Annotated in this window: 57 protein-coding genes and 1 other annotated feature (2 of these 58 only partly in view); of the genes, 48 read left to right on the forward strand and 9 right to left on the reverse strand. The window is 38.5% G+C overall.

The genetic code is table 11. The features are described 5' to 3' along the window. The 27 genes from KGF34_RS10820 to nrdG form a co-directional block, all read left to right on the forward strand. A protein-coding gene (locus KGF34_RS10820) for a DNA polymerase IV (protein ID WP_252559018.1) crosses the window boundary here: on the forward strand, positions 1-351 show its final stretch. It extends 885 nt beyond the left edge of the window; the window shows 351 of its 1,236 coding nt (coding positions 886-1,236); its start codon lies off the left edge, out of view; it ends in the stop codon at positions 349-351. Between the two features lie 13 nt (positions 352-364). Then, complete coding sequence (locus KGF34_RS10825) at positions 365-664, forward strand: hypothetical protein (protein WP_101069729.1); 300 nt, start codon at positions 365-367, stop codon at positions 662-664. Between the two features lie 3 nt (positions 665-667). Beyond that, a complete protein-coding gene (locus tag KGF34_RS10830; RefSeq protein ID WP_055156974.1) occupies positions 668-919 on the forward strand; it encodes a hypothetical protein in 252 nt (83 codons plus the stop codon). Positions 920-938: 19 nt separating this feature from the next. Further along, positions 939-1,676 (forward strand): ImmA/IrrE family metallo-endopeptidase, encoded by a 738-nt coding sequence (locus KGF34_RS10835; protein ID WP_101069728.1) that lies wholly within the window; start codon positions 939-941, stop codon positions 1,674-1,676. After that, positions 1,673-1,861, forward strand: coding sequence for a hypothetical protein (locus KGF34_RS10840; RefSeq protein ID WP_101069727.1), 189 nt, complete (start codon positions 1,673-1,675; stop codon positions 1,859-1,861). Before KGF34_RS10835 ends, KGF34_RS10840 begins: the two co-directional genes overlap by 4 nt. A gap of 246 nt (positions 1,862-2,107) precedes the next feature. Then, complete coding sequence (locus tag KGF34_RS10845; protein ID WP_101069726.1) at positions 2,108-2,695, forward strand: chromatin SPT2; 588 nt, start codon at positions 2,108-2,110, stop codon at positions 2,693-2,695. A gap of 104 nt (positions 2,696-2,799) precedes the next feature. Then, positions 2,800-3,360 (forward strand): type II toxin-antitoxin system PemK/MazF family toxin, encoded by a 561-nt coding sequence (locus tag KGF34_RS10850; protein ID WP_101069725.1) that lies wholly within the window; start codon positions 2,800-2,802, stop codon positions 3,358-3,360. Continuing rightward, complete coding sequence (locus tag KGF34_RS10855; RefSeq protein WP_002587855.1) at positions 3,353-3,574, forward strand: excisionase; 222 nt, start codon at positions 3,353-3,355, stop codon at positions 3,572-3,574. The genes KGF34_RS10850 and KGF34_RS10855 overlap by 8 nt, the downstream gene beginning before the upstream one ends. A 91-nt stretch (positions 3,575-3,665) precedes the next feature. Continuing rightward, the gene (locus tag KGF34_RS10860) at positions 3,666-3,896 is read left to right on the forward strand and encodes an excisionase (protein WP_252559020.1); all 231 of its coding nucleotides are present in this window, start codon (positions 3,666-3,668) and stop codon (positions 3,894-3,896) included. Continuing rightward, positions 3,877-4,113, forward strand: coding sequence for an excisionase (locus KGF34_RS10865; protein ID WP_230862189.1), 237 nt, complete (start codon positions 3,877-3,879; stop codon positions 4,111-4,113). Before KGF34_RS10860 ends, KGF34_RS10865 begins: the two co-directional genes overlap by 20 nt. 14 nt (positions 4,114-4,127) lie before the next feature. Further along, positions 4,128-4,379: an excisionase gene (locus KGF34_RS10870; RefSeq protein WP_008789357.1), complete on the forward strand. Its 252-nt coding sequence runs from the start codon at positions 4,128-4,130 to the stop codon at positions 4,377-4,379. A gap of 11 nt (positions 4,380-4,390) precedes the next feature. After that, complete coding sequence (locus KGF34_RS10875) at positions 4,391-5,623, forward strand: tyrosine-type recombinase/integrase (RefSeq protein WP_101069724.1); 1,233 nt, start codon at positions 4,391-4,393, stop codon at positions 5,621-5,623. A gap of 286 nt (positions 5,624-5,909) precedes the next feature. Beyond that, on the forward strand, positions 5,910-6,365 hold the full coding sequence (locus KGF34_RS10880; protein ID WP_186935964.1) for a methionine--tRNA ligase subunit beta: 456 nt from the start codon (positions 5,910-5,912) through the stop codon (positions 6,363-6,365). 244 nt (positions 6,366-6,609) lie between these two features. After that, the gene (locus tag KGF34_RS10885) at positions 6,610-7,299 is read left to right on the forward strand and encodes an endonuclease/exonuclease/phosphatase family protein (protein WP_252559022.1); all 690 of its coding nucleotides are present in this window, start codon (positions 6,610-6,612) and stop codon (positions 7,297-7,299) included. A 187-nt stretch (positions 7,300-7,486) separates the two neighbouring features. After that, on the forward strand, positions 7,487-7,864 hold the full coding sequence (locus KGF34_RS10890; protein ID WP_252559024.1) for a hypothetical protein: 378 nt from the start codon (positions 7,487-7,489) through the stop codon (positions 7,862-7,864). A gap of 133 nt (positions 7,865-7,997) precedes the next feature. Continuing rightward, complete coding sequence (locus tag KGF34_RS11865) at positions 7,998-8,120, forward strand: hypothetical protein (protein WP_333780938.1); 123 nt, start codon at positions 7,998-8,000, stop codon at positions 8,118-8,120. A gap of 19 nt (positions 8,121-8,139) precedes the next feature. Continuing rightward, positions 8,140-8,442: a GNAT family N-acetyltransferase gene (locus tag KGF34_RS10895; RefSeq protein ID WP_333780937.1), complete on the forward strand. Its 303-nt coding sequence runs from the start codon at positions 8,140-8,142 to the stop codon at positions 8,440-8,442. 47 nt (positions 8,443-8,489) lie between these two features. Further along, a complete protein-coding gene (locus tag KGF34_RS10900) occupies positions 8,490-8,999 on the forward strand; it encodes a hypothetical protein (protein ID WP_147329132.1) in 510 nt (169 codons plus the stop codon). A 154-nt stretch (positions 9,000-9,153) separates the two neighbouring features. Beyond that, entirely contained in the window at positions 9,154-10,062 is a 909-nt protein-coding gene (locus tag KGF34_RS10905; protein ID WP_252559025.1) for an AAA family ATPase, read from the forward strand. Positions 10,063-10,217: 155 nt separating this feature from the next. Beyond that, positions 10,218-11,117, forward strand: coding sequence for an alpha/beta hydrolase (locus KGF34_RS10910; RefSeq protein ID WP_249375969.1), 900 nt, complete (start codon positions 10,218-10,220; stop codon positions 11,115-11,117). Positions 11,118-11,169: 52 nt separating this feature from the next. Further along, positions 11,170-11,427, forward strand: a binding site (T-box leader). A 63-nt stretch (positions 11,428-11,490) separates the two neighbouring features. Further along, positions 11,491-12,051, forward strand: coding sequence for a GNAT family protein (locus KGF34_RS10915; RefSeq protein WP_252559026.1), 561 nt, complete (start codon positions 11,491-11,493; stop codon positions 12,049-12,051). Positions 12,052-12,131: 80 nt separating this feature from the next. Beyond that, positions 12,132-12,596 (forward strand): GNAT family N-acetyltransferase, encoded by a 465-nt coding sequence (locus tag KGF34_RS10920; RefSeq protein ID WP_186935797.1) that lies wholly within the window; start codon positions 12,132-12,134, stop codon positions 12,594-12,596. Positions 12,597-13,107: 511 nt separating this feature from the next. Then, entirely contained in the window at positions 13,108-14,766 is a 1,659-nt protein-coding gene (gene ilvD / locus KGF34_RS10925; protein WP_252559028.1) for a dihydroxy-acid dehydratase, read from the forward strand. 246 nt (positions 14,767-15,012) lie between these two features. Next, positions 15,013-17,085, forward strand: a complete 2,073-nt coding sequence (locus KGF34_RS10930; protein ID WP_252559029.1) for an elongation factor G — start codon at positions 15,013-15,015, stop codon at positions 17,083-17,085. A gap of 144 nt (positions 17,086-17,229) precedes the next feature. Beyond that, a complete protein-coding gene (locus KGF34_RS10935; protein ID WP_252559030.1) occupies positions 17,230-18,423 on the forward strand; it encodes a cation diffusion facilitator family transporter in 1,194 nt (397 codons plus the stop codon). A 423-nt stretch (positions 18,424-18,846) separates the two neighbouring features. Continuing rightward, positions 18,847-21,213, forward strand: a complete 2,367-nt coding sequence (locus tag KGF34_RS10940) for an anaerobic ribonucleoside triphosphate reductase (protein ID WP_195411448.1) — start codon at positions 18,847-18,849, stop codon at positions 21,211-21,213. A 2-nt stretch (positions 21,214-21,215) separates the two neighbouring features. After that, the gene (gene nrdG, locus KGF34_RS10945) at positions 21,216-21,731 is read left to right on the forward strand and encodes an anaerobic ribonucleoside-triphosphate reductase activating protein (protein WP_178587033.1); all 516 of its coding nucleotides are present in this window, start codon (positions 21,216-21,218) and stop codon (positions 21,729-21,731) included. A gap of 176 nt (positions 21,732-21,907) precedes the next feature. Here nrdG and KGF34_RS10950 read toward each other — a convergent pair whose 3' ends face one another. Beyond that, complete coding sequence (locus KGF34_RS10950) at positions 21,908-23,206, reverse strand: O-acetylhomoserine aminocarboxypropyltransferase/cysteine synthase family protein (RefSeq protein ID WP_195411447.1); 1,299 nt, start codon at positions 23,204-23,206, stop codon at positions 21,908-21,910. A gap of 471 nt (positions 23,207-23,677) precedes the next feature. Here KGF34_RS10950 and KGF34_RS10955 point away from each other — a divergent pair, with 471 nt between their 5' ends. After that, complete coding sequence (locus KGF34_RS10955) at positions 23,678-24,115, forward strand: Rrf2 family transcriptional regulator (RefSeq protein WP_252559031.1); 438 nt, start codon at positions 23,678-23,680, stop codon at positions 24,113-24,115. Positions 24,116-24,422: 307 nt separating this feature from the next. Here the strand turns inward: KGF34_RS10955 and cysK are convergent, their stop codons facing one another. After that, complete coding sequence (cysK, locus tag KGF34_RS10960; RefSeq protein WP_252559032.1) at positions 24,423-25,355, reverse strand: cysteine synthase A; 933 nt, start codon at positions 25,353-25,355, stop codon at positions 24,423-24,425. A 315-nt stretch (positions 25,356-25,670) separates the two neighbouring features. Between cysK and KGF34_RS10965 the strand changes: the two genes are divergently transcribed. The 4 genes from KGF34_RS10965 to KGF34_RS10980 all read left to right on the forward strand — a co-directional run bounded on the left by KGF34_RS10965 (position 25,671) and on the right by KGF34_RS10980 (position 31,922). After that, a complete protein-coding gene (locus tag KGF34_RS10965; RefSeq protein ID WP_252559036.1) occupies positions 25,671-26,771 on the forward strand; it encodes a TIM44-like domain-containing protein in 1,101 nt (366 codons plus the stop codon). A 203-nt stretch (positions 26,772-26,974) separates the two neighbouring features. Next, complete coding sequence (locus KGF34_RS10970) at positions 26,975-27,793, forward strand: Cof-type HAD-IIB family hydrolase (RefSeq protein WP_022234576.1); 819 nt, start codon at positions 26,975-26,977, stop codon at positions 27,791-27,793. 268 nt (positions 27,794-28,061) lie between these two features. Continuing rightward, complete coding sequence (locus KGF34_RS10975) at positions 28,062-30,323, forward strand: alpha-amylase family glycosyl hydrolase (RefSeq protein ID WP_252559042.1); 2,262 nt, start codon at positions 28,062-28,064, stop codon at positions 30,321-30,323. A 240-nt stretch (positions 30,324-30,563) separates the two neighbouring features. Next, on the forward strand, positions 30,564-31,922 hold the full coding sequence (locus KGF34_RS10980) for a citrate/2-methylcitrate synthase (protein WP_252559044.1): 1,359 nt from the start codon (positions 30,564-30,566) through the stop codon (positions 31,920-31,922). Positions 31,923-32,037: 115 nt separating this feature from the next. Here the strand turns inward: KGF34_RS10980 and KGF34_RS10985 are convergent, their stop codons facing one another. Further along, positions 32,038-33,243 carry an ISL3 family transposase gene (locus KGF34_RS10985; protein WP_252558632.1) on the reverse strand — a complete coding sequence of 402 codons (1,206 nt, stop codon included), beginning with the start codon at positions 33,241-33,243 and terminating at the stop codon, positions 32,038-32,040. A gap of 322 nt (positions 33,244-33,565) precedes the next feature. On the opposite strand from KGF34_RS10985, the gene KGF34_RS10990 reads away from it, so the two are divergent. Then, a complete protein-coding gene (locus KGF34_RS10990; protein WP_252559046.1) occupies positions 33,566-33,811 on the forward strand; it encodes a hypothetical protein in 246 nt (81 codons plus the stop codon). Between the two features lie 57 nt (positions 33,812-33,868). Here the strand turns inward: KGF34_RS10990 and KGF34_RS10995 are convergent, their stop codons facing one another. Continuing rightward, positions 33,869-34,675: a cohesin domain-containing protein gene (locus KGF34_RS10995; protein WP_252559048.1), complete on the reverse strand. Its 807-nt coding sequence runs from the start codon at positions 34,673-34,675 to the stop codon at positions 33,869-33,871. A 167-nt stretch (positions 34,676-34,842) separates the two neighbouring features. Here KGF34_RS10995 and KGF34_RS11000 point away from each other — a divergent pair, with 167 nt between their 5' ends. From KGF34_RS11000 to KGF34_RS11010, 3 genes are all read left to right on the forward strand, one after another. Next, complete coding sequence (locus KGF34_RS11000; protein ID WP_252559051.1) at positions 34,843-36,819, forward strand: CotH kinase family protein; 1,977 nt, start codon at positions 34,843-34,845, stop codon at positions 36,817-36,819. A gap of 193 nt (positions 36,820-37,012) precedes the next feature. Further along, the gene (gene pyk, locus KGF34_RS11005) at positions 37,013-38,455 is read left to right on the forward strand and encodes a pyruvate kinase (protein ID WP_252559053.1); all 1,443 of its coding nucleotides are present in this window, start codon (positions 37,013-37,015) and stop codon (positions 38,453-38,455) included. Between the two features lies 1 nt (position 38,456). Continuing rightward, the gene (locus tag KGF34_RS11010; protein ID WP_252559055.1) at positions 38,457-38,969 is read left to right on the forward strand and encodes a shikimate kinase; all 513 of its coding nucleotides are present in this window, start codon (positions 38,457-38,459) and stop codon (positions 38,967-38,969) included. A gap of 519 nt (positions 38,970-39,488) precedes the next feature. On the opposite strand, the gene spoVAC is transcribed toward KGF34_RS11010, so the two are convergent. Next, positions 39,489-39,944 (reverse strand): stage V sporulation protein AC, encoded by a 456-nt coding sequence (spoVAC, locus tag KGF34_RS11015; RefSeq protein ID WP_022234008.1) that lies wholly within the window; start codon positions 39,942-39,944, stop codon positions 39,489-39,491. A gap of 169 nt (positions 39,945-40,113) precedes the next feature. Between spoVAC and KGF34_RS11020 the strand changes: the two genes are divergently transcribed. From KGF34_RS11020 to KGF34_RS11040, 5 genes are read left to right on the forward strand one after another with little or no spacing between them, the layout of a single operon-like run. Then, entirely contained in the window at positions 40,114-41,241 is a 1,128-nt protein-coding gene (locus KGF34_RS11020; protein WP_022234009.1) for a cysteine desulfurase family protein, read from the forward strand. Between the two features lie 19 nt (positions 41,242-41,260). Further along, positions 41,261-42,445 (forward strand): tRNA uracil 4-sulfurtransferase ThiI, encoded by a 1,185-nt coding sequence (thiI, locus tag KGF34_RS11025; protein ID WP_022234010.1) that lies wholly within the window; start codon positions 41,261-41,263, stop codon positions 42,443-42,445. A gap of 48 nt (positions 42,446-42,493) precedes the next feature. Beyond that, positions 42,494-44,476 carry a class B sortase gene (srtB, locus tag KGF34_RS11030; protein ID WP_195410892.1) on the forward strand — a complete coding sequence of 661 codons (1,983 nt, stop codon included), beginning with the start codon at positions 42,494-42,496 and terminating at the stop codon, positions 44,474-44,476. Continuing rightward, positions 44,473-44,895, forward strand: a complete 423-nt coding sequence (locus tag KGF34_RS11035; protein ID WP_022234012.1) for a hypothetical protein — start codon at positions 44,473-44,475, stop codon at positions 44,893-44,895. Before srtB ends, KGF34_RS11035 begins: the two co-directional genes overlap by 4 nt. A gap of 30 nt (positions 44,896-44,925) precedes the next feature. Then, positions 44,926-46,185, forward strand: a complete 1,260-nt coding sequence (locus KGF34_RS11040) for an aspartate aminotransferase family protein (protein WP_022234013.1) — start codon at positions 44,926-44,928, stop codon at positions 46,183-46,185. A 603-nt stretch (positions 46,186-46,788) separates the two neighbouring features. Here the strand turns inward: KGF34_RS11040 and KGF34_RS11045 are convergent. The 3 genes from KGF34_RS11045 to KGF34_RS11055 all read right to left on the reverse strand — a co-directional run bounded on the left by KGF34_RS11045 (position 46,789) and on the right by KGF34_RS11055 (position 49,890). Further along, complete coding sequence (locus KGF34_RS11045) at positions 46,789-48,330, reverse strand: M23 family metallopeptidase (RefSeq protein WP_252559057.1); 1,542 nt, start codon at positions 48,328-48,330, stop codon at positions 46,789-46,791. A gap of 171 nt (positions 48,331-48,501) precedes the next feature. After that, complete coding sequence (locus tag KGF34_RS11050; RefSeq protein ID WP_252559058.1) at positions 48,502-48,957, reverse strand: S-ribosylhomocysteine lyase; 456 nt, start codon at positions 48,955-48,957, stop codon at positions 48,502-48,504. Positions 48,958-48,987: 30 nt separating this feature from the next. Further along, positions 48,988-49,890 (reverse strand): glycoside hydrolase family 25 protein, encoded by a 903-nt coding sequence (locus KGF34_RS11055; protein ID WP_252559060.1) that lies wholly within the window; start codon positions 49,888-49,890, stop codon positions 48,988-48,990. A 164-nt stretch (positions 49,891-50,054) separates the two neighbouring features. Between KGF34_RS11055 and KGF34_RS11060 the strand changes: the two genes are divergently transcribed. Then, positions 50,055-50,312, forward strand: a complete 258-nt coding sequence (locus KGF34_RS11060; RefSeq protein WP_252559062.1) for a hypothetical protein — start codon at positions 50,055-50,057, stop codon at positions 50,310-50,312. A 176-nt stretch (positions 50,313-50,488) separates the two neighbouring features. Here the strand turns inward: KGF34_RS11060 and KGF34_RS11065 are convergent, their stop codons facing one another. After that, positions 50,489-50,863, reverse strand: a complete 375-nt coding sequence (locus tag KGF34_RS11065) for a cupin domain-containing protein (RefSeq protein ID WP_252559065.1) — start codon at positions 50,861-50,863, stop codon at positions 50,489-50,491. Positions 50,864-51,052: 189 nt separating this feature from the next. Between KGF34_RS11065 and KGF34_RS11070 the strand changes: the two genes are divergently transcribed. From KGF34_RS11070 to KGF34_RS11095, 6 genes are all read left to right on the forward strand, one after another. Next, positions 51,053-52,789, forward strand: coding sequence for an ABC transporter ATP-binding protein (locus KGF34_RS11070; protein WP_252559068.1), 1,737 nt, complete (start codon positions 51,053-51,055; stop codon positions 52,787-52,789). Beyond that, complete coding sequence (locus KGF34_RS11075; RefSeq protein WP_195411148.1) at positions 52,786-54,519, forward strand: ABC transporter ATP-binding protein; 1,734 nt, start codon at positions 52,786-52,788, stop codon at positions 54,517-54,519. The genes KGF34_RS11070 and KGF34_RS11075 overlap by 4 nt, the downstream gene beginning before the upstream one ends. Positions 54,520-54,912: 393 nt before the next feature. After that, positions 54,913-55,335 carry a division/cell wall cluster transcriptional repressor MraZ gene (locus tag KGF34_RS11080; protein ID WP_022234968.1) on the forward strand — a complete coding sequence of 141 codons (423 nt, stop codon included), beginning with the start codon at positions 54,913-54,915 and terminating at the stop codon, positions 55,333-55,335. 10 nt (positions 55,336-55,345) lie between these two features. Beyond that, entirely contained in the window at positions 55,346-56,269 is a 924-nt protein-coding gene (gene rsmH / locus KGF34_RS11085) for a 16S rRNA (cytosine(1402)-N(4))-methyltransferase RsmH (RefSeq protein WP_249375950.1), read from the forward strand. A 273-nt stretch (positions 56,270-56,542) separates the two neighbouring features. Beyond that, positions 56,543-57,079, forward strand: a complete 537-nt coding sequence (locus KGF34_RS11090) for a hypothetical protein (protein ID WP_252559070.1) — start codon at positions 56,543-56,545, stop codon at positions 57,077-57,079. A 138-nt stretch (positions 57,080-57,217) separates the two neighbouring features. Next, a protein-coding gene (locus KGF34_RS11095; protein WP_252559075.1) for a penicillin-binding transpeptidase domain-containing protein crosses the window boundary here: on the forward strand, positions 57,218-57,671 show its 5' end (the start). 1,817 nt of this gene lie beyond the right edge of the window; the window shows 454 of its 2,271 coding nt (coding positions 1-454); it begins with the start codon at positions 57,218-57,220; its stop codon lies beyond the right edge, outside the window.

Here is a 57,671-nt window from a genome sequence, read left to right on the forward strand (position 1 = left end):
AACACACTATGTACAAGACAATGGCAGACCAAGATTGACTTGCCTACGCAATCGCCGATGGTTCTTGCCAAGAGAGCATTTCAACTTTTTGAAGCAAGGTATGGTTGGTACAATCCAATCCGTTCCGTAACAATCCAAGCAATCAATCTTATTCCTCAAGACACGCCCCGTCAGATAGGATTATTTATGGATGTGGAAAAGCAGGAAAAGTTGGAACGACTTGAAAAATGTATTGAAACAATCCGCAGATGCTTCGGTAAGGACAGCATAAGGAATGGAGTTCTGTATCAGGACTTGCAGCTACCACCGGAAAAAGTGGAAATCACTATGCCGACGGGAATGGTCGGCTAAGGAGGGCTTAATTGTGATTGATGAAAGTGATGTACAGGCATATGTAAGAATGCCTGATTGTTTAATAAAAGGATGCAGTGATGATATGGCTATCTTCATTGCGGACGGCGGAAACCATTTTACCGATTACGTAATATACGAAGGGATGTTTTTATTCTTTGGTTTGAATAAGCCGTTTCTAAAAGGTCGGCTTTCCTGCTACATTAACAAGAATGATGACGCAAAACCGAAATACAGAGTCTCAGATAAAGACATCGACGGATATGAGCATTTGGGAAGATTGGTTGTAACAATGAGAAATTATGAGGTATAAGCAATGGAGTGTGAAAGAAGAAAAGTATATGTCGAAGTAAATGTGACGCATAGACCTGATGGAACGGCTCGTCCGAATTCCATTAAGTTTGAAAATGATGAGATATATGAAGTTGACCGTGTAATGCAGAAGTGCAGAGCCGCCGCTACTAAGGTCGGTGGCACAGGCATTCGCTATACGGTTCAGATTTGCGGACAGTCGGCTTTTCTGTTCGATGAAGAAAACGGAAAGTGGTTTGTCGAAGCAAAATCCTAATGTTAGGAGGGCTAAGTAATTGAAACGCTTATCGAGAAATGATATAGAAACAATTTCAGAGAAATTTGTAAAGGCATATTTTGAACTGCCTGAAATAAAGAAATCACAGGTGTACCGCATTGAGCCGGAGCTAATGCTCGAAAAGGTACTTGGACTGACGATTGAGTATATGCACCTTTCCTATGATGGAAGCATTCTCGGAATGACATCGTTTGGGGAACTCGGAGTGCAGGTATTTGAAAACAACGACGATGAAGCCTTTTTCTTCTTGGATGGCAAAACGGTTCTGGTCGAATCTGACCTTAACTATGACAACAACCTGAAAGGAAGAAAGAATTTTACACTTATGCACGAAGGCAGTCATCAGATATTCAAGATGTTGTTTCCAAATGATTATGGAATAACGGAAAAATCAGCCGGAGTGCATTATTACAAGGCAACCGCAGACACAGAGAAAAGCAGAATAATTACCGATTGGGAGGAATGGCAGGCAAATACACTTGCGGCTGCAATTCTGCTTCCGAGGTGTCTGATAGAAAAAGGAATGTTTTTGTTTGGGCTTGGGGATAAAATCGAATGCCTAAATAAAATCTATTATCCGGCGGTATATGAAAGATACGCAGCACTTTCAGATTTTTTAGGATGCTCAAAGAAAGCACTTGCAATACGAATGAAACAGCTTGGACTCTTGCACAAGGATTATCTTGATAATCCGTTTGACTACCTTGCTGTTTATCCGGAGGTGTATAAGATTTGACAAGACTGGAACAGAAAGTAATCGTCAGGTGCAAACGCTGTGAATGGCGTATCTTTGATAAAGTCACGATGACGACAGGAAACATTGAAATTAAATGCCCGAAATGTGGGTATGTAAATGAGATTGACCTTTCACTGCGCAGAGGTAATCTCAAATTCAGAACATTTAGAACAAACAAGAAATGAGCAAACAACTGAATAACTGAGCTTTGTACCGAGCCACGGAACCTGAATGAGTTACCAAATAGCCGGACATTGAGAATAACGGGATAACTATATCCTTGCGTTCTTGATGTTCGGCTATTTTTTTGTTGCTCCGAAACGGAGAAGCAAATGAAAAAGCAGTGGCAGGCATACATAGCTAAATACCCGTAATCTCCAAATTTTCTATATAAAAAAGCAATTTTAGAAAATTCAAAGGAGATTACGAAAATGACAAACAAACTTACATTAACGGAACAAGAAGAATTATTTGCAAAGGACTGTAAACTTATCAACCTCAAATATGAGTATGACGGATATACCGGCACAGAGAAATGGGCGATTATAACTGAACTTACTGAAGGAGAACTGTGGGATAAATATCCGGATATTATCAGCAGATACACTCCATTTGTCCTGCTGTCTGTGGCACAGGGAAAAGTGATTATTGACGATAACAGAGAAACTCATAGATGTGAAATGCGAGATGCAAGACATTTAGATGCTTTTTGTTATGAGGATGATTTATTTGAGCAATTCCATAATGAAGCATTCTTAGATTTTGTTGACCCATTTGAACTCAGAGAAGCAGAAGAAATTGCAGAGAGGAAAGAATTACAGCGTCTGCGTGAAATTGAGAAAGTTAAAATAGTGCTTTCAATGATGAAACCAGCTCAGGAACGAAGATTGTATAAGTTTGTCATTGAGGGTAAAAGTTGTCGTGAAATAGCAACAGAAGAAGGAACTTATCACAGTTCTGTCAGCAAGTCTATTGAAGCGGCAAAGAAAAATTTTAAGAAAATTTATGAGAACCTCTGATTTTGGGTGTCCAAAATGAATCCTTTTGTGCAATGAGTGAAGGGGTTATTTCATTCCAGATACGAATGACACTTCAAAATATTTAGAAATGTGAGGTTTTACATATGAAAGAAAAAACAATTTGCCGTGGGGATTTATTCTACTACGACTTCGGAACACGAACAGGTTCGGTACAAAGCGGAACACGACCAGTGCTTGTAATTCAGGAAGATGATTATAACAGAAACGCACCAACAATTATTGTGGCTGCTGTAACAGGCGTTATCAAGAAAAGATACCTGCCGTCACATATCCTGCTCGGTCAGGAGTTTGGACTCAAGAAGCCGTCAATGGTTCTACTGGAGCAACTTCAGACAGTAAACAAAGATGAACTCAGAGATTACATCGGAACGATTGAAGATGAGCAGCTTTTAAGGCGAATAAATATAACGCTTAAAAAGACTTTTGGACTTTGGATTTATAAGGAAGAAAAGAAAGAAAATATCCGTTGCCTTTGCTCAAAGTGCCTGAAAGATTATATTCACAATCCCGATTATATCGTGCGTCGGCTTGACCCGTTTGCTAAGGTCAAAGACCATTGTGATAAATGCAATCAATCCGGTTGGGATTATGTGATTGCTGAAAGACAGCACAACGCAAGAGGAAAGGGGTGTCAGAATGTCTAAGAAAAGATATGAAATTGTAAGTTATGACATTCCGCTTTGGTTAAAACCTGTTTTATCGGTAACGGAAACTTCAATTTACACAGGGATAAGTGCCAATAAGATATATGAAATGTCTGAATCAGAGGATTGTCCGTTTGTGATATGGATAGGAAGTCGCAGGGTAATCAAGAGAAAATCCTTTGAGGAATACCTCGAAAGGCAGTATTCAATATAGTAAAAAGTCAAATCTGCGATGAGTCCGATTGCATAATGGGCTTATCACAGAAAAATGAATATACTGATGCCATCAACGCAAGGAGGACGAAATGCAAAGCAAAAAAGAAATGCCATTAGAGCATAAACCTATATTAACCATAAGAGAAGCGTCTTTTTATACAGGAATCAGTGAAAAAAAACTGATTGAAATAACAAATCTATATGCCTGCCCATTTGTATTGTGGATGGGTAATCGCAGATTTATCAAGAGAAAAGCATTCAAGAAATTTATTCAGACATCGGAATTTAAGGGAGGTGCAGATGATGAACAGATTGAGTGATGAGTGGTTTTCCAGTAAAAGCGAGAGCGTTCCGTTGTGGCATAAGATAGCACTTTCTATTGATGAAATGTATGTATATACGGGCATTGGTAGAGAAACAATACGAGAACTTACAAAGCAACCGGAAGCAAAACAATTTACATTGAAAATTGGGAAAAGAACTCTAATTAAACGCAAACAATTTGAAGAATATTTAGACCAGATGTGTTCTATTTGAGGGGAGGAATGTAGATGTACAAAATAGATGGTTCTGAACTTTATGAATATCAGCAACAGCTATTGCAACCACCGGAGGATATACCGATTTGGGAAAAGAAATGTCTTACGGTCGAGGAAGCGGCTGCTTATTCAGGTATTGGAGAGCGAAGATTAAAGGCACTATTGATGGATAAGGATTGCAGTTTCAGAATTGCAAGAAGCGACAGGCTTTTAATTATACGAGAGAAGTTAGAGGAGTTTATTGACTCAAGCACAGAATTGTAGGAGGTAACACAATGGCAAATACAAAAAGAAAAGATAAATCAAGAAAGGTTCTCCGCAAAGGGGAATCGCAACGTCCGGACGGTACTTATCAATTCCGATGGACAGATGAGAACCGTAAAAGACATTGTATTTATGCTAGGAACTTGGATGATTTAAGATATAAGGAAGATGAAATCGACAAGGACAAGAAAGACGGTATCAAGGCAGAAGCACGCTATACATCACTTAACGATATGTATGAACTTTGGAGAGATTTGAAACGTGGAATAAAGAATAATACTTTTGAGAATTACAAATATATGTACGAGACATTCGTGCGTAATCAGATTGGTTCTCAATTCATAATGTCTATAAAAAAGACTGATATAAAAAGATATTACAACAGTCTTGTTGATGAAAGACATCTGAAACCCGCAACGATTGATAGCATACATACCGTTCTACATCAGGTCTTTGAAATGGCAGTAGATGATGATTATATCAGAAGCAATCCAACAGACAATGTTTTGCGTGAATTGAAAAAATCACATTGTTTTAAGACTGAAAAACGCAGGGCATTAACCAAACCAGAGCAGGAACTTTTTCTTAACTATCTGAAGAACACACCGGAAGCACAGTATTGGTATCCAATATTTGCGGTTATGGTCGGAACTGGATTGCGTGTGGGCGAATTGACCGGACTCAGGTGGTGTGACATAGATTTAGAGGAAAGCATTATAGATGTGAATCATACGCTTGTTTATTATGACCACAGAACCGAAGGAAGCAAGAAAGGTTGCTATTTCAATGTGAATACAACCAAGACACCGGCAGGTATGCGACAAGTTCCAATGCTTGAATTTGTGAAAGAAGCATTTTTAATGGAAAAAGAAAGGCAGGAACTTCTTGGACTGCATTGTGAAGCTACGGTTGATGGATATACGGATTTCATTTTTGTAAACCGTTTTGGTCAGCCACAGCACCAAGCAACGCTCAATAAAGCAATTCGTCGCATTATACGAAACTGTAATGATAAGCAGTTTCTGGAAAGTGAAAATCCAGAGGTTTTACTTCCACACTTTAGCTGTCATTCTCTCAGACATACATTTACCACAAGAATGTGTGAAGCCGGAGTGAATGTGAAAGTCATTCAGGACGCACTCGGACACAAAGATGTATCTACTACATTGAACATCTATACAGATGTAACAAAGGAATTAAGAAAGTCAGAGTTTGAGGGATTGGAATTACAATTTAATCAGTAAATAGTCAGAGAATCAGAAAGAGAGCATATGCCGTAGAGATGCGGGGTATGCTTTCTTTACTTTATGACGAGAAAGTGGTAGAATGATATACAAGACTGATGGCAATGCTATAAACCCAAAACTAAATAAGGATATACACCATTTACACCAATTTTTACACCAAACCTCATTTTTACCTTCACGAAACAAGTGGGAATGGTGTAGAGAGGTTGAATAAAAGCCCATTTATAGGCGATAAAATTTATAAAATGGTTTTAAGTCGTGAGTGGACGATTTCGTCCCGACAATGAAGTCTTTAGACAGCGACAATAAAAAGTCTGCTGAAAAAGCACCTGAAGTTAAGGAAGAAGTAAAAGAAGAGGTTATCGATTTCTCTAAGGTTGAAATCGAGCCTATGTTCAAAGACTTTGTAGATTTTGACTCATTCAGCAAGTGTGATTTCCGTGCGGTAAAGGTAAAGGCTTGCGAGGCTGTTAAAAAGTCAAAGAAACTCTTACAGTTTACTCTTGACGACGGAACAGGCACAGACCGCACAATTTTAAGCGGTATTCACGCTTATTATGAGCCGGAAGAGTTAGTCGGCAAGACACTTGTGGCAATCACAAATCTTCCACCGAGAGCAATGATGGGTATTGACTCTTGCGGTATGCTCCTTTCCGCCGTTCATACAGAAGAGGGCGAGGAAAAACTCCACCTATTAATGGTAGATAACCATATCCCGGCAGGTGCAAAGCTCTATTAAGATGATGTAAAGATGTACCGTTTTACCGAATAGACGGGACGTACTTCATTTGATAAAAAACTGAAAAAACAGCGATTTACATCAAACCTACATCATTTGATGCAGAATTAAGTGCAAGCAAGAAAAAATCGCATAATTAGTGCAATGAGTGGGCAATTCCAATCGGGATTGCCCATTTTTAAAATAAACAGAAATACAAATCAGAATTTGTGAGGGGTAAAAAATGCTATTATTGACACTTAATATGAATATGTTTAATTTCGTTATTGATGACAGTTTTAATGATTACTTTAACTTTATTTTACCTGATATAGCATTTATTCAAGAGTGTAGATATAACAGGATTAATAAACAATATCATGCAGAATGGGCAGGAAATTATAAAGAACCTATTGATAGCCGAATTCATTTATCAGTAGCAATTAGTAAAGATGAGAATATTTCAAAGTCTAATATTGATTTGAATGATGATTACACTTGTGTATTTGTTGAATATGAAAAATATAAATTTGCAGGTGTTCATCTCCCATTAATTGATAAAAAAAGAGAAAACGAGAGGAAGCGTGAAAAGATACTGTCAAAAATTAAGAAAAGTGACTCTAAAATTATTTGCGGTGATTTTAATGCATGTTCAAATAATGAAAATCAAGAATATTTAGAAGAGCTTTTAAATGATAATTATTACATTGATTTATGGCAAGAAGGTATAAATCAAGAAAAAGCATATTATATAAATTTTTTTGGGAAAAAAATAAAAGCAGATAGTAAGAAAAATAAAATTAGAACATTTGTTGGAAATAGACATATTGATTATATATTGGCAAAGAAAAATTTTTTAAATTTAAAAGAAATCAGAATTGATTTTAGAACTTTAGCTTTTACTGATCATTGTGGTATTATTTTGGATTTTGATATTAATCCAAAAGACAAGTAAACAAACAGACAATTTCCAGTTTGCCAACTTGCCCTTTGAGAGAGGAGAAAGCCTTTTCTCAAAGGGATTGTGAAATATAAAATATTATGTTAAGATACATAGTATAACGAATGGGCAATTCCAATCGGGATTGCCCATTTTTAAAACAAACAGAAATACAAATCGGAAGTTATAAAGGAGAAACACTATGGGATTATTTGGTAAAAGCAAAAAAGAGCGAGAAAAAGAGTATATGAACAGATTAGATGTTCCATTATGTTTAAAAGAAGACTTTGAATTGATTATTGATGATGTATTTATAATTATGGGGGTTGGAACAGTTGCCACAGGAAATATATCAACAGGAATGTGTAGAGAAGGAGAAAATGCGTGTGTTTATAAAACAAATGGAGGTGTATTAGAGACTATAATTACTACCATCGATATACATACAAAAGAACGAAAATCAAATGGTTGTGGATATAAAACAGAACATGTTGGACTTGGGTTAAGAGGAGTTTCTAAGGAACAATTAGAAAAAGGAGATAGAGTGATTGTAAAGAATGCCAATATGTATGAAATGTAATTACAAATTCCAGTTTTTCAACTTGCCCTTTGAGCGAGGAGAAATCTTTTCTCAAAGGGCTTTTTATTTGAATTGACTTTAACATATCAAATGTTATAATATAAAAAACAATAAATTAAATAAGGACATTGATATGAAGATATATGAAGCGGCTGAAAGAACACCGCAGTTATCGGAAAATCTGTTAAATATTTGGGAAGACTCTGTTCGAGCTATGCATCATTTTTTATCTGATACAGAGGTAAAAGCAAATTAAAAAATATGTTCCGCAGGCTTTGAGTAAGGTTGAGCATTTAATTATTGCCGAAAATGAATTTAATAAAATTATCGCATTTATGGGGACTGAAAACAATAGGCTTGAAATGTTGTTTATTTGTTCGGCGGAAAGAGGAAAAGGTATTGGCAAGCAACTTTTGAAATACGGTATTGAAAAATTCGGTATAAAAGAAGTTACCGCCAATGAACACAATCCGCAGACGGTAGGATTTTATAAACATATGGAATTTGTAACATATAAAAGAACCGATTATGATGAAGAGGGAAATCCGTATCCTCTTTTATATATGAAAATAGTTTAATAAATTCAAATTATATGAATGGGGATATGGAAATGAGTACATATTGTATGAAAAACAAAAAATATCGGAAACCGGTTTTGATTTTAACGGTTTTGTTTTGCGTAAGTCTTACGGGCTGTACAAAGATATATAACGGAACAGATGAACTTACAGAAAAAGCCCGAAAGGAAATGCCTGTTTCGGATTTTGAAACAACGGATATACAATATGCTGGAATGAGTGTTGCCGATAATAAGGCTTTGGCTTGGTTTATTTCAGGCAATGAATATCAGGCACATTATTATCTCCCGATGGAAGTAGAAGTAAAAGGCGACGATAAATATTCGTTTGTCAGAACTTATAAACCTATGAATGGCGAAACGGATAATATCGCAATCCTTAATTGGAACGGCGGATATTCATTTGTAGTAAATAATTCCGATTGTGCGTCGGTTAAAATTACAGGGGAAAACGGTATTTATGAAGAAAAAGTAAAAGAAGTTCCTTATGTGTTTTATTATCCGTCAATTCCGTCACAGTATGTTTTTCTTGATTCCGACGGAAATGAATTAAGTTAATAACTTTACTAAAAAACAGCTTTTTGAGATATGTATTATGTATTTCTCAAGAAGCTGTTTGTATTTGAAAGAAAATTTTTGCACAGTACTGTTTTTTGTATACCTTATATGTTATTATTAAAACATATAAATTACGAACGGCAGGTGATCTTTGATGTATTTAGATACTTTTACATTACCGATTGATTTTGAAGAACCGATGATTCAAAAACAATGTGAACGCAACGGCGGCATTTACGGTTATATAGATAACACATACCCGTGCAGAATGTTCGGAAATCGTGAACTTTATGAGATTTCATTTAAAAATGTAACGATTTTTTACGGCGGCAACGGTTCGGGAAAAAGCACACTTTTAAATCTTATTGCTCAAAAACTTGAGCTAAACCGCATCGCTCCGTTTAATTCAAGCGAATTATTTGATGAATATGTAAAAAATTGTGAGTATTCTCTCGGCTACGATGATGAGGGGTTCAAGCACAAAATACCTGACGGCAGTCGTATTATAACAAGCGATGATATTTTTGATTATATGCTCACTATTCGTACAAATAATGACGAAATTTCCGAGAAAAAGGACATTGCCCGTGATGAGTACGGTGCTTTAAAGTATGGCAAAAGTATAAGGTTCAGCGGAATGGACGATTACGAGCAGTTTAAAATGCAGGTTATGTCACGCAGGAAATCGGTGTCACGCAGAAAGTTTATTGAAAGAACTGCGGGCAAGGAAACTGAACTTTTCAGCAACGGAGAAACTGCTCTGAAATACTTTAAAACAAAGCTGAAAAACGACAAGTTGTATTGCCTTGACGAACCCGAAAACAGTATGTCGGCAAAAATGCAGTTAAAACTTGTAAAAATGCTTGAAGAACTGACCCGATATTGCGGCTGTCAATTGATAATTGCCACACACTCGCCGTTTTTGCTTGCTATGAACAATGCAAAGATTTATGACCTCGACTCAAACCCGGTTGAAGTAAAAGATTGGTGGGAACTTGAAAATACAAAGATTTACTATGAATTTTTCAAAAAACACAGCAATCTTTTTGAAAATAATATTTAAAGAAAGGACAAAAGCTATACTTTTAAAGCTGATTGATGAACAAATCTGATATTTTGTAAATTTTCATAATAAAAAATACCCCATAAACCTCTTGATTTTTGCGGTCAAGAGGTTTATACTATGTAAAATTTATTTATGCGGAAAGGAATTTGTAAATGAGAATTGAAAAAATAAAATCTCCGTTTGACAATTTAATGCTTGAAGTTGCTGTTTCAGAAACGAAAACACAGCCAAAGGCTATAGTTCAGTTTTCACACGGAATGTGCGAGCATAAAGAACGATATTTTGAATTTATGAATTACCTTAATGATAACGGCTATGTATGCGTTATTCATGACCACAGAGGTCACGGCGCAAGTGTGATAAACGAGGGAGAATTCGGCAATTTTTATACAGAGGACATCAGTGCCGTTATAGATGATATGCACGCTGTAACCGAATATATAAAGAAAAATTATCCGAATCTGCCGTTATATATTTTCAGCCACAGTATGGGCACACTTGTTGCACGAAATTATATGAAAAAGTATGAAAAGGAAATTGACAAAATTGTTCTTTGCGGCCCGCCTACCCATAACGGCAATGCAAGTTTCGGGCTTTTTCTTTCAAAAATTTTAAAACCTTTTTACAAAGAGCAGGCGCCCAATAAATTGCTGAACAACGGAACTTTTATCGGATACAACGAAAAGAATGCCGAACCTAATTCTTGGATAACGGAAAATAAAGACAATGTCAGAGCGTATAACGAGGACGAGCTTTGCGGTTTTGTGTTTACCACAAACGGTTTTATAAATCTGTTTAAACTGCAATTAAGCGCATTTGATTCGGATGATTGGGAAGTTTATAATAAAAGATTACCGATTTTTGTAATAGCAGGTGAAAATGACCCTGTTATTCAGTCAAAAAAGAAATTTAACGCACTTATAGTTTTCTTAAAAGAACTCGGCTATGCAAACATCAGCCAAAAACTGTATAAAAACAATCGTCACGAAATTCTTAACGAGAAAAATAAATCGGATATTTACAAAGATATTCTGAATTTTTACGAAAATTGAAAAATGTATTGACATATTATTTTTGCAATGTTAATATACTGATAATATTTAGACAAAAGCATTGATAAGGAGGAGTACTTACTTTTTGACTCTGCAGAGAGGGAATGGTCGGTGAAAATTCCCGTGGCGGAAGTAAGGAAGGTAGCCTTTGAGCTTTGAACCGAACAAAGTTATTTTCAGTAGGCTTCAACGGCAGTTCCCACCGTTATAAGGGAGGCAATATCGGATAATTTGATTATCCCGCATTGTTTAAGTGCAGAAACTGTATTTCTGAATTTAGGTGGTACCACGGATTTTATTCGCCCTAAGCTTTTTGGCTTGGGGCTTTTTCTTTTGTCTGAATGTTAAATTTATTTTAGCGGAGGATGCAACTATGCAGACAAAAATTGATTTAAAAAAACTAAGGCTAAGACCGTACAAAAAATGTGACGCAAAATTTATTGTGAAGTGGAGCAAAGACAAAGTTGCTTTCAGAAAGTGGTGTTCTGACAGGTGGCAGACATATCCGATTACCGCCGAAGATATGAACAGAAAATACTGTGATAATAACGGCGACTGCATTGATGAGGATAATTTTTACCCTATGACATTAATTGATAACAACACTGTCGCAGGTCATCTCATTTTAAGATTTACAGATAAAGAACGAACGATATTACGCTTTGGATTTGTAATTACGGACGATTCTAAAAGAGGATTGGGATACGGAAAAGAAATGCTCAGTCTTGCGCTGAAGTATTCGTTTGAAATATTGAAAGTCAATAAAATTACTCTCGGAGTTTTTGACAATAATCTTGCGGCTTATCATTGTTATAAATCCGTCGGATTTAAAGAAATTGAAAATGAAAACAAGGAAGAAAACTGCTTTTGCGGTGAAATATGGAGTGTTTCCGAAATGGAAATGACAAAAGATGATTATTTTAATAAAAGGTAAATTTATTGCACACCTATGAAAGAAGTAGTATAATAAATTTGTTGATTATTGCAAAAATATTAATTTTCGGAGTGATAGTTGTGAATATAAGAAGAGCAGAAGAAAAGGATATTCCGCAGATTGAAGAATTGCTTTATCAGGTGCATAAGGTTCATTCGGACAAAAGACCTGATTTATTTATTCCAGGTTCAAAAAAATATACAACAAACGAATTAAAAGAAATTTTAGCGGATGACGAAAAGCCTGTTTATGTTGCAGACAATGACGGAGTAATTTTGGGATATGCCTTTTGTGTTTATCAAAGGCATTGCACAAAATCAAGCAATTACACAAGTCTTTATATTGATGATTTATGTGTTTCCGAAAACTCAAGAGGTCTAAAAATCGGTACACGGCTTTATGAGTATGTACTTGATGTTGCCAAGAAAAACGGCTGTCATAATCTTACCCTTAATGTATGGGAATGTAACGAATCCGCCAAGAAGTTTTACGATAAATGCGGATTGAAAATTCAGAAATACGGTATGGAGCAGGTGCTTGATTGAGAAATATTCTCAAACTTAATTTAACAGACTTATTTTTTTAGTCAGTTACTTTTAAACTGCTTTTAATGTGAATTATAATGCCTGCTGATTCCGCTTTTCTTTTGCGTGAAAAGAAAAGCTCCAAAAGAAAGCACGCTTAAGGAGAAAGGGCTTTCGATGCCCTTTCCCCTTAAGTATCTCCTTTCCCCAAACGACCAAGGTCAGTGACCTTGGAACCTCTTACTTTTGCTTTCCTGTTCAAAATTCGTTATTGGCAAAGTTTGAGTATGAAAATGTATTTTTATTTTTTGTGAAAAGATTTTTATATTATAAAAAGCATACCGAATATTTATTGGATATACATTTATAAAATACAGGAAATGTTACTTACTAACTTGATTTTATGCACTTATTGTGCTAAGATTATATTACTAAACAGTTTTCACACCTGTTGTTTAGAATAAAGCTTATAGAGGTAAATCGGTGCGGTTTTGCATTGATTTATTAACAATTATAAAGTGAGGATAATAAAATGAAAAGTGATGTAATTAAGGTTGGCGTTAATGCCGCACCGCAGCGCTCACTTCTGAACGCTCTCGGTCTTACTGAAGAAGAAATGAAAAAACCTCTTATCGGTATTGTCAGCTCCAAGAACGATATTGTTCCGGGACATATGAATATAGACAAGATTGTTGACGCTGTAAAGCAGGGTGTTGCTCTTGCAGGCGGTGTTCCTATTGTTTTCCCTGCAATTGCTGTTTGTGACGGTATTGCTATGGGTCACGAGGGTATGAAGTATTCGCTTGTTACCCGTGAACTTATTGCCGACTCAACAGAGGCTATGGCAAAGGCTCATGCATTTGACGCTCTTGTTATGGTTCCTAACTGTGATAAGAATGTTCCGGGTCTTTTAATGGCTGCCGCAAGAATTAATGTTCCTACCGTTTTTGTAAGCGGCGGTCCAATGCTCGCAGGTCATGTAAAGGGTAAAAAGACAAGCCTTTCAAGTATGTTTGAGGCTGTAGGCGCTTACACGGCAAACAAAATTTCTGCAGAGGAACTTTGCGAGTTTGAAAACAAGGCTTGTCCGTCTTGCGGTTCTTGCTCAGGTATGTACACAGCAAACAGTATGAACTGCCTTACTGAGGCTATCGGTATGGGCTTGCAGGGTAACGGTACAATTCCTGCCGTTTATTCAGAGAGAATCAAGCTTGCTAAACACGCAGGTATGAAGGTTATGGAACTTCTCGAAAAGAATATCCGTCCGCTCGACATTATGACAGAAAAGTCATTTATGAATGCTCTTACAGTTGATATGGCTCTCGGTTGTTCAACAAATACAATGCTTCACCTTCCTGCTATCGCTAAAGAGGCAGGCGTTAAACTTAACCTTGATATTGCAAATGAAATCAGCGCAAAGACACCTAACCTTTGTCACCTCGCTCCTGCAGGTCATACATATATGGAAGACCTCAACGAGGCAGGCGGTGTTTACGCTGTTATGAACGAACTTACAAAACTCAATCTTCTTAACACAGACCTTATCACAGCTACAGGCAAGACTGTTGCAGAGAACATTGAGGGCTGCGAGATTAAGGATACAGATATTATTCGTCCAATCACAAATCCATACAGCACAACAGGCGGTATCGCCGTTCTTAAGGGTAATCTTGCTCCCGACGGCTGCGTAGTTAAGAGAAGTGCAGTTGCTCCTGAAATGTTACAGCACAAGGGCAGCGCAAGAGTATTTGACTGCGAGGAGGACGCTATTGAGGCAATTCACGCAGGCAATATTAAGCCTGGTGATGTTGTTGTTATCCGTTACGAAGGTCCTAAGGGTGGTCCGGGCATGAGAGAAATGCTTAATCCTACATCTGCTATTATGGGCAGCGGCCTCGGTCATTGTGTAGCTCTTATTACAGACGGCCGTTTTTCAGGCGCTACAAGAGGCGCTGCAATCGGTCATATTTCACCTGAGGCAGCAGTCGGCGGTCCTATCGCACTTGTTGAAGAGGGCGATACAATTGAAATCGACATCAACGCAAATACTATCAATTTACTTATTTCTGACGAAGAGTTTGCTAAGCGTAAAGCCGAATGGAAACCTCGTCAGCCAAAGATTACAACAGGCTACCTTGCCCGTTATGCAAAACTTGTAACATCGGGTGCACAGGGTGCAGTTCTTGAGTAATATTGAATTGGTGTAATTGCACAAAAAACCTTTCGGATTTTTATGTTTTAAACATTTAAATTTTATAAAATAAGCAATTTGCACAATTAACTCCTTGTCTTATTAGGCAAGGAGTTAATTTTTTAGCTTATCGTCAAATTTCTATTGTAAGTTTTATACAAATATGCTATAATTGACAAGTAAGTTGATTACTAATTGTCGAAAACGCTTAAGATTTGAATATATATCCCGAAAGGAGTGTTTCTTTTGAAACAGTACAATGCTAAAAAAATATTAAACATTGCCCTTGCAGGTCACGGCGGATGCGGTAAAACATCTGTTGCCGAGAGTATGATATATCTTGCAAAGGCATCTGAAAGACTTGGTAATATTGCAGACGGTAATACCGTTCTTGATTATGACAGTGAGGAAATCAAGCGCCAGACTTCAATTTTAACCTCGGTTGCTCCCATTGAATGGAAAAATACCAAGATAAATATTATAGATACTCCCGGTTTGTTCGACTTTGAGGGCGGTGTAGCAGAGGGTATGCGTGCCGCTGATTCAGCACTTATCGTTGTATCGGGCAAAGACGGTGTAAATGTCGGTACCGAAAAGGCTGTTAAAGCTGCCACCAAGGCAGGCCTTACAAAGATTTTCTTCGTAAACGGTCTTTGTGATGAAAGCGCCAGATTCTACCGTGTATTTGAGAGTTTAAAGGCTACATTCGGCCCTACTGTTTGTCCTGTTGTTGTTCCGTACATTGTTGACGGCCAGGCAAATACATATGTAAATCTTTTTGATTATAAGGCTTATAAATATGATACAGACGGTTCTGTAGTGCAGACTCCGCTTCCTGATATGGGCGACAGACTTGAGGGCTTGCGTGAGGCTATTAAAGAGGCTGTTGCGGAAACAAGCGAGGAGCTGCTCGACAAGTTTATTATGGGTGAAGAATTTACTCCGGAAGAAATTATACTCGGCGTAAGTAAGGGCGTTAAAGACGGTACAATTTGCCCTGTATTCTGCGGTGACGCACACAATACATTTGCTTTTGACCAGCTTTTGAACAGTCTTGTATGGCTTGCACCTACAGCTGCCGATAAAGGTGACGAAATTGCTGTTGATGTTGACGGCGAACCTGTTGAAATCAGCGTCAACGAAAACGCAGCGGCTGCCGCAGTTGTATTTAAAACAGTTGTTGACCCGTTTGTAGGTAAACTTTCTTATGTTAAGGTTGTATCGGGAAAAGTCAGTGCCGATACTCCGCTTGTAAATATGAGAACAGGCACACAGGAGAGAATAGGAAAGGTTCTTACCGTAAGAGGTAAAAAACAGATTGAAACCGATTATATAGGCGCAGGCGACATCGGTGCTATTCCAAAACTTGCGTCTGTAAAAACGGGCGACACACTTTGCTCACCGCTCAGAAAAGTAGTGCTTGAGGGTATTGATTATCCTGTATCATCATATACAATGGCTATTTATCCTGTCACAAAGGGCGATGAAGACAAGGTAGCACAGGGACTTGCAAAGCTAAGCGAGGAAGACCCTACTATTAAATATGTAACAAACCACGAAACACACGAAATGCTTATTTCAGGCTTGGGCGAGCAGCATCTTGATGTTGTAATTTCAAAGTTAAAGTCAAAATTCAATGTAGAGGCGGTTCTTAAAAAGCAGAAAATCGCATATCGTGAAACTATCAGGAAAAAAGTTTCGGCACAGGGCAGATATAAAAAGCAGTCAGGCGGTCACGGTCAGTTCGGCGATGTTTGGATTGAGTTTGAGCCTTGCGAGAGCGAAGGTCTTGAATTTGCAGAAAGAGTTGTCGGCGGCGCAGTTCCTAAAAACTTCTTCCCGGCAGTAGAAAAGGGTTTGCGTGATTCCATTAAAAAAGGTGTGCTTGCAGGTTATCCGATGGTAGGTATCAGAGCTACACTTTATGACGGTTCGTATCATCCTGTTGACTCTTCGGAAATGTCGTTTAAAACTGCCGCAAGTATGGCGTATAAAAACGGTATTCCAAACGCATCTCCTACACTTCTTGAGCCGATCGGCTCTCTTAAGGTTACATTGCCCGACTCAAATATGGGTGATGTAATGGGTGAAGTAAACAAGCGCAGAGGCAGAGTGCTCGGTATGACTCCTGCCGAGGACAGCGGTATGCAGATTGTTGAGGGCGAAGTTCCTATGGCAGAGATGGATAATTTCGCAACCTATCTTCGTCAGGTTACGCAGGGCAGAGGAAGTTATGAATTTGCTTTTGCAAGATATGAAGACGCTCCGGCAAATGTTGCTCAAAAGATAATTGAAAAAGCTAAGGCTGACGCTGAATAAGCAAAATAACTTTATAATTTTATCAAATCCCGTTGCATTTCTTTGCAATGGGATTTGTTTCTCTTGACTAACTTTGATGTGCTGTGCTAAATTATTGTTAATGCCATTATATGGTGTAGTTTATTTGTTAAGTGGTGTTTTTAGTTGTTGGATTTAGTGCTTTCAAAGTTTATAAAAAATTATGATGACATAAAAAATCCGCAGGTGCGTTCGGCTTGCGGTAATTTTTCGGGTGTAGTCGGAATAATACTGAATCTCATTTTGTTCAGTGCAAAGCTTTTGTCGGGGATACTCACCGCCTCAATTTCGGTAACGGCAGATGCGTTTAATAACCTGTCAGACGCAGGCAGTTCGGTTGTAACATTCTTGGGATTTAAACTTGCCAACAGACCTGCCGATGAAGAACATCCCTACGGTCACGGCAGATATGAATATGTGGCGGGTTTGGGAATATCGTGTGCAATTATCCTTGTGGGTGTGGAGCTTTTGAAATCGTCAATTGAAAAAATTATTAATCCCGAAGAAAGCACAGCAATTACTTTGTTGTCGGTATGTATTCTTATCGGCTCAATCTGTGTAAAGCTGTGGATGTTTTTCTTCAACAGGGCAATGTCAAAAAAGATTTCTTCGTCTGCTCTTAAGGCAACGGCAATGGATTCTCTCACCGACTGTATTGCTACTTCGGTAGTTTTAATAGGTTTGGGCATATCTGCCGTAACAGGCGTGAATATCGACGGTTGGCTCGGTTGTGCCGTAGCCGGATTTATTCTTTATACGGGTATAAGCACTTTTAAGGAAAGTCTTTCACCTTTGCTCGGAAATACTCCCGACCCGGAATTTATAGACGAAATCAGAGAAATTGTGCTTTCTACCGAACTTATAACGGGTATTCACGATTTGCTCATTCACGATTACGGTCCGGGAAGATGTATAATTTCTTTCCATGCGGAAGTTCCTTACGATGTCGATATTTTAAAGGCGCACGATGTAATCGACAGACTTGAAAGAAAAATACAGGAAAAGTATAATTGCGTGGTTACTATTCATATGGACCCGATTGCGGTTTCCGATGAATATACTATTGAATTAAAAGAAAAGATAAACGAGTCGCTTGACAGTATTGACGGCGCACTCAGCCTGCACGATTTCAGAATTGTAAAGGGAGAAGAACATCAGCGTGTACTTTTTGACCTTGTGGTTCCGCCTGAATGTAAATTAAAAGAAACAGATGCGTTAAATGCCGTGAAAGAAAAAATAGCGCAGATTGATGAAAAACTTATCCCGATAATACATATTGATAAAATCTGCCTTGAATGTGGCGGAAATATTAAATTATGATTTAGCAAAACACTTTATTAAGTGATTATAAAGGTTTGGCTAAAACCGTGCGTTAAATTGCAAAACTTACTGATAAAAGCAATCAAGCTGTTTGATAAAGCGGCCCGATTGCTTTTTGTTTTGATTTTATGTCAGTGTTTAATTATAAGAACAATATACAATATATTGTGGCGATATAAACAAACGGTCACATATTATAGAAAATTTTTGTAATATTCTAATTTGTAATTATCCTAAAAAAATTGCTCAAATTAAACAAATAAAAAAATCTGTTTTTGTCAGTTTGACGATTGAATTAAACGCCTCTTTATGATAGAATAAAACTTGTGTTCGGCAATACATATACCACAATATATAGTGAAAATTATAAAAGTAACACTAAATATAGATATATATAGGAGTTATAAATACGGAGGAAGAGAAATGATAACAAAAATTATTAAGCGTGACGGACGAGAAGCGAATTTTGACACAGAAAAAATAACACAAGCCATTTATAAGGCTGCACAGGCAATCGGCGGTAACGATTATGATGCCGCAAAAGCACTTTCGGTACAGGTAAGAGATTTACTTGAGAAAAAGTGCGGAGATAAGGCTCCTACAGTTGAGCAGGTACAGGACGCTGTTGAAAAGGTGCTTATTGAAAACGGTCATGCAAGAACTGCAAAGGAATATATACTTTACCGTGCAGAGCGTACAAGAGTGCGTGAAATGAACACAAAGCTCATGAAGATTTATGAGGACCTTACTTTTAAATCAGCTAAAGATAACGATGTTAAGCGTGAGAACGCAAACATTGACGGTGATACTGCAATGGGTACAATGCTCAAGTACGGTTCAGAGGGCGCAAAACAGTTCAATGAAATGTACATTCTCGACCCTAAGTATTCTAAGGCTCATCGTGACGGTGATATTCATATTCATGATCTTGATTTCTTTACACTTACCACAACTTGTTGCCAGATTGACCTTGTAAGCCTTTTTAAAGGCGGTTTTTCAACAGGTCACGGCTATTTGAGAGAACCTAATGACATTGCGTCATATTCGGCACTTGCATGTATTGCAATTCAGTCTAACCAGAATGACCAGCACGGCGGTCAGAGTGTGCCTAACTTTGATTACTCAATGGCTCCGGGCGTTAAGAAAACATACAGAAAGCGTTACAGAATCAATCTTGAAAGAGCAATTGAACTTTTGACAGATGCCGAAGATCCTGACGCTACAGTAAAAGAAATCTGCGAAAAGGCAGAGGAGGCAAGCGGCGAATGGCCGACACTCGAAAATCAGACTCCTAATTATAAAAAGGAGGAGCTTGCACTTCTTAAAGAAAAGTTTGAAGACAGAGTTGCCGAGAAAATTCAGCGTTTTGCGTTTAAACATGCCGAGGCTGAAACAGATAAGGCTACTTTCCAGGCTATGGAGGCACTTATCCATAACCTTAACACAATGCATTCAAGAGCAGGCGCACAGATTCCGTTCAGCTCACTTAACTACGGTACAGATACTTCTCCGGAGGGCAGACTTGTTATGAAGAACCTCCTTTACGCTACGGAAAGAGGTCTTGGCAACGGTGAAACACCTATTTTCCCAATTCAGATTTTCAAGGTAAAAGAGGGCGTAAACTACAATCCGGAGGATAAGAACTACGATTTGTACAAACTTTCAATGAGAGTTTCTGCAAAAAGACTTTTCCCTAACTTCTCATTTATCGACGCACCGTACAATCTCCAATATTACAAGCCCGGTCATCCTGAAACAGAGGTTGCATATATGGGTTGCCGTACACGAGTTATGGGCAATGTTTACGATCCTGACAGAGAGATTACATACGGCAGAGGAAACCTTAGCTTTACTTCAATTAACCTTCCAAGACTTGCAATTCTTTCAAATAAAAATATTGATTTCTTCTTTGAACAGCTTGACAGAATGTGCGATCTCGTTGTAGGTCAGCTTCTTGAGCGTTTTGAAATTCAGTGTCAGAAACTTGTCAGAAACTATCCTTTCCTTATGGGTCAGGGTATTTGGCTTGACAGCGACAAGCTTACTCCTAACGATTCTGTAAGAGATGTTTTAAAGCATGGCTCACTCACAATCGGATTTATCGGACTTGCCGAGTGTCTTGTGGTTCTTACGGGCAAACATCACGGCGAGAGCGAAACTTCACAAAAGCTCGGCCTTGAAATTGTCGGCTATATGAGAAAGAAGATGAACGAGGCTACCGAGAAGTACAAACTTAACTTCGGTGTTATCGGTACTCCTGCAGAGGGCTTGTCGGGCAGATTTGTAAGAATTGATAAAGAGCGTTTCGGAATTATTCCGGGTGTTACAGACAGAGAGTATTATACAAACTCTTTCCATGTACCTGTTTATTACAATATCTCCGCATTTGATAAAATTAAGATTGAAGCACCTTATCACAATCTTACAAACGGCGGTCACATCTCATATATTGAGCTTGACGGTGACCCGTCACAGAATATTGACGCATTTGAGGCTGTTATCCGTTGTATGAAAGAGAGCGGAATCGGCTACGGTGCAATCAACCACCCCGTTGACCGTGACCCTGTTTGCGGACATACAGGTATTATCGGTGATTATTGCCCGCAGTGCGGCAGAAAAGAAACTAAGAACGGTCAGGGATTTGAGCGTATCCGCAGAATTACAGGCTACCTTGTAGGTACAACAGAGCGTTTTAACAATGCAAAGGCAGCCGAGGTAAGGGATAGGGTAAAGCACTCTGTTTCTGAATGTTGCGGTATGGAAGATTTTTCCGATGACATTACAGCATAATTATGAGTAAAGATATTATAAGACTTTCAGGTGTTATAAAAAACAGCATAGTTGACGGCCCGGGTTTCAGACTTACAGTTTTTTGCCAGGGTTGTCCGCATCACTGCGAGGGCTGCCACAACGAAAAAACGTGGGACTTTGACGGCGGCTTTGACGGCAAGGTTGAGAAGATAATCAATGTCGCAAAGTCACTTCCGCTCTTGCAGGGACTTACTTTTTCGGGCGGCGAACCGTTTTGTCAGGCAGAGGCATTTGCAGAGCTTGGCAGACTTGCACACGAAAACGGCTATAATGTAGTTACATACACGGGCTATACTTATGAAAAGCTGCTTGAGGGAGCAGACAAACATCCCGAATGGATGGATTTGCTCAAACAGACGGACTACCTTATAGACGGCAGATTTATACTTGAAGAAAAGAGCCTGATGCTTAAGTTCAGAGGAAGCAGAAATCAGCGTATTATTGATGTGAAAAAGAGCCTTGAAAGTAATCGAATAGTTGAAAATTACGATATATAAACAAAACCTGCGTTGTTGAGTATAACGCAGGTTTTGTGTTTTGCTGATTTTTTCAAAAGTTAGAGCAGCAGAGTATTTTATAATTATTTGCTTTAAACTGTGCACTAAACCGTAATAAACAAAATACGGACTGCACACAAAATGCAGTCCGTAAATATTTGAATTATGTGATTTGATTATTTAATAGCCTCAAATGCTTCCTGTAAATCGAAGAGAATATCATCAATATGCTCTGTACCGATTGAAAGACGAATTGTATTTGGCTTAATGCCCTGCTCTGCAAGCTCCTGCTCGTTAAGCTGTGAGTGTGTTGTTGATGCAGGATGAATAGCAAGTGACTTAACATCTGCTACATTTGCAAGAAGTGAGAATACCTGGAGATTATCAATGAACTTCTTAGCGTCTTCTTCTGTACCCTTGATTTCAAAAGTAAAGATTGAACCGCCGCCGTTAGGGAAGTACTTATCATAAAGTGCCTTATACGGTGAGTTTGGAAGTGATGGGTGGTTTACGCTCTCAACCTGTGGGTGATTTACAAGGAATTCAAGAACTTTCTTTGTGTTTTCTACATGACGCTCAACACGGAGTGAAAGTGTTTCAAGACCCTGCAAGAAAATGAATGCGTGGAACGGAGAGATTGTAGCACCTGTGTCACGGAGAAGAATTGCTCTGATGTATGTTACAAATGCAGCACCCGGAGCAGCCTGTGTAAATACAGCACCGTGGTATGATGGGTTTGGCTCTGCAAACTGTGGGAATTTACCTGATGCAGCCCAGTCAAACTTACCGCTCTCAATAATTACACCGCCGATTGCCGTACCGTGACCGCCGATGAACTTTGTAGCTGAATGAACAACGATGTCTGCACCGTACTCAAACGGTCTTACAAGGTAAGGGGTTGCAAATGTGCTGTCAACAACAAGCGGAATATTGTGTGCGTGTGCAATCTTTGCGAGAGCCTCAATATCAATAAGGTTAGCATTTGGATTGCCGAGTGTTTCAATGTAGAGAGCCTTTGTATTCTCGTCAATAGCGTTTTCAAAAGCACCCTCTTCATCAGGATCAACAAATGTTGTTGTAATGCCGTAAGCAGGAAGTGTGTGTTCGAGAAGGTTATATGTGCCGCCGTAGATTGTCTTTGCAGCTACGATGTTCTCGCCTGCTTTAGCAAGAGCCTGAATTGTATATGCGATTGCAGCTGCACCCGAAGCTACTGCAAGAGCGGCTGTACCACCCTCAAGAGCTGCAATTCTCTGCTCAAAAATATCTTCTGTGGGGTTTGTAAGTCTGCCGTAGATGTTGCCTGCATCTTTAAGTGCAAAACGATCTGCGGCGTGCTGACTGTTGTGGAATACATAAGAAGTAGTTGCGTAAATCGGAACTGCTCTTGCATCTGTTACCGGGTCTGCCGATTCCTGTCCTACATGAAGCTGAAGTGTTTCAAAGTGTAATTTTCTATCTTTTAATGTGCTCATTTTATTTACCTCTTTCAATAATTAATTTAGTTTGTTACAATGTTATAATAAAAAATAATGTAGTAATGTATTTGTTGCGTCAGCAACAACATCCAGAGGTACTGCACATTCGTCCGTATCGGTAGTTCTGTCTTAATAGATTTACAAATAATAGAAGCATTAGAATTCTCCTTTGCTAAAACTTACTAATTACATAGGTTTAATGTGATTGTATATTATCATATAATTTACCCGTTGTCAATACTATTTTTTAAATTTTTAAAAATATATTTGTTTAGTAGGTTTTTAGAGCAAAATTTGCCGGTTTTATAACATATTTATAGAATTATAAGCGACCAATATACATATAGAAAGATAATTAAAATATAAATCGGATAAAAAACAACTTGAAAACCTACTAAATATATGTTATTATTATGTTATAGATGAATGCTATATTTTTGCAAATACTTAGTAAAAGGTGGTGTTAATTTGAAAATTTCTACAAAGGGAAGATACGCACTGCGAATGCTTATAGATTTGGCAATGCACCAGAATGACGGTTACATTGCACTTAAGGATATTGCGGCTCGTCAGAATATTTCCAAAAAATATCTTGAGCAGATTATGCCTATTCTTAATAAAGCCGATGTGTTACTTACAAACCGTGGATTTCAGGGTGGATACCGCCTTGCAAGAACTCCCGACCAATATACGGTAGGCGAGATTCTCCGCATTACAGAGGGTAGCCTTGCTCCTGTTGCTTGTCTTGACCACACTCCGAATAACTGCCCTATGAGCGAGGAATGCATTACTTTGCCTGTATGGCAGGGACTTAATGAGGTTATTACAAAGTATCTTGACGGCATCACTATTCAAGACATTATTGACCGTCAGACTGAGAGCATCGGCAATGACTATGTAATATAATAGTATATAAGTTAATAGAAAAAATTATAAAGCCATCTTTGATTTTATCAGTCAAAGATGGCTTTGCTTGTTAATTAGTTTTTTATTGTTTAGGCAAATAATGTTTTAACACACAAAGTTTAGTTTTGAAAATTTAGCTTTTGCGTTACTTTGTTGCCTGAACGATAATCAGCTAAAGCATAAATTTCTCCCAAAAACTTTTGATAAAAGCCCAAAATAACAGACCACAAAGCCGAAGTAAAATTCCGTCTTTGTGGTCTGTTAAAAAATTCCTAAATAATTTATTACAGGGGATAGATATTAAAAATTATTTATCTGAGAACATTGGAGTTGAAAGGTAACGGTCGCCTGTATCGGGAAGAAGCGCTACAATTATCTTACCCTTGTTTTCAGGGCGTTTAGCAAGCTCGGTTGCCGCATATACTGCCGCACCCGAAGAAATACCTACAAGCACACCCTCTGTACGGGCAATAGCTTTGCCTGTTGCAAAGGCTGCCTCGTTCTCAACAGCGAAGATTTCATCATATACTTTAGTATCAAGGGTTTCGGGAACAAAGCCTGCGCCGATACCCTGAATTTTGTGAGGACCTGCAACACCCTTTGAAAGTACAGGTGATGTAGCCGGTTCAACTGCAACGATTTTTACATTTGGATTTTTTGACTTAAGATATTTACCTACACCTGTTACGGTACCGCCTGTACCTACGCCTGCAACAAAAATGTCAATCTTGCCGTCTGTATCCTCCCAGATTTCAGGACCTGTTGTTGCAAAGTGAGCGGCAGGGTTTGCCTGGTTTACGAACTGACCCGGAATAAAGCTGTGCGGAATTTCACTTGCAAGTTCGTCAGCCTTTGCGATAGCGCCCTTCATACCTTTTGCACCGTCAGTAAGAACAAGTTCTGCGCCGTAAGCCTTAAGAAGATTTCTGCGTTCGATACTCATTGTTTCAGGCATTGTAAGAATAATTCTGTAACCTCTTGCGGCTGCTACCGCTGCAAGACCGATACCTGTGTTACCGCTTGTAGGCTCAATGATTACAGAATCAGATGTAAGCAAGCCTTTTTCTTCCGCATCATCAATCATAGCCTTTGCTACTCTGTCCTTAACACTTCCTGCCGGATTAAAATATTCAAGCTTTGCAAGTACAGGTGTGTCAAGTCCCTGTGCAGCAGAGTAATTATTGAGTTTCATAATAGGTGTTCTGCCAATGAGGTCAGTGATTTTCTCGTAAATTTTCATAATGCATTCTCCTTTATAATATAATGTTTATAGTAATGTCCGTAATTGAAATTCAATCCTTATTAAACCTACATAAATTATAGGTATTATTATAGCACCGCAATATTGCATTGTCAACACTTAAATATAAATATTTCCGAAAAAAATAATAAATATCGAATTTTTAATGCTGATATGCAATATGTATAGAAATACAACGGGATTTTTTATAAACAAAATTTTAAATACAATTGCAAACTTTTACAATATATGTTAAAATTAGAGCAATAATAAGCAAACGGATTTACCGTGAAATTTAAAAGAAGGTGTATAACTTTGAAAAAATGTTTTTCGATTGTACTGACTGTACTTATGGCGGTGATAGCTTTTACAGCTTTTTCATCAGTTAATGCTGTTTCTGTCGAAAGTAATCAATCGGTACATACTAACCAAACAGCGGACTTAGGAATACCTCCGCTTGACTTCGGCGATTCAAATGACTATGACAGCGGCGGTTCTGATTGGGGCGGCAGCTCTGACTGGGGCGGCAGTTCCGATTGGGGTGACAGTTCTGATTGGGACAGTTCAGACCACAGCAGTTCCGAAAGCAGCGGAGAAGGTCTTGGATTTGGCGGAACGTTAGTTGTTTTCCTTGTAGTTATCGGTATAGTTGTTTACGGCATGATAAGGAGCAAAAAGGACAGCAAAAGAACAACTAAAAGAACAACTACTACTGTTGGCAGATCACAGACAATTCAGCAGTCGGCAGGCAGAAATATTACACTTCCTGACCGTACGGCACAGATTTCAGACCTTATCAAGCAGAATGATCCGAACTTCTCGGCAGAAGATTTCCTATCATTCTCAAGATATGTATATGTTACCATTCAGGACGCTTGGAGCAAGCGTGACCTTTCACCTGTAAGAATTTATTTACACGATAATCTCTACAATCAAACTCAAAAACAGATTGATCGCAAGATTGCAAACGGCGTAATCAATAAGATTGAAAATGTAGCCGTAAGTACAGCTTATCTTACAGCGTATCGCAGAGATAAAGAATTTGAGTATGTTACAGTTTATCTCAATGCCCGTCTTACAGACTATGAGATAAACGAAAAGACCGGTCAGGTTCTCCGTGGAGATCCTAATGCAAGATACGAGTTGAGATACACACTTCGCTTTGCCCGTAATGCAGGCATTAAGACCACAAGTGCAAACAGTCAGACGCTTAAGTCACACAGTTGCCCGAATTGCGGTGCTCCTCTTGAAATGTCAAGTTCCGGCAAGTGCGAATACTGCGGAAGTACAATTACAACAGGTCAGTATTCATGGGTACTCAGCGAATATTCTTCTATTCGTAACGATACTGTTGACCAAGGCATTTATATTGAAAAAGATAACAATGCTCAAAACAATACAAATAATAATCAGTAATTTTTTATTGCTGTTCGGGACCGGGATTTTTCCCAGTCCCGATTTTTGTATTTAATCCGTAAATATTTTTTTATATAATGGCAAAATAAAGCTATAAACAAAGTTGTTTTTTACATAATGTATCAAATACTTGCATTTTTTTAACTTGTGTGTTATATTGTAAATGATTTGTTAATCAATATTTCTAAGTACAAGGTGATATTATGGATTACAAAATTATTGCACTTGACATTGACGGTACTCTGACTAACTCTCAAAAAGAGATTACTCCACGCACTCGATACGCTATTATTGACGCTCAAAAAATGGGCAAAAAGGTTGTAATCGCTTCGGGCAGACATCCTATGGGGATTCAGAGCATTGCAAGAGATTTATTGCTTGACCGCTATGAGGGTTATATTATGGCTTTCAACGGAGGAAAAATTCTTGATTGTACTACCGGACGAACTATTGTAAGTAAGGATTTTCCGAAGGAATACCTTTCCGACATACTCGGTGTGTTGAAAGAATCAAATCTTTCTGTTCATACCTATGATGATAAGAAAATCATTACAGGCGGCACTTTGAATGATTATTCAAATGTTGAAAGAGATATTCTCAAAATGGAAATGGTTGTTGTGGAAGATTTTGCGGCGAATATTCCTGAAAAAATCAATAAACTTTTACTTTCGGGCGAACCTGCCGAAATTGATAAATATAACGAAATTCTTGCAAAACGCTACGACGGTTTGCTTGATGTGTATAAGAGCGCACCGTACTTCCTCGAGATTATGCCTTTCGGCGTAACAAAGGGTTCTATGCTGCCTATGCTGCTTGAAAAACTCGGTTTTACAAACGAAGAGATGATTGCTTTTGGCGACAATTACAATGATATAACTATGATTGGTTATGCGGGTCTTGGAGTTGCTATGGGCAATGCAGAGGAAGATGTAAAAAAGATTGCAAATTATGTCTGCGAGTCAAATGATGATGACGGAGTCGCAAAAACACTTGAAAAATATGTTTTGAAAAGTAATATATAATTTGTAGTTGTGATATATAAATAGTTGTGATATATAAAAACTCTCTGAATTTAATCGGAGAGTTTTTTGCTTTGTCGAAAAATCTGTCTGCTTTTTAAAAAAACAGCACTTTGTTCACTTTTTTGTATAAATTACATAAAACAAGTATTAAATGTTTGGAAGTACAGATTTCTAATAATTCTAAATCAGAAAAAAAATCGTTAATAACTATTTTATAATTATATGTAGATGTTAAATTTTGATTTTAACGGAAAATGGAGGAAAAGCTATGACAAAGGTAAAAAAACTCATTGCTTTAATGCTCGTTGTCTGCATTGCGGCAACAGTGGGAATTGTGTCGGTTTCGGCTGCTACTGTTGACGATGCTGAGTCAGTTCAGGCTAAATACGACGGTATTAAAGTGCATGTGTATTCTGAAGACGGCGCACCGAACATCTATTATTGGAACAGCCTTCCGCAGAATATCGCAACAGATTACCCCGGTCCTAAAATGACCGCCGAGGGTGATAACAGCTACTGCTACACATTCGACAATGTAACAAAAATCAATATGATGTTTGTTACAAACGGCACTCAGTCTGCTGAAACAACAAGAAACAGCGGCGAGTGGTGGTACAAAAACGGAAGATGGTCTTCTAAGTCTTGGAATGATTTTGATGACTGGCAGAGAACGGATCTTCGTGAAGATTCAATTTACTTTGTAATCACAACTCGTTTCTATGACGGTGACACAGGCAACAATGTTCATTGTTGGGACGACCAGCAAGCTAACAACCCTGATTCAGACCCTGCTTGGAGAGGCGACTTTAAGGGCCTTATCGAAAAACTTGATTACATCAAGGCTTTAGGCTTCAGTGCAATTTGGATTACTCCTGTTGTAACAAATGCGTCAGGTTATGACTACCATGGCTATCACGCATTTGATTTCTCAACTGTTGATGTTCGTTATGAGAGTGACGATGTTAAATATCAGGATCTTATCGATGCTGCACATGAAAAAGGTATGAAGATTATTCAGGACATAGTTATCAATCATACAGGTAACTTTGGTGAGGCTACTCTCGCTCCTATGTTTACAAAAGAGTATAACACACTTAAGGATCTTGAATCTGTTAATTGTATGGTTCCGATTCCTGATTCGGATTTTGCAAAAACATTCCCTGACTATGACAGTCTTGCTCCGGGTTATCAGTATCAGGCAAGACTTAATATAATGAAGGATACTAAGGCTCTTGATTCAGGCGATCATGACACGGAAAATAACTATCATCATTATAAAGACCTTAGCTGGGAAAGCCCAACTGTACAGACAGGACAGATTGCCGGTGACTGCGTTGATGTAAACACAGAAAATCCAAAGGTTGCAGAGTATCTTAACAATGTTTACGGCGATTATATCAACATGGGTGTTGACGCATTCAGAATGGATACCGAAAAGCATGTATCAAGACTTACTCTTAACCAGTTCTATTTCCCATCATGGCTTAAGACAGGCGGAAAGAATTTCTATGTATTCGGCGAGGTTTGTACTCGTGTAAGCGAGTTCTGGAACCATAATATCCCTGCAATTTCTGCTCCTTTCTATACTTGGGCAGAAACAGACAGCAAGTATATCAATGCTCTCGGCGATGATCAGCTTGAAAATGTAAACCTTACAAATGCTCACTATGCAAGCAATTCATCTACAAGTAATCAGCCAACTTCTGATAATGTTTATCTTAATGGTATTACATATCATACTCCTGATTACAGTAAGGGCAATGGCACAGGCGTTATTGACTTCCCAATGCATTGGAACTTCTCTAATGCCAGCAATGCATTTACCCGTGCTCTTGAAGAGGATCCATATTATAATGATTCAACATGGAATGTAACTTATGTTGACTCCCATGACTACGGTCCTGATATGGATACTCGTTATAATGGCGGTACTCAGGCTTGGGCAGAAAACCTTTCACTTCTCTTTACATTCCGTGGAATTCCATGTCTATACTATGGTTCAGAAGTTGAATTCCAAAAGGGTGTAAGTATAGACCTTGGTCCAAATGCTCCTCTTTCAACTTTAGGTCGTGCATATTTCGGCGATTATCTTGAGGGTGATGTTTCAGCTACTGATTTCGGTGAATATAGCGCATCGGGAACAGTTGCCGAAACTCTTAATTCTCCGCTTGCTGTTCACCTTAAACAACTGAATATGATTCGTAGGGCAGTACCTGCTCTCCAGAAAGGTCAGTATACAAAGGACAGCGAATATGTAACTGGTAATATGGCATTTATCCGCCGTTATACAAATTCAAGCGAAGGCGTAGACAGCCTTGCACTTGTAACTATTTCAGGCGGCGCTACATTCAAGAACATTCCTAACGGCAAGTATATTGACGCTGTTACAGGTGATGTTAAGACTGTTACAAACGGCACACTTACAGTAGGCAGTATCGGTAAAGCCAACATGAGATGCTATGTAGCTTGCGGTTCAGGCTTCACAGGCATTGACGGTAAGATCGGTACAAACGGTACATATCTTAAGTAATTAAATAATTAAATAATTATAATTACAACTAAGAGGATGGAGTAAAATTCATCCTCTTTTTGTATATATTTGCAGATAAATGAATATTTTTGCTAAAATGTATATAAATATGACATAATCTTAATTATAAATAAGACACTTTAAAGCATTTTGTATCTTTTCTTTTGCTTTAAAATGTGATATAATGTTCTTTAATGGTAATTATAAATTTACTAATCTTTATTGTAGGAAGTGATTTTGATGGGCAGTTATTCAGATAACACACCGGCTATCCATGACTTGGCACAAAAAATGATCTCAAATTCGATGATCGATACAAGTCTTTATTCAAAGTATAATGTTAAGAGAGGACTTCGTGACCTTGACGGTAAGGGTGTATTAACAGGCCTTACAGATATTTCCACAATTATCCAGAATAAAGAAGTTGACGGTAAGCTTGTTCCTTGCGACGGTGAGTTGTATTATCGTGGATATAATGTAAACGATATTGTCGGTGGTATTCTTGAGGATGATCGTTTTGGTTTTGAAGAAGTTGTTTACCTTCTTCTTTTTGGCGAAATGCCAAATGTCGCACAGCTTAAGGATTTTAAGGAATTGCTTGTAAAATACAGAACTTTACCGCAGAACTTTGTTCGTGATGTTATTCTTAAAGCACCGAGTGAAGATATGATGAACTCGATTGCTCGAAGCGTACTTACTTTGTTCTGTTACGATGATAACCCTAATGATACATCGGTAGATAATGTTCTTCGTCAGTGTATTCAGCTTATTTCAGTATTTCCGATGCTTTCGGTTTACGGTTATCATGCATATAACCACTATCTCCGTGACAAAAGCCTTTATATTCACCGTGCAGAGCCTACTATGTCCACAGCGGAGGTTATTTTGTCATTACTTCGTCCTGACAGAAAATACACACCGCTTGAGGCAAAAGTTCTTGATATGGCGCTTATTCTTCATATGGAGCACGGCGGCGGTAACAACTCTACATTTACAACTCATGTTGTAACTTCTTCCGGTACAGATACTTATTCGGCAATTGCAGCGGCTTTGGCATCTCTTAAAGGCCCTAAGCACGGCGGTGCAAATGTTAAAGTATTCTATATGTTTGAGGATATTAAAAAGCACATAAAAGACTGGAAAGATGACGAAGAAATTGCAGATTACCTTGAAAAAATACTCGAAAAGCAGACATTCGACAGAATGGGTCTTATCTATGGTATGGGTCACGCTGTTTATACAATTTCTGACCCTCGTCAGATTATTCTTAAGGGCGCAGTTCAAAAACTTGCAAAAGCAGAAGGCTATGATGAGGACTTTGAACTTTATGAGAGAGTAGAAAGACTTGCTCCGCAGGTTATCGGCAAAAAGCGTAAGATTTATAAAGGCGTTGCGTCCAATGTCGATTTTTACAGCGGTTTGCTTTACAGTATGCTTGACATTCCTTGTGAGCTTTATACACCGATGTTCGCTACAGCCAGAATTGCAGGTTGGAGCGCACATAGACTTGAGGAAATCGTAAATGGCGGTAAGATTATCCGTCCTGCTTATATGAGTATTTCTACAACAAAGAATTATACTCCACTTGATAAAAGATAATATTAAAAATTAAGGCGGATACTTGCAAAGAGTACCCGCCTATTTTTTCGGGTTCTATGTCAATAGTTGGGGTAAACCCAAAAAAGAAGAATTGAAATGAACAAGCGATAGTAAATCAAGCTATCGCTTGTTTTTGCATTTGGTGAGAAAACATATGTAAAATACGGTTACGGAAACGCTTAAAATTTCTGTAACCATAAGCATTACGCTTAAGTACCTTAATCTTGTTGTTGCAGCCTTCGGTAAAGCCGTTGGTGATAGTGGAAGAAAAAGAATTCAGAATACCCGGAAGCCAATTAATCATAGTATTAGCACATTTTTTAAATTGAGGAATACCACAGTCTAAAGCAGAATTTATCCAATTAGAAAAAGCTGTTTTTGCAGACTGTCGGTCTTTGCAATCAAGGATTTTAAGGAAATCCTCTTTGTAAAAATGAGCAGTAGAAAGAGTTGGAGAAGTAAAAAGCATAACATTTACCTGTTGTTTTTGTTCGTCAGAAAGGAGGTCAAATCTTTTTAGTAAAAGCTGTCTTGATTGCTTGAAGTATCTGCGATGAGATTTGCTGAATTTCTTTTGTTCTTGTTTGCGAACAGCCTCAAAAGCCCAGATAACTTGCCGTATCCAATGGTATTTATCAACAATCTGTGAGGCATTTTTAAACCACACAGAAGAAATATTAGAGTAGGGTTTCCACATATCACTGACAAAAAACTGAACCTTGTCACGCTGTGACTTATCAAAATGGTTAAAATACTCAGTTAGGAAATGCGCATATCTTTTTGGAAGAATGTCCAAAACGACCTTGTTGACAGGATCGGTGAGAATACATTGATACTTTTCACTGTTCGTATTGCCTTTAAATTCATCAATAGAAATAGCAGATGGGAGCTTTTTAGGAGCGTAGGAAACTAAATCAAAAACCCTGATTACGGAGCTTACAGAGAGGTTAACCTCTCTTGCAACGCTTGAAAAAGAAACTTCATTTCTCAATTTGTCAATGATATACAAAGACAATCTGTTAGTCATACGATGATAACGAGGGAGGAAATCGACATTTTCAGGGAAACGCTTGCCACAGGAGCAACGATATCGACGCTTATAAAGATGAATAAAGATGTGCTTGCCAAAGGCAGGAATATCCTTTATAGGCTGTTCACGATAATCGTGAACCTTATCAGTTAAATTGCCACAGCAAGGACATTTGTGAGGTTTTCGTTTTAACCGGCAGTTAATATAGATTGAATTATCAATTTCTTCAATTTTTTCTATATCAACATCTTGCAATCCTAAGAGTTTTTCGGTAAAATATTTGTAGAGCATATTTGTTCCTCCGTTTCTGGTTTCTAGTCAATTCCATTTTAACGGATTTTAGACAAATATGCTCTACTTTTTTAAAATTATTTTTGTAGGATCTATTTGTTACCCCAACATTTATTATAGAGCCTTTTTCGTAAAAGTTATGGTTTGGCGGAGTGTCGGTCGGGCATTGAAATTTAGTTAACGCTAAATTATCCTCCCCAAAACAAAAAAAGTTTACTCAATTTTTCAAAAATTGCGGGTTTGGGCAGCACACATAAAAATCTTCCGATATAACAATTTATCAGGCGCAAACAGCTACGCTGTTTGCATACTTGCACCGAGTTTGAAAAAACAGGCGGTAGTCTTTTGGAAAAAATTGCTTATTTATTGTTTATTGAATGGCTTTCTTGTTGCTATCGCATTTAAGGGTATTCGCCGTTGCGTTCAAGCCGCCAAACAGCAAGCCGTTCGACTATCGTTAGATTGCATAAACGGAAAGTATTTGTGGGCTTTGCCAACACCCACGACCTTTGAAAAGGTCGACCAAACTTCTATAGTTGCTTTTCCAATTTATTCCGCTAAATCATAATTTATTAATATTGCCCCAACATAAAAAACTCCCGCCCAAGCGAGAGTTTTTAACATTTTATTTATAAGATGTTGAAAGTGAAACTGTACCGTCTGATTTTCCGTTGGCATCAATATGGGTTATAATCTTATTATTTTCAATAGTGCTTGCAGATTCCCATAAATAGCTTGTCTTTGCAGAACCTGTACCCGTTACTTCGTAAGTTACTACAATAAGGTCGCCGCCATTTGTGAAATCGTATCCGCTTGTAATGTCTGAACCGTTAAATTTAATTACACCGGCATTTTTGGCATTAACAATGCTGTTTGATTTAACAGGACTTTGGAGCTCGGCTTTTTTAACTTTAAGTTTTGAAGAATCGTAAGTTATAGTACCCTGGAAGTTTGCGAGTACCTTTGTGCTTTTAACTGTATAGGTAACTGTTACGGTATCGCCTTTTTTGTAATCGTGACCGTCAACAGAAAGTGTATCGGAAGATTTATTGCCCGAGTCATTCTTGCTTGTGTCATTTTTGCTTGATGCATCGTTTTTGGAACTTTCTAACTTTGATTCGGTTTTTGAAGAATCGGAAGAACCATTCGATTCGGATTTTTCGGAGGTTTGTGAAGAGTTAGCAGTTGAAGTTGAATTTGAATTTGAGCTTTGAGTGCTGCTTTCTGTATTTAATTCGCTTTCTGATTTGTCGTTTGCAACAGTTGTGTTTTCAGCGGCAGAAGCAGTGCTTGTTACGGTCGCAGCGGTTGATGAACTCTCATCTTTATTACCGCAGCCTGTCATTACACTTGCAAATGATGTTGAAACGGCCAGTACGGCAATCAAAAGTGCAACAGAAAGCCTCTTTGCTTTATGCTTTGAATTATTCATAAAATCATTCCTTATCTAATGTTATTGTTCCTATTATAGCAAAATATATTATAAAAATAAAGCGTAATTATTTAAATAATAATTTGCAAAATTTTACATTGTAATTTAATTTTTTCTATGATATAATAGATATGTGAAAACTGAATGAATTTTTAGGAGTGTTTGAAATGAAATTAGCAAAAATTATTGCAGTAGGACTTTCTGCTGTAATGCTTACTACAGGCTTTTCTGTATCTGCTCTTGCGGCACAGACAACCGATTCCACCGTTTCTACACCGGGATTTAAGACATATGATGCATTATATGCTCACGCTGTTTTAAACTCTGAAGATACACAGGCTTGGCTGAGATGGCAAAGTGTGCACGATGAGAACTTTAACGAAATAGACAGTAATAAAAAGTATTTCTTCCTGCCTTCTTCGGCAAACGGAGAAAAAGTTGATATTTACAACGCTTATTCATCACCGATTACAATAAACGGTGTTACTGTTGACTCACATAAATCGGGTTCGGTACCGTACAATACAAATGTTGAGTATAAGGTAAATGCGGGCGGCAAAAACTTTACTTTGATTTTTATGAAATCAACCGCAGAGTCCGCCGTATATATCAATAATGACAATGCCGACGGTAACGGTACGGAGCTTATTACATACCTTAATCGTGATAAGAGTAATTCCGCAAGCGCAACAGCCGCAATTATCGATGCAGACGGTACAATTGAAACAGCCGATGTTAAGAAAATAAAGGGAAGAGGAAACTCAACCTGGGGCAAGGCTAAAAAACCGTACAATGTTACTTTTAAAGATAATGTAACAATCGGTTCAATGGACAAGTGTAAGAAATTTTCAATGCTTGCAAATTATCAGGACGATTCTCTTTCAAGAAACAGATTTTTATATGACCTTTCTGATGCGGTAGATATGCCGTATGCCTCAGATTCCCGTTATGTTGATTTTTATTCAGACGGCTATTATTGGGGTTCTTACCAGATGTGCCAAAAGATTGACACAGGTAAAACTAACCTTTTAAGCGATATTGACGATAAAGGCTACCTCAACAAGGACGGCTCAATCAACGAAAACTTCCAATTTGTATGCGAGGTTGACGCAAGTGCTACTGATGATGATTATCACTTCACTTCATCAAGCGGTAATAAGATTACATTAAAAACTCCCGAGCTTGCACCGGGGGACAAAGGCTACAACGAAGTTAAAAATTATGTAAAAAACAAATTTGATTCTTTTTACAATGCAATTAAAAATTCAACTGAAAATCTTGCCGATTATGCCGATGTTGATTCTGTAACAAAGATTTATCTTATAAACGAACTCGGCAAAAACTGGGATTCGGGCGTATCAAGTCTTTACTTTACATATAAGCAGGACGAAAACGGCAATTGGAAATTCTTTGGTTCTCCTGTATGGGATTACGATAACTCGCTCGGTAACGCAAAGGGCGTTGAATGGGATCTCGGAAATATAGGAGTAAATGACTATGAACAGTACAGCGGTTGGTGGTGCAAATACAAAGATAAAGGTAAAAACAGCAACAGCACAAACAATGTTATGAATCTGATTTCGAGAAATAAAAATGTTATTAAGGCTGCACCGCAGGTTTGGTTTGAGGACTTTGTTCCGGCTCTCAAAACATTTATGTCAAGCGGAGTAAGTGAGGGAGAAATTTATTCATCTGATGTTTATTATAACTACCTAAAGGGCAGTGCAGAGATGAACTACAAGAGCGGTTGGTTGCTCAATACAGGCAGCTGGATTGCAGACCACAGCAAACTCAATGTAGCTACCTTTGACTATTCCACAGGCAAATATACAGTAAGCAATATTGCTACAAAGTACAGCAACAATTTTGACGGAAAGTACAATTATTGTGCCGATTGGCTTACAAGCCGTGCGGCTTGGCTTAGCAACGAAATGTATGCTGACTACGAACCGTCAAATCCAAGAATTGAAAATGACCTTAACAATGACGGAATTTTAGATGTTCGTGATGCAACGGCTCTTCAGCTTTACATTGCAGAAAGTGCAACACTTGACATTGAAGGTGTAAAAATGGCTGATATAAACAAAGACGGAATTATTGATGTGAGAGATGTCACAGCTTTACAGCAGATAATTGCACAATAAAATTTAAATTTTTATACCGCTTGATTTCGGAAGATTTCAAGCGGTATTTTGATTTTTAAAAGTCATATTTCTATTATTTAATTATAAATTTACACAAAATTTATTGAAAAACTTACGGTAATGGTATATAATGTATTTGTGAAAATTTTGGGTATTATTAAGGATAGTATTTGATTTAATTATGGAGGTTATTATGAGAAAGACTAAAATTGTCTGCACCATTGGTCCTGCCTGCAACAATAAAGAAACCTTGCTTGAGATGATCAACGCAGGTATGAATGTTGCTCGCATTAATATGTCACACGGAGCATATGACGATTTGGAAAACACTTTTAATGTTCTCAAAGAAGCTATTGCCGAAAGCGGAAAAATTGTGTCAATTCTTCTAGATACAAAAGGTCCGGAAGTAAGAGTATGCACATTTGAAAACGGCAGTATAGAACTTATTGAAGGTCAGCTTTTCAGCCTTTGCAAGAATAAAGAAGTCGGTGACGAAACAGGCGTGGCAATTTCTTTCCCTAAGCTTATTGATTTGTTCAATGCCGACGGCAAAGCGGCAATAGGCAGAGAATTATTATTAGATGACGGTCTTATCTCAATAGTTGTTGACAGTATGACTCCTAACGAAATCATTTGCAAAGTAGTTAAGGGCGGTACACTTAAGAACAGAAAGAGTATTAATATTCCCGGTTATCATATAAATATGCCTTATGTCAGTGCACAGGACAGAAAAGATATTGAATTTGGTCTTTCTCACGGCGCTAATGTAGTTGCCGCATCGTTTGTGCGTACACACGAAGATGTTAAAACATTAAGAGATTTTATCGACAGCCTTGGATTTGAATATGTTGAAATCATCGCAAAGATTGAAAATCAGAGCGGTGTTGACGATATGGACGCTATTATTGACTGCGCCGACGGCATTATGGTTGCCAGAGGTGATATGGGCGTTGAAATTCCGTTTATTAAACTTCCTGAAATTCAGAAAACACTTATCAGAAAGTGCGTTGCAAGAGGTAAATATGTAATTACAGCAACTCAAATGCTTGAGAGTATGACTTCTTCACCTCGTCCTACAAGAGCTGAAATCAGCGATGTTGCCAATGCTGTATATGACGGTACAAGCGCAGTTATGCTTTCGGGTGAGTCTGCCGCAGGTAAGTACCCTGTTGAAAGTGTTAAGGCTCTTGACGCTATATGCTTTGAGGCAGAGCAGAACGGTGAGTTTACAGCTCTTAAAGACTATATCGAACATCACAGTATTCAGGACAGCAACCCAATCAGAGGCAGTATTTGCCGTGCGGCAAGAGATATTGCTCATCAGGTTGGCGCAAGAGCTATTATTGTTGAGAGTGCTACAGGTAAAGTTGCAAGAGCAATGGTACATTTCCGCCCGAATGTTCCGATAATTGCAGTTGTTACCTCTTCGCTTGTTTGTAAAAAACTTTGCCTTAATTGGGGTATTACAGCACTTATCGGTGAAGAAAAGAAAACTTCCGATGCCATTACAAAGCAGGCAATGGAAAAGGCTTTAAGCACGGGCTACTTTAAAAAGGGCGATATTGTAGTTGTAATTTCTTCAAACAGAACTGCACCTACTTCAAGCACAGACTCTCTCAATGTAAGGATTTTATAATATGAATAACAATAACATTATACTTATAGGAATGCCTGGTTCGGGTAAGAGTACACTTGGTGTTCTGCTTGCAAAATACAGCGGATATTCTTTTGTAGATTTAGACTTGATTATTACTAAGAAAACAGGCAAAAAACTGCAAAAGATACTTGATCAGGACGGCTATGATGCTTTCTTGAAAATTGAAAATCAAGTAGGCAAAGAGCTTGACTGCGAGAAAACAGTTGTGGCAACAGGCGGCTCAATGGTACTTAGCGCAGAAGGTATGGAACATTTGAAGAGAATCGGTACGGTTGTGTATATTAATGTGCCGATTGATGAAATTATACGCAGAGTTACAAATGTAGCGACAAGGGGAATTGCTTTTAAAGACGGCGAAACTCTTAACGATGTTTTTAAAGAGAGAACACCTCTTTATGAAAAATATGCAGATGTAACCGTTAATTTTGAAAATGCGTCAAATCTTGAAGAAACCGTCGATAAAATTATGGAAAAATTAAATCTTCATAAGTAATAATTTAAGCACCGATTTGAAAAGTCGGTGCTTTTTTGTCTTTTGCTTTAAAAACGATTTTTGTTAAAATGTTGGCAAATTATGGTTTAGCGGAGTGTCGGTCGGGGGATTGAAATTTAGCTAACGCTAAATTATCCTCCAAAAAACAAAAAGCTTACTCAATTTTTTCAAAAATTGCGGGTTTGGGCAGCGCCCATAAAAATCTTCCGATATAACAATTTATCAGGCGCAAACAGCCACGCTGTCTGCGTGCTTGCACATAGTTTGAAAAACAGGCGACAGCCTTTTATAAAAGAAATGATTAACTTTTCATTATATATCGAATGGCTTTCTTGTTGCTATCGCATTTAAGGGCTTTTGCCGTTGTGTTCAAGCCGCAAAACAGCGAGCTGTTTGGCTATCGTTAGATTGCATAAATGGAAAGTATTTGTGGGCTTTGCCCACACCCACGACCTTTGAAAAGGTCGACCAAACTTTTATAATTAATTGGCAAATCAATTTGCTAAACCATAATTTTTGTTAAAACAGCCGTACTCCGAACAAACTCAAAATCCAGAGAACAAATCCGTAAATTATTGATGCAGAAACTCCGTATACTATTACCGGACCTGCAATTATAAATAATTTAGCACCGAGTCCCGCTATATATCCCTCTGACTTAAATTCAATTGCAGGTGAAGATACTGCATTGGCAAAACCTGTTATCGGTACAAGAGTTCCTGCACCTCCGTGTTTTGCTATTTTGTCATACACACCAATTGCCGTCAGTAAAATGCCTATGAATATCAGCGTTACGGAACACAATGTTTTACTGTCTTTTTCTGCCGCACCGAGCATTGCGTATAAATCCGTAAATCCCTGCCCGATTGTGCATATTGCTCCGCCTATTAAAAAGGCTTTTATGCAGTTCACAAAAAGTTTACTTTTCGGTGAATTTTTCGTCACAATTTTATTGTATTCTTTTGGTGAAATCATATATACATTAACTCCGTTTCGTTTATAACTTGCTAATTAAATGTACTAATATTATGTGTTAAAAATTTGTTCTTATGTAAGATTAGTTTATGTAAAATAACAGTTTATTTTTGATGAAATATGATGTATAATGTTAAATGTATATTTATGTATTGTGAGGTGGAGTATCGTGGAGCATTATCTTGATAACAGCGCTACAACCGTTGCATCGCTTGCGGCGGCTAAAAAAGCGTTTGAGATGATGACGGAAAATTACGCAAACCCATCTTCACTTCATTACAGAGGAATGCTTGCGGAACAGGAGCTTGAAAAGGCGAGAAAGGCGGTTGCTAAGCAGCTTTTTGCCCAAACCGATGAAATCATCTTTACAAGCGGCGGTACGGAGGCTAATAACCTTGCTCTTTTCGGCACTGCATATGCAAAAAAACGCAGAGGTACTAAGATTGTTACGACTTCCGTTGAGCACAGCAGTATTATGGAGTCTTGCAAAAGACTTGAGCAAGAGGGCTTTGAGATTGCATATGTAAGCCCAAGACAAGACGGAGTTGTGCATACCGAGGATATTCTTGCGGAAGTAAACGACAATACAGTTCTTGTTTCTGTTATGTATGTAAATAACGAAACGGGTGCTATTATGCCTGTTGCAGAGATTTTTGATGCGGTAAAAGGAAAAAAATCGGATATTATCTGCCATACAGACGCAGTTCAGGCTTTCGGCAAAATAGCCGTTAATCCTAAAAAACTCGGTGCAGACCTTGTAAGCGTGTCGGCTCACAAAGTACATTCTCCAAAGGGATGCGGCGCAATATATATAAAAAAAGGTGTGCGACTTGTACCGAGAACTTACGGCGGCGAACAGGAAAAGAAAATCCGCCCGGGTACAGAACCGTTGCCGTTGATTGCGGCATTCGGAGTTGCCTGTAATGAATTTGCAATAGAAAAGAATTACGAAAAAGTTGCCGAACTTTGCGAATACGCAAAAAATCAGCTTACAAAAATAGACGGAGTGGTTATAAATTCACCGCAGAACGCTTTGCCGTATGTTCTGAATTTTTCGGCGGGCAAGGTTAGAAGTGAAACTATGCTCCATTTCCTTGAGGAATACGAAATTTATGTTTCCTCGGGCAGTGCTTGTGCAAAGGGCGCACCGAGTTATGTGTTAAGCTCAATGGGATACGGAAGTTACAGAGCAGACAGCGCATTGCGTGTAAGCTTTTCAAAGCTGAATACAAAAGAAGATGTTGACGCACTGTGCACAACGCTTGCGCAGGGATTAAAAGTTCTTGTTCACAGATAAACTGAAAGGTAAAGAATTAATGAAAGAAATCATACTTTTAAAAGACGGCGAAATTGTACTTAAGGGTCTTAACCGTCGTACATTTGAGGATGTTCTCAAAAAGAATATCAGACACGCAATTTCACATTTGGGCAGTTTTGAAATAAAATCCGCTCAATCAATTATATATGTAAAACCGCTTTCGGACGATATTGACCTTGACGAGGCTTGTCTGAAAATTTCAAGAGTATTCGGCATTGTGTCATATTCGAGAGCGGCAATCTGCGAAGAAAAAACACTTGAATCAATTATTGCTACCGCACCTGTTTATCTTGAAAAAGAGTTAAAGGCTGTGAAAACCTTTAAGGTTGAGGCAAGAAGAAGTGACAAACGCTTTCCTTATAAGTCGCCCGAAATATGCGCAGAACTCGGCGGAGTTATTCTTGATAAATTCCCGCATCTTAGCGTTGATGTTCATAATCCGGATCTTATCGTAAATGTAGAGGTTCGTGATTTTGGCGCTTATGTTCACGGTGCGGCGCATAAAGGTGCGGGCGGTATTCCTGTAGGTACAAGCGGCAATGCTGCTATTCTTATAAGCGGCGGTATTGATTCTCCTGTTGCCGCATATATGATGGCAAAAAGAGGTTTGAAACTTACAGCCGTTCACTTTGCAAGTCCGCCTTACACAAGCAAAAGAGCAGAAGATAAGGTAGTAAGACTTTTAAGACGAGTAAGCCGTTATGCAGGCAAAATGACAATGTACACAGTTCCTTTTACAAAGATTCAGAAAACTATAAAAAATGAATGTCCGGAAGAATTGTTTACAATCATTATGCGCAGACTTATGATGCAGATTTCTTCAAGAATTGCAGCGGATAACGATTGCACGGCGCTTATTACAGGCGAGAGCTTGGGTCAGGTTGCAAGTCAGACTATAGGTGCTTTAAGCTGTACAGATGATGCGGCAGACTTGCTTGTGTTCAGACCTCTTATCGGTATGGATAAGCAGGAGATTATTGATATTTCATATAAAATCGACACTTATGATATTTCAATCGAGCCTTACGAGGATTGCTGTACGGTATTTACTCCAAAGCACCCGAGAACAAGACCTGTTTTGAAGTATGTAAAAGAGGCACAGGAAAAAGCAAATTTTGAACCGATGATTGAAGAGGCTCTTGCAAATCTCAAGGTAACAGAGATTTCAGCAAAAGACGAATAACATATATACCAAAACAAAAATTACTGTGACACGAAAGGATGGACCTGCGTGGATATTGAAATTTTATTGGTAAACCAAAACGATACCCCTGCATTAGACAGCGGCGAACTTTCGGACAAACTTGCCGAAAACGGTTTTACGCTTACCTATATAACACCTGTCGACTTTAAAAGTAAAAAAATTATTTCCGCTCTTGACAAATGTGCGGATAATAATGAAAAGCCTTCTGTTGTAATTTTGGCAAACGCACTTTCGGATAAAGGTGCGGACAGCTTTAAAAAACATTTTTCAGAGGTAGTTGCACAGGCGGAAAAAGCCGAAAAACCCAAAGCTCCGAAAGACTATTGGAAAAAGCGCACAAAAGCGCTGAAAAATGCTGAAAAATTGAAATTATCAGACGAAAGAGTGCAGGAGATAAAAGACAGTTTTAAGCTGTACAGAAAGAAATCCAAGATATTTAATCTCGGCGATTTAGGAAACGGCTGCAAAGGCTTTTGCTTTATGTACAAGGGTATGAAAGTCACAGCATTGCCACAGAAAAAATATTCGCTGAACAATATCGACGATATGATTTTGGCGGCGGCTCAAAAAACTGTTGAAGTGTTTGAAAATAACGAGGCGGAGTATCCCGGCGGATTCAGTAAGGTTGAGTATGTTCCTCCCAAAAAAGGACTGAAATACCGATTTATTCCGATGCGTGGCGACAGCGGTAAGGAAATTGCGAGAAAATCCGTTGCAATTGTTTCACTTGTTGTGTTTGTCGGCGCTCTTTCAATGCTGTTTTACAATATGGTTTACCTGAGTTATCAGAATAAAGAAAAAATGAATGATATTCAGATGATTTACCATAATACAACTGATGATAATACTTCGCAGGGCGGAGATAAAAAACCGTCAGAAGAAGAAAAAGTGGATTGGGCAAAACTCAAAGATATTAATAAGGAAATTGTCGGTTGGATACAGATTAACGATACCGGAATCGACTATCCTGTGCTGTATCACGAGGGTGACAGCCGTTCTTCTCAGTATTATCTTTACCGAGATTACAGAGGCAATCCTGATGATTGGGGCAGTGTGTTCATAGACTATCGAAGTACCGAGAGCACAAAGAGCAAAAATGTTATTATGCACGGTCATCATATGAATGACGGTACAATGTTTGCGGGTATGCTCAAATACGGCAGATACTCCATAGATATGGATTTCTACAAAAAAGCTCCGACAATTACATTTAACACTCCCGAAGAAAATGCGACATACAAGATAATTTCCGTGTTCAAGACAAACACATTGTCAAGTCACGGCGAATTCTTTAACTATATGATAGGTTCATTCCAAAATGATAAGGATTTTATGAACTATGTTTATAATGTCAGAGTTCGTTCAATGGTGAATTGCCCTGTTGATGTAAACGAAGACGACAGCCTTATCACACTTTCAACCTGTTCGTATGAATATACGGATTTCAGAACAGTAATTGTTGCAAGAAAGGTAAGGAACGGCGAATCGGCAAAGGTTGATGTTTCACAGGCATCTGCAAATAATAATGCAGTATGGCCGCAGGTTTACTATGACAGAAACGGCGGTACACGTCCAAAGGTAACAGATTTCTGTACTGCATATGAAGCAGGTCAGATTGACTGGTACAGCGGCGATTATGACTTTAAGGATCAGAAAGTGGTTGAGGCAACTACCGCACCTGCTACAACAGATGCACAAGGCAATACAGTAAAACCGACACAACAGCCAACAACCGCTCAACCTACAACGAAGGCTAAGGTTTATGTAACAGTCAAGTTTATTAACTATGACGGAACACAAATCAGCGAACAGAAAGTTGAAGTAGGAAAGTCGGCAAAAGCACCGGCTGATCCCGTAAAGCCGAGTGATGATTATTACGACTATGTATTTAAAGGCTGGCAGCTTGATTTCAGCAAGGTTTACAGTGATATGACAATCGCACCTAACTTTGAGCCTGTATTAAAACAGCAGGCTACCGATGCTCCTGCAGAGGAGGTAGCGGCAGAATGACAGGTGAACTGATTTTTTACGCCGCTCGCAAAACATCACTTTGCGAAAGGTCGTTAAGAAAGAGCTTTTCGGAGCTTGATTTAATTGCAGATGAGGCAAAATTTGCTGCAAACTGCAAAACTCTCGGAGAGCTCGTTGTAAGTTCCCTCAAAACAAACGACATAGTTTTTGTTACGGGTGGCTTAGATATAGGCGGAGAAAGCGACAGCCCAAGTGTTTTTGCAAGGGCTTTTGCGGATAATCCGCCGTTGGAAATGAAAAGGTTAAAAAATTCCTCCGGCAGTGACGGTTATGTATTTGCATCGGATTCGCAGGCAATAATTCTTTTGCCCGATGATCCGCAGCAGATAGAAAACATAATGAACGGCGCTTTAAGAGGATTTCTAAAAAGGTATAGGGAAAACAAATTGATTGCTTAAATGCAGCAAAGAGGAAAGGAACAGCATTTTATGAAAACAGAAGCATTTGAAAAATACGAGTCATCAGTACGCTCTTACTGCCGACACTTCCCGACAGTTTTTACAACTGCAAAGGGTTCAATCATCAAAGATGAAGAGGGCAACGAATATATAGACTTTTTCTGCGGTGCAGGTGCGGTAAACTACGGTCATAACAATGAATACATCAAAGCAAAGACTCTTGAGTATTTTTCAACAGACGGAATTATTCACGCACTTGATATGTACACAGTTCCAAAGCGTGAATTTATTGAAACACTTGAAACAAAGATTCTTGAGCCGAGAGGATTTGACTACAGAATTCAGTTCCCGGGCCCGACAGGTACAAACGCTGTTGAGGCTGCATTAAAGCTTGCAAGAAAGTATACAGGCAGAAGAAACATCTTTGCATTTATGGGTTGTTTCCACGGTATGACACTCGGTGCACTTTCCGCAACATCAGAAATGTTTGCGAGAAACGGCGCTATTGCATCTCTTACAGATTGTACACACATTCCTGCTCCTTATATGGTAGAGGGTCTTGATGTAGTTAAGTATATGCAGATGCTCATTGATGACGACCATTCTGCAACAGATAAGCCTGCGGCTGTTATTATGGAAACCGTACAGGCAGAGGGTGGCATCAGAGTATTTGATGTTGAGTTCTTAAAGGCTGTAAGGGAGTTCTGCACAAAGAACGATATTCTTATGATTGTTGATGATATTCAGATCGGTTGCTGCCGCAGCGGCTCATTCTTCTCGTTTGAGCGTGCAGGTATTCAGCCTGACATTGTTGTAATGTCAAAATCAATCGGCGGTATCGGTATGCCAATGTCAATTGTACTTCATAAGCCTGAAATTGATGTATGGAAGCCGGGAGAGCATAACGGCACATTCAGAGGCAATCAGCTTTCATTTGTTGCAGGTAAGGCTGCTATTGAGTATCTTCTCGAAAACAATGTAGAGGCTGAAACAAAGCGTAAGGGTGATATTGTAAAGAACTTTGTTGAAAAGGAAATTCTTCCGCTTAACGATAAACTTGAGCTTAGAGGTATCGGACTTATGTGGGGTATTGACTGCTCAAAGATTGATTCTGCTCTTGCATCTAAACTTTCTGACCTTTGCTTTACAAAGAATCTTATTTGCGAGGTAGCCGGCAGAAATGGCAGCGTATTGAAAATTATGCCTGCTCTTGTAATTGAGGACGAACTTCTCTTAAAGGGACTTAACATTGTTAAGGAAGCATTTAAGGAACTTCTTGCTGATTATTAATATTTAATAGATGTAAATTAAGCCTGTTCGGTTTTCACTGAACAGGCTTTTGCTTAGAGAGTTTTATTAAATTTTGAGGTGAATTAGGTTTTAGCTGATTGCTTTATCAAGCAATTATAAAAGTTTGGTCGATCTTTTCAAAGGTCGTGGGTGTGGGCAAAGCCCACAAATACTTTCCGTTTATGCAATCTAACGATAGCCAAACAGCTCGCTGTTTGGCGGCTTGAACACAACGGCGAATGCCATTAAATGCGATAGCAACAAGAAAGCCATTCGATATATAATGAAAAGTTAATGATTTCTTTTATAAAAGGCTGTCGCCTGTTTTTTCAAACTCGGTGCAAGCACGCAAACTGCCACGCTGTTTGCGCCTGATAAATTGTTATATCGGAAGATTTTTATGGGCGCTGCCCAAACCCGCAATTTTTGAAAAATTGAGTAAACTTTTTTTGCTTTTTGGAGGATAATTTAGTGTTAGCTGAATTTTAATGCCCGACCGATACTCCGCTAAAACATAATTTACCCCGACTTTTGAAAGAACTGTTTTAATAAAAAATTAACTAAAAAGGCAATACCACAATTAATGTGATATTGCCTCAATTTTTAAAGAAATTCCATAGGGTCAAGGCGGTTTGTTTCACTTCTTCTGATTTCAAAGTGTAAATGTTCGCCGGTGGAGTCGCCTGTAGAGCCTACATAGGCTACAGTCTGTCCCTTATATACCTTGTCACCCTGACTCACTGCAAGTGAACTGCAGTGACCGTACAATGAATAATATCCGTTTCCGTGGTCGATTATAACATAGTTGCCATAGCCTGAATCATCATATCCTGCCCATGTTACTGTGCCGCCGTCAGCCGCTACAATGTCCTGACCGCCGATTCCGTCATCTGAAATATCTATGCCTGAATGAAGTCTGCCCCAACGATAGCCGTAGTAGCTTACAATGTTGTGGGTGTAGGGAACAGGCCACATAAACGAACCTGTTGCCTCGTATGACGGAGCTTCGCTTGTGCCCTGAACAATTATCTCGTTCTTAGGCTCTTTTGTAACATTTCTTGCTGTTTCAACAGAATTTGTCTGTTCTCCGTTTATATATGTTACCTTGTAGGTTACTTCAGCCTCGCCGTTTTCACCTTCTTGCTTGGTTTCGCTGTAGGTGTTGCTCTTTGAATCGTCATAATCGTATTGAGTATCGTAATTAAGGCTGATTGTATCGGTAACATCAGTAGTAACAGCCACATAAAGGTAATCTTTAGCAAGCTCAAGAACTTCATCTGCCGTAAGTACGGTTTCATTCGGGAATTTACCGTTGATAATTTTTACTGTATTTGCAAAATCAGCGGTAGTATTTTCGTCATAACCCTCTTTAGCGTCAGATAAAATTTTATTTAACGCATTGCCGAGGGCAGATGTTTCTCCTGTAACGCCGATTTTTTTGCCGTTAATATAAAGTGCAGAAAGTTGAGCGCCGATATTGTTGCTCAAAACTGCATTTGTAACAGCTTTTTCCGCAGTATCGGTTGCCTCATCTGCTGTAGCTATGCTTGAAAATTCATTTGAAGTATAGTCAACATAAGAGTATCCCGAAGACCTGGCACTTTGTACAGTCGCTTTCTTTTCTGTCGGCGGTACGGAAAGTGCACTTGCGCCCGATGCAAAACCTATCATAGCGGCAGTAAGGCAGGCAACAGATGCAAGCATAGCTTTCTTCTTGATTGCCTTATGCACACTTGCTTTTGAAACAGGTGCGGCGTGAGCGTATTTTCTGTCATTTTTATAGCGTGTTGCAGTAACAAGCTTTAATGTTGGATTATCTGTATTATTAAAGTTTATACCCTGTCTTGCAGCGCTGTATCGTCTGTCAAAATAACAGATTTCAGCTCGTTTGGAGCTTGTCTGCATAACAGGCTTTTGCTGTATGGCAGGTTTGTTTTGCCTTTTTGTAACAGGTTTTGTAACATTTCTTTTTACGGTTACTTTTCTTGTTGATTTTATTTTAAACTTTTTTGCTGCAAGCGCAGCTGCTCTCTTTATAAAGCGAACAGTTTTCTGAGCGGTATTAAGCTCTTGAGGTTTGCGCCTTGTAAAAGGAAGACTCTCGATTTCTTGGTAGCCGTCCTTGCCAATGAACTTTGTACTCAAAATAATTTCTCCTATCTCATTAACTGTTACATTCTTGTAACAAACTTAACACTATTATTATAACAAATAGTAACAAAATTGCAATAGAAGAATTAAAAACCGTAATCTTATCCAGTAATTAGCACAAATCTAACAGCGTATATTATGCAAGAGATACAATAATTCTCAAAATCAATTATACTTTAAGTTATCGACTGTTAAATTCTTTAACTTATTGTAATATTTATTTAATGCCTCAATAGCACCGTTAAAGTCGTGTTCCTTGTAATTTCCGCACTCCGCGGCAGTATTTCCCGGAATTTCGCCTGTGTGATTCTTACATTTAAAAACAGTGTCTTTAATAAGCTCAAGGGCATCTTCCTGCGACATATCTCTTACAAGAAAATAAAATCCCGTTCTGCAGCCCATAGGGCCAAAATAAATTACCTTATCCGCATATTTGCTGTTGCGTGAATATGTTGCAAAAAGATGTTCAATAGTGTGCATAACAGGGTTAGGCAGAAACGGCGGAGTATTCGGCCTAATAAATCTCATATCGTATGTTGTAATGTCACCGTCAATTCTCGATACATAAACACCCGGTTCAAGTGTATCGTGATTTACCTGAAAGCTTGCAATTCTTTCCATTATAAAAAACCTCTTTCTTATTTAATAGTTTTAAGCGTAGTCTGCAATACCGGTAAAGCAAATGTTAAGGTCAACTTCGCCGTCAATACCGTCAACCTTACCTGCGGTTGTATATTGCCACATCGAAAATTGATAGTAAAATTCAGGCGTGTCGCTGTATTCGCAGTACCAAATGTCATAGTCCTTTAATCTTGAAAGGTCATATTTAAAATAAAGTTCACGGCTCGGAGAGTAAATAGATGCGGTATAGCCGTTTGATTCTACGGTCTGGCAGAATGCTCTTGCACATTCAGTTGCTTCGTAAGCAGAAACATTATCGGTTCTTGCATCATCATCTTTTACAATTTCCCAGTCATAAGCAACGGGATAATCAAGTTTGATGTCGCCGAGAATGTCTTTTACATAGTTTGCCTCCTCAATAGCCTCATCGGTATTAATTGCTTGGGAGAAGAAGTAAACACCGACTTTGATGCCGTTGTCTTTTGCCTCTGTAATATTTTTTATTGCATTTTCGTCTTGATACAGAGTTCCCTCTGTGCCGTAGCCTCTGCCGCCGATTCTTATCATAGCAAAGTCAATGCCCGAATTCTTAACTTTTTTCCAGTCGATAGTTCCGTTGTAATCGGAAACATCAACACCCTCTGTTGATGCCGCTTTACCGTTTACATTGTAATACTTAAAGTTAGCGTCGGCAGAAAAATTATTTTTATCGAGGGTATTTTTGGGAACATTGGCAAGTTCTGTTATCCAGATTTCTCCGAGAGTGGAATCGTTTATTAAAATTTTTTCTCCTGTGGTTTTTACTGTTGTATCTGTAGGAGTGGGGGTGTAGGAACTTTGTTCGGCAGTGCTTTCGCTCTTGCCGCCGCAGCCTGACAGTGCAACTGTGCTTACGAGGAGTGCCGAAATAAGTATGTATTTAATTTTTTTCATCATATTAACTCCTATTTTGTATTTATTAATGACAGGATAACACAAAAATAAATTTCTGTAAATAAAATAAGTCAAAATTTATATTGAAAATATTGTGAAAATTAAGTATAATAGAACAGTATAATGCAACAATATGGCTCACATTAAAGAAAGGAGTAGGGATTATGAATGCTGCAAAGGTTACAGGTTATGCCAAAAAGCCTAAAAAAGAGCTTATCAAAGCCATTGATGACTGTGTGTCGTTAAGTCAGCTTTTTGCGCTTATCCAGCATGAGAATATAACTATGCAAATGCATTCACAACCCGGCGCATCAAACCTTGCTCCAAAGGTTCTTTCAGCACAAGAGATTATAGATAAAAAAGACACTCCGCTTGAGCGTCTTAAAACTGAAATAAAAAAATCCATTTTAAAAAGCAAATAGCAGTTGTATCGAATTTTGTCGGTACAACTGCTGTTTTTTTGCTTTAAATATTTTGTTGAAAAGAATTGCTGAAGCCTGATAAATTTAGTGGTTTACAGAATACTTTGCCGGTCAATTACAATTGTAAAATTAACCATCGCTTTCTGCTAAACATAATTTTATCCAAAAACCTAAAATCAAAAAACAACCACAAGGAGCATTTTAAAGCGTTCTTCACCGAAAACTGCGTGAGGGTGTTTTGCAGGCATAACGATTGATTCGCCTTCTTTTAATATATACTCAATGTCGTCAACAGTAATTTTACCGACACCGTCAAGGCAGGTTACAAATGCGTCGCCACCCGATTCGTGAGTGCTGATTTCCTCGCCTTTATCAAAAGAAAAAAGAGTTACGCTTACTGCATCGTTTTGTACAAGGGTTTTGCTCACTACCATTCCGTCCTGATAAGCAACTTCGTCTTTTAATGTAAGCACCTGTGATTTGCTTATATTTTTCATTTTACCGTTTTTAAATAACATTTCCGTTGTAAGTACCTCCTTTGTTGAAAACATAATTATTTTTTACAATATTATCACATAAATACCCGATAAACTCAATAAAGTGATGCACAATGTATTGATGAATTTTTGAAAAGTGATATTTTCAATTGCGGATATTGATATATGAATTTTTTTGATGTAAAATAATAATGTTATACTGTTAAAAGGTTAAATTTAAGAAAGGCAAATTGAGAGGAAAATATGATTAAACTCAGAAGATTTTTGAAGGACTACAAAAAAGAATGTATTATCGGCCCTTTATGTAAGCTTTTTGAGGCAATACTTGAGCTTATTGTTCCGCTTGTAATGGCGGATATAATTGACAACGGTGTCACCAACGGCGACAAAGGCTATGTACTGCGTATGGGTCTTGTAATGGTTGCGCTTGCGGCAACGGGATTGCTTAGTGCGCTTGTGTGTCAGTATTTTGCTTCAAAAGCCTCACAAGGTTTTGGTACAAAGGTGAGAAGAGCGTTGTTTTCTCACATCAACTCACTTTCTCACGCAGAACTTGACAAACTCGGTACACCATCACTCATTACAAGAATTACAAATGATGTAAACCAGTCACAACAGATGGTTGCAATGACGATACGATTGCTCACAAGAGCACCGTTTATTGTTATCGGCTCAATTATTATGGCAATGACAATCAGCGTGAGAATGTCAATTATTTTTATAATTGCCGCCATTATTATCGGTCTTATACTTTATTTTGTAATGACAAAGAGTATTCCGGTTTTCAGCCTTATGCAGAAAAAACTTGATAAAATCGGACTTGTTTCAAGAGAAAACCTTTCAGGTAACCGTGTTATCAGAGCTTTTTCAAAGCAGAAAAGCGAAAAAGAGAGAATTGATAATTCTACGGAGGATCTTGCAGCTACTTCAATTCGTATTAGCAGACTTTCCGCTCTGCTTAATCCCGCAACTTATGTTGTAACGGATGTAGCGATTATTGCAATTATCTGGTTCGGCGGTATTAATGTAGATGCCGGTAATATGCAGACGGGTGATATTATTGCGCTTGTAAGCTATATGACGCAGATTTTGCTTGCAATGATAGTTGTTGCAAACCTTGTGCTTTTAATGACAAAGGGCAGTGCGTCGGCAGCAAGAATCAACGAAGTCCTTGAAACGGAGCCAAGCGTAAAAGAAACCACAAAAGAGATTATTTCTGTAAATACAGACGAAAACACACCGAAGATTGCTTTTGACAATGTTTCTTTCAGTTATGGCGGCGGTGATGATGAGCTTAGTAAAATCAGCTTTGAAATCAAGCGTGGCTCAACTGTAGGTATAATCGGCGGTACAGGCTCGGGTAAGAGTACGCTTATCAACCTTATTCCTCGTTTTTATGATGTAACACAGGGAAGCGTGGAGGTTGACGGCAGAAATGTTAAAGATTATTCTTTCAAACAGTTAAGAAAACAGATTGGCATAGTTCCGCAGCAGTCAATACTTTTTAAAGGAACTATCCGTGACAATATGAAATGGGAAAATCCTGACCTTTCGGATGAAAATATTATTACTGCGCTTAAAAACGCACAGGCTTATGAGTTTGTTTCAAAGCTGCCTATGGGACTTGACAGCCATGTTGAGCAGGGCGGTAAAAACTTCAGCGGCGGTCAAAGACAGCGACTCTGCATTGCAAGAGCAATTGCGGCACAGCCAAAGGTACTTATTCTTGATGACAGCTTTTCTGCACTTGACTTTGCAACAGATGCGGCACTCAGAAAAGCGCTTAGTCAGTACACTCATGAGATGACGGTTATAATTGTAACACAGCGTTGTTCAACAATTATGAATTCTGATTTGATACTTGTGCTTGATGACGGTATGCTCGTAGGTAAGGGCACTCACAAAGAATTGCTTAAAAACTGCGAAACCTACAAGGAAATCTGCCTTTCACAGCTTAGCAAATCGGAGGTGGAAGTTTGAAAAAATCAGTAGTAAGAAGAGTTTTAAAATATATAAAACCATACAAAGGATTGCTTGCACTTGCTATTTTAAGTGCGATTATAAGCGTTTCGCTTACTCTTTATATTCCTGTACTTACAGGTAATGCCATTGATAATATTATAGATAAAGGCAATGTTAATTTTGAAAATGTACTTCAAATAATTATTTATATAGCCGTCGGTGTTGCCGGTGTTGCGATTTTTCAGTGGACTATGACTTATTTTACAAATGTAATTTCATACAAAACAGTAAGAGATTTAAGAAGAGATGTTTTCTGTAAATTTAACGATGTGCCGCTATCGTACATTGACACACACTCGCACGGTGACCTTATCAGCCGAGTAATCAATGATGTTGATGCCGTAGGCGACGGCCTTTCACAGATGTTTTTGCAGTTGTTCTCGGGTATTGTTACAATTCTCGGAACAATGGTATTTATGTTTATAATTGACTGGAGAATTGCTCTTGCGGTAATTATCCTTACTCCGCTTTCGTTATTTGTGGCTGCTTTTATAGGTAAAATGACACATAACCGTTTTGCAAGACAACAGCAGTTGCAGGGCGATATTTCCTCATATGTTGAGGAATATGTGGGCAATCAGCGAATTGTAAAGGCTTTTTCATATGAAGACAGAGCTTTTGAAAATTTTGAAAAATACAACCAAGAACTTTACACGGTAGGCTTTAAAGCACAGTTTGCAGGTGCTCTTGCTAACCCGAGCACACGATTTGTAAATGCAACGGTGTATGCGGCTGTCGGTATATTCGGTGCAATTACAGCAATTGCAGGCACACTTTCGGTCGGACAGCTTTCGTGTTTTTTAACCTATGCAAACCAATATACAAAGCCGTTCAACGAAGTAACGGGCGTGCTTACGCAGTTGCAGACAGCTATTGCGGCGGCGGGAAGAGTATTTGATGTGCTTGACGCCGAAGACGAACCGAAAGATAAGCCTGATTCAATTAAAGTTGAAAATTGCAAAGGTAATGTTAAAATTGAGAATGTCAACTTCTCTTATGTAAAAGACAAGCCTCTTATTACAAACTTTTCTCTTGATGTAAAGAGCGGAAGTCACATTGCAATTGTAGGACCTACAGGCTGCGGCAAAACAACATTTATAAATCTTCTTATGAGATTCTACGATACCGACAGCGGTAAAATATCGGTTGACGGTGTAGATATAAAAGATATGGAGCGTGACGAGCTAAGAAAGCTGTACGGAATGGTTTTGCAGGACAGCTGGTTGTTCTGCGGCACTATTATGGAAAATCTTAAGTACGGCAATCCGAACGCTACAGACGAAGAAGTTATTGAGGCTGCAAAGGCGGCATATGCGCACAGCTTTATAAGAAGAATGCCTGATGGTTATGACACTATGATTTCAGAGGGCGGCGGTAACCTTTCGCAGGGACAAAAGCAGCTGCTCTGTATAGCAAGAGCAATGCTTTCCAATCCGACAATGCTTATTCTCGACGAGGCTACTTCGTCTATTGATACACTTACGGAAATTCGTGTTCAAAAAGCCTTTGCAAAGATTATGCAGGGCAGAACAAGCTTTGTTGTTGCACACAGACTTTCTACGATTAAGGAAAGCGATGTTATTCTTGTTATGCGTGACGGTAATATCATTGAGCAGGGCACTCACGAAGAATTGCTTGCAAAGGGCGGTTTCTATAAGAAACTTTACGAAAGCCAATTTGCAAAGTAAAACGGTGTCACTGAGTGACACAATTATAAAAAACTATATATTATCAGGTTAAAATACTTGGAACAAATGTTTTGAATTTGTAACCTTTTTGCTTATAAAGGTTACAACAAAGCTCTTAAGAGTCGCAAAAATCCCAGATTTTATGGAGGTTTTGCGGCTCTTTTTTGTATTATAATTTCGCTTGAGAATTATAAATTAAAATAAGGTAAAAATAATTTCAAATCTGAAAAATATTACTTAGGTTTGTAAATTTTATTTCATTTTGTGCTATATTTATCTTGATTTTTATCAGCTGATGGGGTATAATGATAGCAAACGGTGGCATAAGGTGTCATTTAGTGACTGAATGATACTCAAAAAACCGAAATTCAGTTCTAAACGGAGGTGGGCAAAATGTTTTCCGGAATGTCTAATAATTCAATCGATGCAAAAGGACGAGTTGTTTTGCCTGCAAAATTCCGTGACGAACTCGGAGAAACCTTTTATGTAGCACAGGGATTTGGCACTCCTTGTATTCAGGTTATGTCTAAGGAAGTTTTTGAGCATTTCTGTTCACAGATTATGCAGCTGCCCGCTAACAAAGCTATGATTCTCCAATATACTTTTACGGCAACCGCTGTTGAAGTATCGCCTAATTCACAGGGCAGAGTTCAGCTTCCGCAAACTTTAAGGGAGAACGCAAAGCTTGACAGCGATGCTCTTGTAATCGGTCTTAATAATCGTATTGAGATTTGGAGCAAGTCAGTGTTTGAGGATTATGTAAATTCACAGAAGGAACAGCTTGCCGACGCAGTTGGCAGCCTTTCATTCGGATAAGGAGCAAGCTATGGAATTTAATCATATTCCCGTCCTGCTCAATGAAACCATCGAAGGGCTTAATATTAAAGAAAACGGCATTTATGCCGATGGTACTGCAGGCGGTGGGGGACACAGCAGTGAGATTCTAAAACACCTTACTACAGGTAAACTTATCTCAATTGACCGTGATCCCGATGCTATCCAAACGCTTACAAAGCGTTTTTGCAAAAATGAAAATTCAATAATCATAAAGGGCAACTTTGCAGACATTGCCGAGCTTTTAAAGCAAAGAGGCGTTGGCAGACTTGATGGGGTTATGCTTGACATCGGTGTTTCTTCTCATCAGCTTGACACAGCCGAACGGGGATTTTCTTTTCACGAGGATGCTCCTCTTGATATGAGAATGAGCCAAAGCGGTACAACAGCCGCAGATTTGGTAAATTCGCTTCCTTTTGAAGAATTACGCAGAATTATTTACACCTACGGTGAAGAAAAATTTGCGGATTCCATTGCAAAGGGTATTGTGAAAGCGAGAGAAGAAAAGAAAATTGAAACTACCTTACAGCTTGCCGAGATTATCAAACAGAATGTTCCGCAGAAAGTGCGAAGAGAAGGACATCCTGCAAGAAAAACATTTCAGGCTATAAGAATAGCGGTAAATGACGAACTCGGAGCACTTAACAGAGGTCTTGACGGAGCGTTTGAAATGCTCGGTTCGGGCGGAAGGCTTGCGGTTATTACATTCCATTCGCTTGAGGACAGAATTGTTAAGCAAAAAATGGCGTCATGGTGTAAGGGATGTACTTGCCCGAAAGATTTTCCGGTGTGCGTATGTGGCAATAAGCCCAAGGCAAAACTTATTACCAGAAAACCGATTTGTGCAAATGGGACAGAATTGGAATTAAATCCCAGGGCGAGAAGTGCAAAGTTGAGAATATGCGAAAAAATATAGTTTTTTCTTTGGTAGCTATGGACAAATGAGCTAAATTGTAGTAAAATATAACAAAGCTGTAAATAAGGTTACAGATACTATTAGTAGTAGCTTTTTTATACTGCAATTACTATATGTACGCATAATATAGGACTTTAAAGACGATTTATCGTGCTTTAAATACGTATAATTCTTTTAAAATGTTAAATTTGTGAAATATTTTGCTCGTTTTGAAAAATGAGTATATTGTGTGTTTTATTATAAATGATATCGGAAAGGCACAGGGTGCAGAATATGGCATATGAAAACAGAAACGCAGCTTATGATTTGAGTCTTTTTGACCAGGCTTCAGCAGCTCCTTTGCCAAAGCGTGACGAAGAAGTAGAAAAGGTAAAAGAACCTAAGAAAAAGACCGGTAAAAAAGTAATTTCTCTGCCGGAAGAGGAATTACATAAAATCAGAAAGCGCAGACACAATCCGCTTAAGGTTGCACTCGGTACAATCGGCGGTGCAGCTGTTGCAATGATTATTGCAACAATTATTGTGGGACAGGTAAGAATCACAGAACTTAATCAGCAGATTATTACCGCAAAAGAAACACTCTCAAATGCACAGAGTGTTTATACACAGACAGAAATGAGCTTGCAGGCAAAGCTTAGCTCATCAGACATTGAAAAATATGCCGAAAACCAGCTTGGTTTGACCAAAGCATCAAGTTCTCAGCAAGAATTTGTTTCACTATCGGGTGGAGATAAGGCAGAGGTTACTTCTCCGGAAAGTGAAAACCTCTTTACTCAGTTTATCAGCTCAATAGCAAATCTTTGGTCATAACATAACGGCAAACTTAATACAAATGTTATGGAGGAATAAGAGTTAAGACTGTGTCTTGGCTCTTTTTTCGGTATAGAACAGTTATTGTAAAATATTTACATTTTTATAAGGCTATTGCGGTTGAAAGGAGAAATTTTGTTGGAGAAAAACGATTTTACTAAAAAAGAAAAGAAAAAGAAGGCCGCAAAGGGTCCTAATCAGCGCCTAAGACACAGAACGGCAGTTCTTATTGTACTTATTCTTGTTATCGGTTTTGGCGCAATTGTTGCAAGACTCGGTTATCTTACCACTATACAGAGCGGAAAATTGCAGCAGGCTGCGGTTGAACAACAGCTTATGGACAGAAAACTCCCCGCAAAGCGTGGTACGATTTATGATTCAAACGGCAAGGTACTTGCGGAAAGTGCATCTGTATGGCAGGTAGTTATGTCGCCTGCGAATATAGATACCGATAAGCAGAGAGAGGCTGTTGCTTCCGGTCTTTCTGAAATTCTCGGACTTGATAAGGCAGATTTGCTTGAAAAGACAAAGCAGAACAGCTACTATGTAGTTGTAAAGCGTAAGATTGAATCTGATACAAGAACAAAAATTC

The organism is Ruminococcus sp. FMBCY1 (assembly GCF_023921805.1).
Classification (GTDB): Bacteria; Bacillota; Clostridia; order Oscillospirales; family Acutalibacteraceae; genus Ruminococcoides; species Ruminococcoides intestinale_A.

Bases quoted from the DNA above. Each gene is read 5' to 3' on its own strand.
- KGF34_RS10830 (WP_055156974.1), top strand. From the start codon at position 668: ATGGAGTGTGAAAGAAGAAAAGTATATGTCGAAGTAAATGTGACGCAT.
- KGF34_RS10845 (WP_101069726.1), top strand. From the start codon at position 2,108: ATGACAAACAAACTTACATTAACGGAACAAGAAGAATTATTTGCAAAG.
- KGF34_RS10850 (WP_101069725.1), top strand. From the start codon at position 2,800: ATGAAAGAAAAAACAATTTGCCGTGGGGATTTATTCTACTACGACTTC.
- KGF34_RS10855 (WP_002587855.1), top strand. From the start codon at position 3,353: ATGTCTAAGAAAAGATATGAAATTGTAAGTTATGACATTCCGCTTTGG.
- KGF34_RS10860 (WP_252559020.1), top strand. From the start codon at position 3,666: ATGCAAAGCAAAAAAGAAATGCCATTAGAGCATAAACCTATATTAACC.
- KGF34_RS10865 (WP_230862189.1), top strand. From the start codon at position 3,877: ATGATGAACAGATTGAGTGATGAGTGGTTTTCCAGTAAAAGCGAGAGC.
- KGF34_RS10870 (WP_008789357.1), top strand. From the start codon at position 4,128: ATGTACAAAATAGATGGTTCTGAACTTTATGAATATCAGCAACAGCTA.
- KGF34_RS10875 (WP_101069724.1), top strand. From the start codon at position 4,391: ATGGCAAATACAAAAAGAAAAGATAAATCAAGAAAGGTTCTCCGCAAA.
- KGF34_RS10880 (WP_186935964.1), top strand. From the start codon at position 5,910: ATGAAGTCTTTAGACAGCGACAATAAAAAGTCTGCTGAAAAAGCACCT.
- KGF34_RS10885 (WP_252559022.1), top strand. From the start codon at position 6,610: ATGAATATGTTTAATTTCGTTATTGATGACAGTTTTAATGATTACTTT.
- KGF34_RS10890 (WP_252559024.1), top strand. From the start codon at position 7,487: ATGGGATTATTTGGTAAAAGCAAAAAAGAGCGAGAAAAAGAGTATATG.
- KGF34_RS11865 (WP_333780938.1), top strand. From the start codon at position 7,998: ATGAAGATATATGAAGCGGCTGAAAGAACACCGCAGTTATCGGAAAAT.
- KGF34_RS10900 (WP_147329132.1), top strand. From the start codon at position 8,490: ATGAAAAACAAAAAATATCGGAAACCGGTTTTGATTTTAACGGTTTTG.
- KGF34_RS10905 (WP_252559025.1), top strand. From the start codon at position 9,154: ATGTATTTAGATACTTTTACATTACCGATTGATTTTGAAGAACCGATG.
- KGF34_RS10910 (WP_249375969.1), top strand. From the start codon at position 10,218: ATGAGAATTGAAAAAATAAAATCTCCGTTTGACAATTTAATGCTTGAA.
- KGF34_RS10915 (WP_252559026.1), top strand. From the start codon at position 11,491: ATGCAGACAAAAATTGATTTAAAAAAACTAAGGCTAAGACCGTACAAA.
- ilvD (WP_252559028.1), top strand. From the start codon at position 13,108: ATGAAAAGTGATGTAATTAAGGTTGGCGTTAATGCCGCACCGCAGCGC.
- KGF34_RS10940 (WP_195411448.1), top strand. From the start codon at position 18,847: ATGATAACAAAAATTATTAAGCGTGACGGACGAGAAGCGAATTTTGAC.
- nrdG (WP_178587033.1), top strand. From the start codon at position 21,216: ATGAGTAAAGATATTATAAGACTTTCAGGTGTTATAAAAAACAGCATA.
- KGF34_RS10950 (WP_195411447.1), bottom strand. From the start codon at position 23,206: ATGAGCACATTAAAAGATAGAAAATTACACTTTGAAACACTTCAGCTT.
- cysK (WP_252559032.1), bottom strand. From the start codon at position 25,355: ATGAAAATTTACGAGAAAATCACTGACCTCATTGGCAGAACACCTATT.
- KGF34_RS10970 (WP_022234576.1), top strand. From the start codon at position 26,975: ATGGATTACAAAATTATTGCACTTGACATTGACGGTACTCTGACTAAC.
- KGF34_RS10975 (WP_252559042.1), top strand. From the start codon at position 28,062: ATGACAAAGGTAAAAAAACTCATTGCTTTAATGCTCGTTGTCTGCATT.
- KGF34_RS10980 (WP_252559044.1), top strand. From the start codon at position 30,564: ATGGGCAGTTATTCAGATAACACACCGGCTATCCATGACTTGGCACAA.
- KGF34_RS10985 (WP_252558632.1), bottom strand. From the start codon at position 33,243: ATGCTCTACAAATATTTTACCGAAAAACTCTTAGGATTGCAAGATGTT.
- KGF34_RS10995 (WP_252559048.1), bottom strand. From the start codon at position 34,675: ATGAATAATTCAAAGCATAAAGCAAAGAGGCTTTCTGTTGCACTTTTG.
- KGF34_RS11000 (WP_252559051.1), top strand. From the start codon at position 34,843: ATGAAATTAGCAAAAATTATTGCAGTAGGACTTTCTGCTGTAATGCTT.
- pyk (WP_252559053.1), top strand. From the start codon at position 37,013: ATGAGAAAGACTAAAATTGTCTGCACCATTGGTCCTGCCTGCAACAAT.
- KGF34_RS11010 (WP_252559055.1), top strand. From the start codon at position 38,457: ATGAATAACAATAACATTATACTTATAGGAATGCCTGGTTCGGGTAAG.
- spoVAC (WP_022234008.1), bottom strand. From the start codon at position 39,944: ATGATTTCACCAAAAGAATACAATAAAATTGTGACGAAAAATTCACCG.
- thiI (WP_022234010.1), top strand. From the start codon at position 41,261: ATGAAAGAAATCATACTTTTAAAAGACGGCGAAATTGTACTTAAGGGT.
- KGF34_RS11035 (WP_022234012.1), top strand. From the start codon at position 44,473: ATGACAGGTGAACTGATTTTTTACGCCGCTCGCAAAACATCACTTTGC.
- KGF34_RS11040 (WP_022234013.1), top strand. From the start codon at position 44,926: ATGAAAACAGAAGCATTTGAAAAATACGAGTCATCAGTACGCTCTTAC.
- KGF34_RS11050 (WP_252559058.1), bottom strand. From the start codon at position 48,957: ATGGAAAGAATTGCAAGCTTTCAGGTAAATCACGATACACTTGAACCG.
- KGF34_RS11055 (WP_252559060.1), bottom strand. From the start codon at position 49,890: ATGAAAAAAATTAAATACATACTTATTTCGGCACTCCTCGTAAGCACA.
- KGF34_RS11060 (WP_252559062.1), top strand. From the start codon at position 50,055: ATGAATGCTGCAAAGGTTACAGGTTATGCCAAAAAGCCTAAAAAAGAG.
- KGF34_RS11065 (WP_252559065.1), bottom strand. From the start codon at position 50,863: ATGTTTTCAACAAAGGAGGTACTTACAACGGAAATGTTATTTAAAAAC.
- KGF34_RS11070 (WP_252559068.1), top strand. From the start codon at position 51,053: ATGATTAAACTCAGAAGATTTTTGAAGGACTACAAAAAAGAATGTATT.
- KGF34_RS11080 (WP_022234968.1), top strand. From the start codon at position 54,913: ATGTTTTCCGGAATGTCTAATAATTCAATCGATGCAAAAGGACGAGTT.
- rsmH (WP_249375950.1), top strand. From the start codon at position 55,346: ATGGAATTTAATCATATTCCCGTCCTGCTCAATGAAACCATCGAAGGG.
- KGF34_RS11090 (WP_252559070.1), top strand. From the start codon at position 56,543: ATGGCATATGAAAACAGAAACGCAGCTTATGATTTGAGTCTTTTTGAC.